Here is a 57,671-nt window from a genome sequence, read left to right on the forward strand (position 1 = left end):
TAAAAATGATTATATGTTTATCATATTCGGACTATTTATTGAAGCTGGATTAATGATATGGGCAAACTTTTATTATTTAATGCGCGCTGTGACACTATACGTATTAATGTTACTAGGCCCTGTAATGGTAGGAATGTGGATGTTCCCACAAAAGAAACAACAGACGTTATATTGGATTCGTGAACTTATGGGTGCAGTATTAATTCAAGCGATTCACGCAATTACCCTATGGTTAGTTATTACACTTATTGGGGGTGCGCAAAATCCTATTATAAAATTAATATTACTTGCAATGTTTATCCCAGTTGGTGAAATCGTGAAAAGCTTTATTGGCCTTAGCACCAATGCATCCGCTGGTATTCATAGAGCAGGTACGATGATGGGTATGGGTGCTTTAGCAAGTGTGGCTGGACTGGTTAAAGGTGTTCGTGATGACTACCGTAATTCAAAAGCAAAACCTGACGATAAAGGGGATAAAGAAAAGACAAAAGAAGATGCTGATAACCCGAAAGATGCATTAGGAGCGAATTTAGGGACAGATGTTGGTACAACATCTCGTGCAGCTCGTATGTTAAAAGCTGGTCAAATTGGAAGTTCAATTGGTAAAGCAGCGACAGGACTTGCAGGTATGGCAGCGGGAGCTGGTCTTGGACCGGGAGCGATGGTAGCAGGATCGCAAGTTGGAAGTGCATTAGGTAGTGCTCCTGGTGCAGTGGCTGGTAGAAGTGTTGCTGCAGTCGGCGAAGGAGCTGTTGCTTTAGGAAAACATATTGGTTCCAGTGTAAAGAAGGGTGCGGATACGTATTCAAATCTAAATGGAGAATCTTATCCGGAACTAACCGATGAAGATATCGCACAGGATTTAGCTACAAAAGACTTTGAAAATTGGAAAGCAGATAATCCGGATTCTGCAGTTGCAAGTCGCTTGAAACAAGCATTCCCTGGTGCGTCCGATGCGGAGATTGCTAAAAAAGTAGCGAAAACAAATAGTGATCAAATGTCTCGTTTCTCAAATCAGCGGAAACAAGATTTACAAAATATGAAGAAAACCGCTACACCATATGGAAATGCTAGAGATTTAGTAAACGCTGCAACAAATGCATTCCAAAAGGGGTATGAGGCAGACCATAAAGATACGTTTATGAGTCAGTTACCAGAAAATATGTCAGCAGAAGAGAAAGAGAAACATTGGAACGATCATCTGAACACAAAAGTACAAGGATTTAGAAATCACGCAGAACAGGCGGCAACAAAAGCGGGAGCTATGCCAGTTGACGCGAAGGATAAGCAAGGAAATAACCTGTTTGATAAATCCTATGTGAATAAAGATGCGTTTGCTTCTCGACTTGCATTAGGAAAGGTCGGAAAAGCAGTCGAGGATGTAAAAGGAGAAACGTTAGAAAGTGGCCATCAAAATATGGGACAAGTCGGTGCTCTTGTCGGTGCTTCTACTGCTGCATTTAAGAAAGCGTATAGTGCAGACCATAAGGCTGGATTCATGAAACAATTCCCTGCAGATATGCCACAACAAGAAAAAGAAGCAGCATGGAATAAGCATTTAGATCAAAAAGTACAAGGATTTCAAAATCATGCGCAAAAAGCGGCGGAATCAGCTGGTATTGTACAGCAAAAAGATGGTACAAACTATGCGAATAAAAAAGCTTTCGCTGCTCATTTATCACAACAGTTACAAAAAAATCCTGGCTTAAATGCTATGGGTGTATCTAATGCGGCAGGCATTCAGAAGGCAGTCAACGGCGTGAAAACGCACGGTTTGACAAGTGGAACAGGAAGCCAGAAAGCAAAACAAGTAAGTAATGTTGGCAACCTGGTACAAGCCTCTACAGAATCCTTTAAACAGGGCTATGCAGCAGAACAACAGGCAAGCTTTATGAAGAACTTGTCTCCAACAATGTCTCAACCACAAAAAGAGCAAGCTTGGCAGTCGCACTTGAATGAAAAAGGAAATGAATTTAAAGCAGTGGCACAACAAGCGGCAGTACAAGCGGGAGCGATGCCCGTACAGGCGAAAGATACGAGTGGTAAGAGTCTACATAATCAATCGTATATTAATAAACATGCCTTTGCTTCGCAATTAACGAAAGGATTACAAAGCCATGCAAGTCTTGGAACGGTGAGTCAACAAGTAGGTTCTGGAATTACTAGTGCGATTCAAGGTGTTCGTTCACATGGCGTTGCAACAGGTGGCGCAATCAATAAAGCTGTATATGCGGCGACACAAACGCAAGCGAGTATCGCACGTGCAGGAGATCTTTCTGTTGCGGAAATTGAACGCTCTTATGCAGATGCATCAACAAGTGTAGCAAATATTGCACAAAGCGCTGGTAAAATGTCTATCCCAACTTCAGCAGTGGGACGTATGACGCAGCAAAGTACAAAACTTGGCATGAGTGTAATGGAAGGTGCGAAACACCTTATGCTTGCGGATCGCATTGATACGGTATCAAATGCATACTTTAGTGCCGCGAGTGCTGTACAACAATCTGGAGGGAATACAGTACAAAGAGTGATAAGTGGAACTACTGCTGCTGTTAATACATCATTAGGTGGGAATGCAGCAGAGCGTCATTATAATGTGACAAAAGGCTTAAGTTACGCTGCAGGTGTGATTGGTGGTGCAGGTGCTTATCAAGCGACTGCACGTATGGTAAGTAAACATAATCCGTATAACAGTGCAGTTCGTACAGAAGCAAAAGAGATTCAGGAAATTCAACAGATGGTACCGACGACAACAGATCATACAGGCGCGCAATCGGTTGTAAAAGGTGCAGTACGACTTGTGACGACAAATAATAAATCATGGATTGAGGCAAAAGATTCTAGTGGTATGACGCAAGTTGTATCTCGTTATGGTAGTGGAGATAGCAGTATACGATCTGGACAAGTCGTATATCAGGACTTAAATATTTCAGACGGACAATTAACGCAGTATCGTAATGGTACGAAAGCATCTCCAGCCTATATACAAGATTCAAGTGGTGGCAAAATCAATATCAATCGCTCAATCAATGTAAATCCAAATCAATTAGTAGGAAACCAAAATCAAAGACCGTTACAACAGAAACCGGTATTTAATGAACCACCACTTACGGTCAATCATAAGGTAGACAATGGTCACTTCTATATGTCTGATTTAGACCAAGGTGGCTATAAGAATGTACAAATGGTCGTAGAAAGAGATCGTAGTTATATGGTTGCGACAACAACAGACGGTACAGTGTCACGTATTTCGCCGTTCGGAAAAGGAGATACGCGCTTACAAGCAAACCAAAGGATTGAAAGAGCTTGTGAAGTGAAAGACAGTAGTATTAAGCCAAGAGAAGAAATCTTAGTAACACATACACAGGATGAAGTTGTTCGTACAGAAACGCATCTGAATTTATCAGAACATGACCCACAAAATCTGATTCCATTTGCGCCAAATCCTCGCTTAGCACAGCGAAGAGGAAGAAATTCTCAAAATGGAAAATATGGTGTGATAAGTCTATGAGTCAAAACCCTAACGATCCAAATGAACAGAAAAAAAGTAATCCTTTAAAAGATGTAGCTTCCCACTTTATTAAGAAAAAAGGGATGCAAGCGCGTGGGAAGATGGCAAAATTGGCAGGAAAAGCAGGAAAGGCGGCAGCGAAAGCTGCTGCCAAAATGCTAAAAGCAGGTATATTAAAAATTGTGGGTGCTGTTGTGGCAGCGGTTGGAGTACCTGCCGCTTTGATTATGGGAGTAATTATTGCTGTGTGTGTGATTTTAGTCTCTTTTGTACCTTTTACCGATGATGAAGGTAAGACAGAGGAACAAGTAAAAAAATATATGGAAGTCTCAATGGCTCTGAATGTGGATTGGAAAGAGGTTGTCGCCTTTGACATGGCGCGATATGATAATGATTTAACTGGTAAAGATCCGCATGATGCTATATCATACTTCTTGGATATCCAATATGAAGAATATACGGAAAAAGAGGTATGTGAGGCGGGACCAAATGGTCCTTGTGAAAAAAAGAAAAAAGAGATGCAAAAAACAAAATCTGAAAGTTACTCCGGACCAGATGTAAAAAAGATATTAGGAGATACAGATTTTAAGAAAAAAATAGATGAGATTAATGCAAGTGGAAGTAAAAAAGTGACAACATCTTCTCACGGGCTAGAGAAAGCCATGGAACTCGCAAAGTTTAGTAAAAGTCAAAAAGAGCGTGCTCGTGAGATATTAGAAGCCGGGATGTTAGAAGGAATGTATGGACATCTTGCCCCTACTACTGGTGGATTTATTGGTGGTATGTGTGTAGGTAATGTGAGTCCTGGTGGAGAGCCTGTTAACCTTAATGCAAAAGTTACAGGATACCTTCCTAAAATTAAAGAAATGGCAGAAAAACATGGTGTTGCTCAATATGTTGGTATTTTGGCTGCCCAAATGATGCAGGAATCAGGTGGAGCAGGAAATGACCCGATGCAGGCTTCAGAGGGGCATTATGGAGACATGAGCCCATCTTGTGTAGGTGTCAAGGGGAACGCACGTGTAGGATGTATTAAAGATCCCAACATTTCTATTGAAGCAGGCGTACAAGAATTTAAAGATGTGTTAGCAAAGGCGAATGGAGATATAGCCCTAGCCTTACAATCTTATAATTTTGGATCAGGATTCATTAGCTATGCATTAGCAAAAGGTGGATATTCAGAAGAAACAGCCATTGCGTTTTCTAGGGAGCATGCTCGTGAAAATCCAGCAGGTTGTTCTGACCCTAATAACTTCCGAACCAAAGTTGGAGCGTGTTATGGGGATTACGTGCGCCCATAAGGGAGCAAAGAAACACAGTGATTGCAAGCTGTTAGGTCAACCCTAAAAGACCTAGTATCACTTGGCTAACCTTGGAGGGAAACTGAAGGGGGACAACAGCATGCCAAGAAAGCCGTAAGTTGACTAAGCATCGAGTCAAGACTGAATGGCAAGATATAAAGTATAGATAAGGATGAAGGCTAAACTGCTTGAACGATAGCACAAGGGAGGCCACCGTAACTGGACTCGGAAGATGCTTACAGACGAGACTCAACAGATATCATAAGGGTAGTAGTAGTCATCCTATATGAGTAGGGTTATCTGTTGCCCACTTCTATATGGAAGGAACGTGTGAACGTCGCATCCGAAACTATACGTGCAAGTTCTTTGTTTACTAAATGGGGATTGTCTAAGTTGGAACGCCCATTGGGCTATTGAGGATAACTTCAAGATACAGAAATCAAGAAGTATGGCTCATGAATATCTAATATGACAACGGAGCCTTCGTAGTAGTCAGAGCTAGGGAAAGCCTAGTACAAGGCGAAGGAAGGCAGTCTGTCAGCTTATTACCAAATTGGGGAGGTGCGAAAGGCACTATGCAATGTCCAAAAATAGTACTAAGCAATCTGCGAACGAAGAGTCTTAATAAGGAATATCAATATACAAGACTTTATCGTAATTTATATAACCCAGATTTCTTTTTATTAGCATACGATAATCTAAGTAAAAATGATGGCGCATTAACAATAGGAGTAGACCAAAGGTCTATTGATGGTTTTTCTATGAAGGAAGTGGAAGGCTTGATAAGTGTTTTAAAAAGTAAAAGCTATCAACCATATCCATCTAGAAGAACCTATATTGAAAAGAAAAATGGCAAGAAAAGACCATTAGGAATTCCTAGCTTTTATGATAAATTAGTCCAAGAAGTTATACGTATGATACTAGAAGCGATATACGATTCAAGCTTTTCTAGTTCATCACATGGATACCGAAAAGGAAAGGGATGCCATAGTGCGTTATTAGAGATAAAGCGCACATTTACAGGTAGTAAATGGTTTATCGAAGGAGATATTAAAGGGTTTTTCGACAATATTGAACATCATACTCTAGTTACAATTCTTAAAAGAAGAATAAAAGATGAGGCGTTTATAGAGTTGATTTGGAAATTCTTACGGGCTGGATATTTAGAAGAATGGAAATTTCATAATACCTATAGTGGAGCACCTCAAGGTGGAATCATTAGTCCAATACTTTCTAATATTTATCTAAACGAATTAGATGCTTATATGAAAAAGTATCAAGATAGATTTGAATCAGGGAAAAAGCGACAAATAAATAAAGAGTATAGTAATTTACAGTATAAAGTGCGGAAGATTCAAGAGAAAATCGATACTGCCTATCTAAATGGAGAAGTAACACGAATTAAGGAACTAAAAGAACAACAAAAGGTCCTGAAAAGGAAGTTGTTACAAACACCTTATAATAATCCAATGGATGAAAATTATAGAAGGCTCAAATATGTAAGATATGCGGATGACTTTCTTATCGGAGTAATAGGTTCTAAAGAGGATGCAATTCTTATTAAAAATGAGATAGCTTCATTTTTGAAAGAAGAGCTAAAACTAGAATTATCTATGGAAAAGACTCTGATAACAAATGCCTTCAAGAAACACGCTAAATTTCTAGGATTTGAAATTAAAGTGTTTAAAAGTGAAGCAACACGCATTAACAGTCTTGGGAGAGCTTCTAGGGTTCTTAACGGTAAAATTCAATTAAAAATGCCACATGAGGCATGGATAAAGAAACTTCAAAAGTATCAGGCCATTAAAATGTGTGCCGATGGCACTTGGAAACCTCAGCCAAGAGGATATTTCCAACACAATGAAGATCTAGAGATTATCACGCAATATAATAGCGAAATTCGAGGGTTATATAATTACTATCGACTAGCTGAAAATGTGAGCAATCACATGCACCGCTTTGCATATTTCATGTATTACTCAATGTTAAAAACTTTTGCGTCAAAATACAGAACACGTACGAAACAAATTCGAAAGAAATACGAAAAGTACGGACAATTTACTGTACAGTATGAGACAAAGAAGGGAATGAATAAAGTTCATTTCATTGAAAGAAAGTTTCCAATGACAAGAAATTTATCGCTAGAAGGAACAGACATTTTACCAAATACTCGGCATGTAATGAGTACGACTAAATTGTCAGATAGAATCAAGGCGGAAACATGTGAACTATGCGGAGCTAGCAATGTTGTGATACATATGCACCACATTAGGAGATTAAAGAATCTACGAGCAAAGTCAAATAAATCATATATTGAACAACAAATGATAGCGAGAAATCGAAAGACTATCGCACTTTGTAAAGAGTGTCATATGAAAAGACACAAGGGCGAGATATAAAATGCAGAAGACAGATGGAGAGCCGGATACATTGAGAGATGTAAGTCCGGTTCGGGGAGGAACATTTGGAAACCTATCACAGGAATGTAATAAGGCGCTGGATGTTTACTCTACACGTACGTTTCCAAAGTTTTGAAATATTACAAAGATTTAGGGTGTGTGGCGGATGTATCTGGAGAATGGATTTCTGATAAAGGTTGGAAATGGCCAACGAAATCAGGGCGTATTACAGATACGTTTGATGCAGTTCGTGGTGGAAAACAACATAATGCTGTAGATATTGGGGCCATGACCGCCGGAAAAGCTGGGGACCCCGTATGGTCGATGGAAGCGGGTATTGTAACAAACCAAACAGGAAATGTAAACGGTGGCGGTCTAGGTGTCTATGTAGACCATGGAAATGGTATTGTATCTCGTTACTTACATTTGAGTAAAATATCAGTTGCACCAGGAACTATGGTGACAAAAGGGCAAATTATTGGGGAAATGGGCGGTTCTAACTTTGATAGAGATACAGGTTTCCTTAATATGAATGGATACGCCGTCCATTTAGATTTCCAAATTCGTATTAATGACCAACCAACAGATCCAATGAAATTCTTTAAGAAAAATGATGATCCAGGGTTATCATCAGGTGGTGCTCCTACAATGACAAATGCCAAACGACAAAAGGTATTGGAAGAAGCAAAAAAATGGGTTGGACAAGGGAAAGTAAGCTATGTATCCGGTGCTAGAAATCCAGCTGCAGGTAGTGCAGATTGTTCTGGATTCACACAATATGTGTTTAAAACTAGTATAGGTGTCCAACTTGGAGATTGGACAGGTGCTCAAATTGGACAAGGAAAACAGGTGCCAGATATCGGTCGTGCACAACCAGGAGATTTAATTTTCTATGAAAACCCTAACCATGTATCTATTTATTTAGGGAATCAGAAAATGATTCATATTGGTGATAATAAGGGTGTACAAATTACAGGTCTAAACTATACGGCAAGAGGACAACATATGTCGCAAATCCGTAATGTTATAGACTGATTTGGGATGTGAAGAAATGAAGAAAGTCATGAATGTGTTAACGAATCTGCCTCGTAAGTACTTAGTTATATTGGGAATTATTGTGTTAGTAGTAGGCGTTGCTACCTATAATACGATTCATCGTTACATGATGAAATCTCAAGTACAAGAGGAAGAGCAAGTAAATCAAGATGAAATCGAGATGCTTGGAGATAAGCCAAAGGGATTTGATACAAAAGAAGAGGAATATATCGCAAAGACAAAAACTGTAGAGGACTTACTACGAAAAATTTCTAATAGTAGTTATGATGTCCCGTATTTGTTTACAAAGGCTGGATTTGGTATTGAACCAATGAAAATGACAAGTAATGAACGTATGCTTGCTACAGAAGCTGTACAACGATATTTCCTAAATGGGGATCAGTTTTACAATGCGAGAATTACAAAAATTGACCGTGGGAAAAAAGTTGATACGTTTCATATTGAAGTTTTAATTCAACAGGTAAACTTCTTAGAACCACGACAATTTAAAGTGCAGGTAAACAAATATGCACAAATTGTAACACCAATTACACAAATTCCACATGGACAAGAAGAAGTACCTGTGGATTAAGAAGGAAATGAGGGTTGTGGAAGAAAAAACACAACCCTTTTATAAAAAAATAAAGAGTACCTAAAATTATTTATTTAATATTCATAATTTTCTGATATAATAAAACCATGGTTAAATGAAATTTGCATATAACGCTAAAATGAGATAGATATGGAGGAATACAAATGAGAATGTTAATTGGTACAGCTGCGAATTTTGTTTCGGGGTATTATATAGGACGAAATTCCGGATTATTTGGAACGTTGTTTGGCTGGGCTTTTCTGTTGGGTGGTGGCTATCTGTTAATAGAAAATTGGGATAGTATCACAGTATGGATGCATAGTTTAAATATTGTACGAGGATTAGATGGTTACGAAGACATGAGCGATGGCTTCATTTTCATCTGTTTGGTAGTAAGTGGCTTTATTTTTATCTTGTTGTCCCCGATTTTCGTTATTTTATTAATAGTTTGTTTTGTGTTAATGAATATTGTTGCTTGTACACTTGTGTTATTAACATCACCAAGTACGTATATAAAGAAGAAAGATAAGGAGAATGAGTGGGAATGAGTACAATTCTAGTTTTAGGTGGATCAAATGGAAGAACGCTAGAGAAGTTGGTCAAAAAAAGAGACTGTCAGGTTATTTTCCATGATGGGAAAAATCACGGAGGCGTAAAGAAAACCTTTCGAAGTGTTATAAAAGAATGCGATGTTATTGTCATTCAAAAAGGTGCATGTGGCCATGTATCTATTGATGTAGCAAAAGAGTACGCAAAGAAGTATGATGTCCCACTAGTATTTAATTCGGGATTTGGTGGAACTGGTGCGCTTGAAATGGGATTAAAGCATTTGAAGGTTGCATGAGGTTTGCTACATATGAATGGAATAATAATTGTTAAATCAATATATAACATTAAAAGAAAAGGAGAAAGATAGTGTTTAAAGATATATATGTGTTATTTCCACCAGAAGGGAAAGAAAGCATCGAATTTCAATTCTTTTTAGATATAGAGGGAGAGAAGTTTTACGAATTTTATCAGGAAAAATATAAAGACCCTATGTCTGATGTATCTGTATATTTTCCAATGTTTCAAAATACGTATGAATCCTATTTAGAGGGATTTTTGTACCCGTATGTAAGTAGCTTTAAAGAGATTCGATTAGGACGGGATGCATGGGAAAATGAAGGTATTTGGTTTGGTATTCATCAAGACGGAAGGGAACTGGGGATTCTTTTGCCCAGAGTTGATTTTGCGTACTATAAAGGAGCTTTGTCCTATAAAGATTGGCGAACAAAATAACTAAACAAAAGCATTATTTTCCGGAAAGGTGAAAAGAGCACACAGAAAATGTGTACTCATACAATCTAAATTAATTTAAGGACCATGATATATCATCAAGGGCTTTATAAATATAACTGTACATGCGGTAAAAGATATATTTTGGATTGTATTTTTCTTTCCAGTTCATAATAATCACCTCTAATACAAATAGTTTATTTACATTATACAGTCATTAATTCGAATGTTAAGAAAATTAGATGTAAATTAAGGTAAATTTAAACAAAATAGTTATTTGTTTATTTAGTTTAATTAAATTTGAATTTTGTACAAAAATGGAGAATGAATATGTCAAAAACAAAGAGGGAGCAGGTATTAATTACAACGGTAAATGCTCAGGTCGCAAAAAATTATGCGGAGAGTCAGGCTTGGATAAACGAGACTTTAAGAATAATGGCAAAAGGAACTAAATATGAGTCAGATGTTAATGAAGCACTTGCAGTTTGTGAGAAATACAAAGAGCTAAAAACACTAAATTAAAAGAAGTTAATAGAAATAAGAAATCCGGAATTTTAATATAAGCGTTATTTGATAAAAAATAAGAAAGCCCTAGCTTTCTTATTATATGTAAAAAGTCATATGTTTTTTATCTTCTTTATAGTACTCTAACCGGTTTTGCAAAGTGCCAGTGTGGAACTCAAACTTATGGCCATCTGGATCTGTAAAGTAAAGAGATCTTTGGTCTCTCTCATCCCTTTCTCGACCAGGTAAAATATTAACATCATTTTGAATTAATGCTTCTTTTAAATGGTCTAATGCTTCATTTGTTACAGTGAAAGCCATATGTGTATAAGATTGCTTAATTTCGTTTCTTGGTATATCTTCTTCAACATTTAAAGCAATCCATAATCCATTTAAATCAAAATACGCTAATTTTCTACCTTTTACTAATAATTTTGCTTGAAGTATTTTTTGATAGAATTCAATAGATTTTTCCAAGTTTGATACAGAAAAACAAATATGGTTAATGCCCTGTAGCATACAAAACGCCCCCTATAATTAAATGATTTTTAATATTTTTATATAAAGATTATAAAAGTTTAGGCGCGATTTATAAAGAATTATTACCAAATAGTTATCTTGTAATCAAAAATAAAATAACCCGCTAGTTATAACGGGTTATTTCCACAAGGTGTGCAAGGAATGCAAGGTAACTGGACTAGGGAAACCTGTAGATTTCCTTGTAATTGTAATGTATGCAAAGGAATCAATAAGGTTAATGAAGTTTAAACAAAATCCTTATTTCAACAGAAAAAAGAACGCACGGGAAAGCGCTCTTTGACCAGGATTTATATGAAAAAGTATCGGCAATTAAATCTTATGTATGTTTTCAGTTTATGTGTAAGTTAGAATCAAATCTTTATTTAAGAGGGGAACGAAATCGTGAAATATGATAAACAAGAATGTCCGAAATGTAGCAATCCGGTTAAAACTTTATATAGACCATCAATGAGTTATAAAGGCCCAAATCTTTGCTATTGGTGTAATCGGAAACGTGTTAAAGAAGAAAAAGAAATGAACGTACAAAACTAACACAAAATCTTTATTAAAAATAACGAACAAAAAGCACTACTGGATCCTGTGAAAGTTCGTGATTTAATACAAAATCGTTAATTAAATCAAAAAGTGAAAGGAAAATACATTAATATGAATAATAGTAATATACATAAATCAGGTTATATCATACTGATTTATTTTATAATGACGCAGTTTGTGGGGATAATAGGTGTACAATTGCTAGCGAAGACAGGATGGTATGATATTCAGGGAAATCAACAGCAAGCAATCCAACAACTTCTTGTGCATTGGGAACTAATTGGATTTTCACTTACATTAATAATCATTTTTCTTATATATAGTAAAGAACTAATGAATGATCCCAAGTTATCGATTAAATTATCAAGAAATTCATTTGTATGGATTTTAGTTGGGATCATAGTAGTATTTCTTGCGCAGATGGTTGGTAGTGTTTTAGATAAGAGTGTATTTCAGTTAACTATGCAATCAGCAAATACGTCTAGTACAGTCGCTGCTGCAGCAATATCTCCTGTGGCACTTGTTTCAATTGTTCTTCTTGCGCCTTTAGTAGAAGAGTTTGTTTTTCGTTATGCGGCCATAAACATTTTAATGTCTAAGTTTAAGCAAACTTGGAGCATACTAATAAGCTCATTGTTCTTTTCTATCATGCATATTGATTTTCCATATATATTTGGATATTTTTTAATTGGAGTTATACTTGCTTTAGTATATGTGCGTACTAATAGGTTACTAGTATCATTTGTTGTTCATGCTAGTATGAACTTAATTGTTGTTATACTCCAGATTTCTTGATGAAAAAGCAGCGGATTTGTGCAACTTACTAGTGATCTAGTTTTGTATGTTTATGGATTTAAAATTATGATAAGATTAATAAGAATACATTTGAAAATGTGGGTTCAAGTTGCTGTATTGACTGAATTGCACCAAAAAAACCAATTCCATTACACGGGAATTGGTTTTTTTGGTGTGTGTTGTTAGCATAATTATTGACGGCCTAAAGGAGATTTGTTTCTTTGTAGTTTAGTATAACTTAGATAAAAAGAAAATTCAAAAACAAAATGATGAATCTTTACATATTTTTAAATTACAACACAAAAATGTAAAGATATGGTTTATAAAGAGTGGTGAAACACTCGCCTATGTTTCTAGTGATTGTATTTTTTATCTGTTTTTGGTGCGAAATCTGTTGATGGATTTTGCACTTTTTTATTTATTGTTTAATAGGTTTAATTTAATTATTTGAAAGGGGGAAATTAGTATGTTTGGGAATAAAGAAAATGAAATTAAAGAATACCTTATACAAGAAGGTTATGAGATTAAAGAATATTTAAGAAAAAATGGTGATTGGTACTATTTTAAAGTACATACTTTTTGGTCTGGAAAACATTTAGTAAAAGTAAAAGATGGAGTATTTGGTTTTAGAATAGAAAAAGCGTAAATAGAGGGATTTATTCTGTATAAGTGCACTTATACAGAATAAATCCCATAATAAAAATACTGTAATTAGCAAAATTAAAGTTTACTTTCATTTCTTTCATCTTTAACCCAATTAGTGCTATAAGGGGTCTTGCAAACAAAACGTGAATTTTGTACGGTAAGGAATTATTCGGTGTCTTTTTTTAATAAATCAATTAATAAAATTAGTTATATAAATAATTTGTTATACTTCCATGTACCCTACTGATATAATATATAAGGCAATTATTGGTTAATTAATAGCGTACATATATTGGGGAGGTACATAAGTCATGGAGTTAATAGTTTCTTCATTTGTATTAGTGGTAATATTCTTTATTCTTTCGATATCTTTAAGTGGTAAAGGTCAGCGAATAGCAAAAGAAGTTTTAAAAGAGCTTATTAATGGTCCTGAGGGGAAAATGTTGGTAGGTTTTTTTGGATCTGCAGCAGTTACAGGAGTAATTTTTGTCCTTTGGCTTTTATTGAACTAAGCATTCCAGTTACTCAGGCTGATACAAGGTGCAAGAAAATTACTGGATAATTAAAGGTACATATATATTAGGAGGTACATAAGTAATGATAGATATAATATTCTCATTCTTCTTAGTGGTTACTTATTTCATTATTTATCTCTTTTCAAGTGGAGAAAAGAAACAACAAGCAAAAGAAAATCTAAAAGAAGTTATTACAGGTGCGGGTGGTAAACTCCTATTAGTTACTGTTATGGGAATTCTAATCATGGTAATCTGGTTATATTTTTATGGTTTAGGTTTATGAATATAAACTAAAATCATATCCAAGTATACGAGATAATGGTTCACCTGGGAAGTATGCGTATTATGGTGGAGAATAGGACACGGTGGTCTTTTTGGAGAAGCTAAATGTGTTATGAAACTGATGAATCGGATAATAGGTAGTATATAAAGGTCTTATCTTTTTTATAGGAAGATAAGGCTTTTTTATGCATAAAGAAAAGACACCACAAGGTGCCTTTCTCTGACTTGAACCACTTTAATTTTAATAACACCATTTTACAACTACAAATATATCTTTAATCTTTCATATAATATTTTAACATTTTTTTCAGTTAATTGCATGTAACTGGTAAAAAATAGTCTATTTCTTGTAAACTCCTTTTCTCCATACCCACTCAATAGGACCATAACGGAAATATTTACTCCAAATCTTGCTGAATATGATTTGTACAAATATAATTACAAGCCCAAAGATACATAGTTGCCAGTAATATACGTGTGAGACATCTTTAAAGCACCACGAAAGAATGACAAGCGTAATTATGCTTTGAGTGATGTAATTTGTTAAAGCATACTGGCCAACGTTCATAAAGGGGTGCAGGCATTCTATATATTTTTTATTCTCACAAACTCTCAGTAGAGTACAAATATAGAATATAGCTAGCATTTTCCCTCCAAATAGAATCCATAGTTGTACATCCTGAGAGTAATAGACATCTGTTTTTATAAAGTAGTAGAGAATAGGACAAGAGAGAAGACATGAGATACATAACGAACTCCACTGTAAAAATCTAATTTTCTTTATTAATTCCGGTACCCTTTTAAAAATATTTTTCTTACCAGCCCATAACCCTATTAAAAATAAGCCTATATATTCAGGAATTCCTATTAGTAGTTGCTGGAATTCCTGAGTCATTAGAAAGAAAAGACGTGCTTTTACTTGATGAGAATAATGTATAAATAGATTCACAGTGTGATTGGTAGTGTTACCTGTGAACATATATTGATAGTAATTTGGTACCTCAGGAATAGAAGAACTTGCTCGTAAAAATACAATAACATGTAATACATAACTAACCGTTAGGAAACTACAACCAGCTATAAAAATAAGCTTAGTAGATCGCTTATAAAAGAACAATAGAATAAATCCAGCTATAGCATACGCATGTAGAATATCTCCATACCATAGAAAGGTGAAGTGGAGTAAACCGAAGACTAGTAAAATACATAGTCTCCGGGTAAATAGCTTATACATAGGATATCCTTTTGCTTCTGTATTTTTCATAAAGATATAAAATCCTACTCCAAATAAGAATGCGAAAATAGTGTAGAACTTTGCTTGTATAAACAAATCTACTAAAAAACGAATCGTTTTATCTGTACCGGTGTAACCTGCCTGATTAAAGGGATCTAGTCCCGTCATAGTGGGCAGATTCGCAAATAGGATACATAGTATGGCGATACCTCTTATTATGTCTAACGAATGAATACGGACGTTTTGTTGCATGTTAATTCTCCTTTCTTACAAAGAAAAACGAGCACTATACTAGCTAGCGCTCGAATTACGTCTTGCAAAGAATCCATCATATGTAGCAGCTGACACAGCTCCTTCTAAACGTTCAACTTCTTCACCTCTGTTATAAGCGACAACAACTGGAGTACCTGGAATGTCGAATTCTTCAAAGGCACTTTGATTTTCTGGTGTAGAGATATCAATACGATAAATGGTTCTATCATGCTTTTTTGACATACGATTGATATCCGGTGCAGCTTTTTTACAAAAATGACAGGTTGGTTGATAGTAATACGCAATGAACTCTTCATGGGATTGTATTTTTTGCTTTATTTCTTCTTTGGAAATATCTTTTATATTTTCAGGTGCTCCTTTTACATCTGCAGCAGATACAATTGTTTTTTCTGGTATTATAGTTTCTGTATTGACTGATTCATTCTTAGTTAAAGTAAAGATCGCAATACAAGCAACGCATAAAGTTGTGATAACTGCTCCAATTTTGTAGACTTTTTTCATAGTAAATTCCTCCTTAAAGTAAAAAAAAGGACAAACCTCGCCCGAGTTAACTGGGCGTAAGGTTTGTCCTTCACGCTACGTACAATAGAGTATAAACAATGGAAACAAATTTTCTATCTATATAATACCATAAGATTTATATAGAATGCTATAAGAATTTTAAAAGAAAAACTAGGGAATATATTAATAGTAAAATTTCATGTACCAGATTAAATATCAAAAACAATAAACACCACAACAAAGGGATTCTCTGTGGTGTATCCAACTGATAGGGATACTATCCTCCTCCAATAAGCATAAATTCATTCAACAAACACATCTCAAAAAGTGTGTGTACTTATGAAGTATGTCTTAAGTACATTTTGATACCTTTTGAAGTAGTTTAAGCTGCAAAGAATATATTATATCTAAAGGTGTACCTTTTGGAATTGTTTTTTTTAGATGTTCATATGTAAAAAGTAAAACTAAGTTTAGGTATTTATATATTTTGTAAAACACGCCGTTGAATATCCAAATAAAAGTCCAGTAATATCATGCATACGTACCGATATTACTGGGCTTTATGAGTTTAACATTTTGTATGTTTTGTAAAACTGATAATGTTCTGTCTCCTACAAAATAATTATTTAGCTCTGATGAACAAAAGTTTGAAAAAACATTTCTATATTTATCAACAAAAAATTGTTTAGGAAAATAATACTAAGTAAAAATAATACTATAAATACATTTTAAAGGAGAATTGCAATGAGTAATTATGAAATTGGAAAAGATATTGAAGCTTTAAATCAAAGAATTAGCAATTTAGAAGATCAATTACAATTTTCGAATAATGATGATTGTAATTGTGGAGAAAGTGAAGAAATATTGGAAATTCCGCCGGTTCCTGAAAAAGGTATAAGACTTCAATCATTAAAAATATCAGAAACAGGCACTACAATGAAAATTATTTCTATTGTAAATAAAGGAGAAATGGATTACATGTTAGCATTTGATTCTAATAGGACCTATATAGAAGTTAAAGATGATATTAAATATATTGTTTATATACATCCAAGTAGCGAGAAATTTAAGTTAGAAAGTATTCTTACAAAGAACTTAATGTCTAGTCTTGGATTCGGAAGATGTGGTTGCTATAAATGGGGGAATTGGAAATGTCACAGTACTAGATATGACAAAGACTGCATCGGTAAGGAAAAGTATTTTAAAGGTGCAGATAAACATTGTGATCTAACATGCAGTAGTTACGTTGCTATATGGTATATTGAATGTGGAAAATGTGGTCAACCAGATCCTTGTTAACTCTAAAGCAGTTATTTATTATATGTATAAATATTTTTAAAAGGAAGATTCATATGAATAAGGAAAGTTCTCCAAATTATCCATGTGCGATTAATGCTAAAGCAGAAGGTGAAATACATGTGATAACAGGGGCCATCGCATACGATGTTTTTCTTTTATTGTACATAAAAGAGTGGTAATCATGCAAATCAGTCCTAATCACAACAGACATAAGAACTTACACCAACATTTATAATATATCACTGGTTCTTGTGAGTTTAATATAAAGAAGCATTTCGTACATTATGTAAGCATGCGGACCTCGATCCCCATCACCGAGACGATTTGAACAATATACTTGACCGACTACCACTTTCACCAGAGCATCACAAAATCCTTGGTATAAGTGCTATCTGCACCGCTGACCTAGCTAGTCAAGCTATTTCAGAAATTCTAGAGCCATACTCAAACGGTGGAAAAGGTGAATTTTCTACAGGAAAGGTTAGCTAAATTACAATTTAACCGTTTTTAATAGGGATACCGCCCCACATCTATTAACTTAAATCATATTTTTTGTTTTATCTTTTTCCCTTTTCCAAATACGTTTACTCGAGTTACTATAGAATTATAAGAGCAGATTGAAGAATTTGTTTCTGGTGTTGAAGGTGATTTATATGCAGGTTACGTTTAACTAGAAAAACAAAAAGAACTTGTAGGAATCCCTACAAGTTCTTTTTTGAATCATGTAAAAAGGTTAAACAAACTATCTCATAATTTGAATCGGAGCAAACACTATAACCACGGGTTGATTTCATTATATACTAAATCTTAACGTATGCACTTATAATATTTGAAAATTATGTGAATTTAGAATAGGGAAATAAATAGCTGTCTTAACCCCTGAAAATCCTTATTTAATATTTTTAACAAAATATTTTAAATCAATATCTATATCGTAATAATTTATAAAAAATATAATTATAAGTAAATAAATAAGAATATAGTATTCTTATTCATTAACCAACATTAAAAACGTAATTTAACTTATTATTTTTCGATTAATTTATAGTTGTAACTAAATATAATTTTCAAATCAATCTTTAACTAGAAAAGTGTATCTTTTAGAACAAACATTTATAAAAGTGTTACGATGTAAACATTAGTTTTATAAAATGGTATTTCTCTACATATCTTCTTTTATTCTATATAATAAAAGAAGCACATCTCTGTATTATTATGGTTAAAAAGGGGGAACAGTCCAGGTGGAGATTGATGTAGTATTTTAACATTTAGGAGGATCTGATATGTACTCATTAAAAGAGGCGCAAGCTATGGATTACCTATTAAAGAAGTTACATTCTAATGGGTTCTTAGAACAAATAACAGGAAATACAAGTGAATTAAAATTAGTGATAGCATTTAATAATCAATATATATCGGGAGATTTTATTAAGTTTCAAAAGGGTTCTATTGAACAATATGAAATTGATGGTTCATATGATTATGAAAAAGTTAAATATAATAACACGGCATTTCCTGCCTATCATAAATTATGGTCATCGTTTTGTGATAAGTACATAGCAAATGGGTCGGGTTACAAGTTCAGACAAATATTAGATTTAACAGTTATTTTTGATCTTCTTAATGAAATGGTAGAAACCATACCTTTTGCAAATGAGTCAATTCCGTTAAGACCAGTTTTTATGAATATTGATTACTTTAATGAAGAAAAAGGACCAAAATTTCTTTATTTAGGAAATCAGAAAATCGAAATTATTTCAATTATGAAAAGGGAGAAGAGTATAAATGGGTAATAGTCCTGAAAAAGTTTTTATTAGTTATAGTTGGGATTCGGAAGAACACCAACTATGGGTATTAGAGTTGGTGAGAAAACTTCGGTCGGAAGGATATGATGCAAATTATGATCGAGGCATTACATCTACTTCAACAGTCAATTTGAATCAAATGATGGTAGAACATATGCGAGATGATGATTACATTATAATGATATTAACTGAAAAATATGCAGTTAAGGCAGATGATTTTGCAGGGGGAGTGGGCTTTGAAACAATTCTTTCATTACCTATTATTCAGCAAAATCTTAATAAATTAATTATTTTAACTCGACAACCTGCTGTTCTTCAAAAAGTTATTCCATTTCATTTGCAAGGAATAAATTATATTGATTTTTCAAATCCAGCTGAATTTGGTAATAAGTTTGAAGAATTGGTCTATCGACTACAAGAAACTCCTATGTTCGATATAGGTCCTATTGGCGAAAAAAAGCTAAGAAAACCTAAATCGCATGGTAATTTCGCAGTAAATGTTTTTAATGATGTTAATATTCCGAGATTAAACCCGCCTACAGATTTAGAAAGAAATTCTTTTATCGAAGAAAATTTTAATCTTATTACTAACGGCTTAGATGATATATTAAATACTTTACACAGTCAAAATCCAAACTTTATTTATCAAAAAGAAAATATAACTAATGATAAGATTATATATTCATTTTATTTGAACGGTCAAAGTTCAGGTAATTTTAAAATATGGTTAGGAAGATTTTATAATTCATTCAAACAAATCCAATTTTCAGTTGGTCGGCATATTGATGTAAATAATGATAATAGTATGAATGGCAGTATAAATGTAGAAGTAGATCAAGAGTACAATCTTTCTTTATCAATGCCTATGAGTATGTTTTCGCCTAACGCTAAGAACATGAAGTATATTGAAATTGTAAAGGCATTATACGAGCAGCATATACTGCCATATTTAAGATAAAATTGATTTTGAAAGTGAAATACATCTTCAAAACACCCCATATAATTGCAGAATGTTTATTTTGGAAGCATAAAATGCAGTTTTATGCTTCCTCTAACATGTTGTAACAAATATTATTAACACATTATGCTAAAATGCAATTTACCACTTTACTCATATTGATGGAAGGGTTGCTGAAAAATCAGCCTTTTTTATTTAAATTCAACATAAAAATTTGTGTCTATAATTCCAAAAGCAACTTTACATGGAAACGGGTTTTTTCCTGCTGAAGCAGAACTCATACATGATAGTACCCAATATTCAAGTTCTAACGGTAAGCGATATATTTGAAGACTACCATCATTGTTTTTTGCTGTTACGATCGGTACATTTACCCTGGTTGTGGCAAAACCATCCGTAGTTATCATTGCTACTGCATCATTAGCTTGAAAACCAACGTTTAACACTTCATAAATGATCCCATCTTTCTTATTAATAATCATAGGTATATTTAGAATGGGATAGCTATTAATATTATTATGAATAAATGCTCCTGCAGCGTTCTTTCTTAACTGATTTCCTTGCATTTTTACACTCCTTTTTAATAATCTAAACGTGATTACATTAATTCATTCTATTTAACATCTATTATATTGGAAAATTGTAGTTTCATCTTATTATAAAAAGCATCTGTACATACAACAGCGCTAGTTGACGGGTCAATATCTACAACGGTCATATAACTAGTGAGTAAATAACCATCCTCATAATATGTAATCATTATTTCTTCTTCAGATACTAAGGAACATAATAGCATGTTTTCAATTCGTTCTTTTTCCTCAGTTGTTAAGATCGGACGGGTTACTTTGTTTTGTTCCTTAATCATTTCACGTATCCCATCAAATTGAGATGTTAATGCAGCGAACGGAGTCCACTTCACCATTTTTCTTCCTTTTGGCATATTAGCGTTATTCATGATTTGTGTCCCCCTATTAGTGTATTTCTGTATCTAGCTGTGGCGCTATGCGTGAAGGAAATTCCCCGCAATATACTGTTCTTCCCAAACCTTGTGCGTATTTCATCCATTACTTTTGTTAATTTTACTTCTTGTTCTCGTTTCGTGACGTTATCAAAAAGAGAAATTTGTTCTTCCCCTTCTTGAATTAGGTTTGTTAAGGATATGTTTATGCTGCGAATGGGTTCACCAGTATATTGTTGATGCAAAAAGTATGTACATACATGATAAATATCCATCGTTAGATTTGTTGGCCGGTTTAAAGTATGTGTTTTCCTAATACCACCTGTATAACTCTTGCTATAACCGACTGAAAAATGAACGGTTTGGGCAAGTTTGTTTTGTCTTCTAAGTCGATAACAAACCTCTTCAATATGTTCCAGTAGAATAATCGGAAATTCTTCTATTGTGTAATCGCGCATGAGTATTTGGCTTTTCCCAACAGAAGTTGTGGCAGGAACATATTTTTCTGAAATGCGACTAAAGTCAATTCCGTAGCTATGTAAGTGCAATTCTTCCCCAATCTTACCGAAGCTCTGTTTTAAGTATTTAAGAGGGTAATTGGTTAAATCTCCTATAGAATGTATCCCTTTTCGATTCAACTTTTCTTCCGTTTTGTACGAAATGCCCCAAAATTTATTAAGCGGTCGTATGCTCCATAATTTTGTTGGGACATCTTCATATTTCCAATAAGCAATTCCGTTGTGATTCTTCTTTGCTTCAATATCTAAAGCTACTTTGCTCATTAAAGGGTTAGGGCCAATTCCTATTGTGCATTCGATCCGTGTTTTCGCATATATTTCACGCTTAAATTTCAACGCAAACTCATAGGGATCGTTAGCAAATAAATGAATACTATCCGTAATATCCATGAAGAACTCATCGATGGAATATTGGTGAAAATCCTCAATAGGAACGTACTGTAAAGCTAACTTTGTTATGTAATTAGAACATTTAATGTATGTTCCCATAATCGGATTTACAACAAGAATATCTTTTCTGCGAGGAATCTCGTATAATCTGGCCATCTTCTTTACACCCAATGCTTTTAATGGTGGAGTGGCAGCTAGAACGATTGAACCGTTTCTATTTACATCACCGACTACTGCCAATTTTGTATACATAGGATCTAACCCCATTTTGATGCAACTTACTGAAGCGTAAAAGCTACGTAAATCAACACATAAGATGATTCTATTCGGTAAGATAGAATAGTCATACACTGTTATTCCTCCCTAAAATAATAAGAACAATTGTTCTTATTATACACGAACTTACGTTCTTTTATAAAGGGATTTTTGAAATATAATTATTTGATTATCATGCCTCCCCTTTAGTATGAAATTTTTTATTGAAGGTGGCATAGCGATATGTCAAAAGCCAGAAGCAGGATATTATATAGCTGCAATAAATTCTATAGTTTTGTAGGAGTAGGTGATGGTTCTCTTGGAGAATATTGTTTGCTTTTAAAATAAATCATTAATTCTGTTTATTGATATAAATTTATATGCAAACTAAATATTCTGTAAATATTTGATAAAATAACATAAATGTTTGAATATTTTATATATTCGAGTTGTAAGAAATAATAATAATGGGGATTCAATTATGAATAAGAAAAAGGTATTATCATCAGTACTTTCATTAGGATTAGCATTTGGTGTGGGTGTTGCTACATTAACACTTCCTGTTACACCAGCAAGTGCTGATATCGGTAATCATGATGGCCCACTCTATATAACGGATAAAGACATCAGGGGCTTTGGAAAGTACGAGTTTAATGTGCCAGCAGGTTATGGACATGTTAAATGTGTCTTTTTAAATGAAGGTCAAGGTGATGTAGATATCATTTTGAAACATGTTGATACTGGAAAGATATATATAGATGAGAAAGTTAAAAAAGGGAAACCATTTGAATGGAAGAGCAACGATAAATTTAAGCAAGGAGTTAGAGGGGGATTATATAAAGTAGAGGTCTACAGTGGAGAAAACCCAGCTAAAGTGAAGTTTTCTTTTAAAGCATCAGATACTATATGGAAGTAAGGTTTTCTTTTTATATAGATAGGCAAAGCTACAGGAGCCTATCTACATTAGGGAACTACTATTGATTAAAGGAACAAAGCATATAAAAAAGACATCTATATAGATGTCTTTTTCTTTGACTTAAACCAACATGATTCTAAAAACACTACTTTTACAATGACAAATTTCTTGGCTAAACTTAGTATAACGTTAATATGAAATTTCAATATACAGAAATTAAATTATATAAATATGATTTTCTCAAATATTATTAGGAAAATTTTATTTTTCTATATTTAGACCTAATTTAGTAGATTGGTAAACAAAAAGACTATTATGTAGAATGATAGCTTTTTTTATAGTTATATATTGAAATTCAAATGATCGTAATAGGTGAATTGTTTGTAAAATATATACATTTATAGTTAGTTATATTACTATTGTTATAAATATTGGAAAAAGAGGGTGTTAAATGTAAATAATTTAGATGAAAATCAAAACTTCAAATAGTAAGTTTTTAGTTTTGGGAGAAGAAGAGAAAAAGAAAAAATTAAATTTTGGGGGTTAATTCACTATGTTAAAGAAAATGATGTTTATGTTAATGGCTCTTACTCTAGTTTTTGTCCCAACTCTCGCTTCAGCTGCAACTATAGAGGATGGAAAGAAATACAACGCAACACAGGAGGAATTAGAAGCTCAAGTTAAAGAATTAGAATATATTTTTTCGGTACTTATGGTAAAGGATGATAAAACAGGTAAATATGTTCTTAATAAAGAAGAATTAGCGAAATCTTCATATAACAATGAAGAAAAAGCAGCTATTATAGCTGGTGTTTATGTAATGAATGATGAAGAACTTCCATCTAATATGTACTCTAGTAACGTTTGGGAAAGATGTTGGCAGGATGCATTAGGTATTAGTAAATCATATTTTAATCAAATAAAATCGTATCTTAAGAAAGAGGATTACTGGGGAGCATTGGGAATGCTTTCGTTGCTTGGGCTACCATATAAGCCTGCGTTGTTATTTGCTTTTGCAGTAACTTGCGGGCCAGCTCCAGCTTATATTGCACCGAACCCTCATGAATAATAAGCCTGATATCTAATAAGTAAATGAACTAAAATTAGAATCTCTTTTGTGAATCTATTGATGCAAAAGAGATTCTTTTATCTTTTTAAACAAATATTTCTGTTAAATATGAAAATATTAAGTATATTCTGTTGAAAAAAAGTAGATTTGAAGTAAGTTAAACTTTCATATGATATGCTTATTGTATACTAACTAATTTTCAGGTGAGGAGTTGATCGGTTATTACTAGTATAGAGAATATATATAATGTTTCTGTATTCTTAATGCTTTTATCTACTTTTTGTTTTTATCTGTATTTACGAAAAATAAAAAGAGAAAGAAAGCTCACTGGTTTCGAATTTACAATGTATATCATAACACAAGTTAGTTACATTCTTTGGGGATTCTATATTATTTATATAAACTTTGGATGATATTTTTCGTTTTATGAAAAAAAGGCTATTAAAAAAGGGTTTGAGATAAATATCAAACCCTTTTGACTATATATAATTATTTCACTGCTTCTTTTAATTCTTTTCCAGCTTTAAAAGCAGGTGCCTTTGAAGCGGCGATTTGCATTTCTTCACCTGTTTGTGGGTTACGTCCTGTACGTGCAGATCTTTCACGTACTTCAAATGTACCAAAGCCAAGAATCTGTACTTTTCCTCCATTTGCTAGCGCATTTGTTATTGTATCTAAAACAGCTTGTGTTGCTGCAGCTGCATCCTTTTGTGTAAGTTCTGCTTTTTCTGCTATTACTTTTGTTAATTCTGTCTTATTCATTTTTTGCACCTCTTCATATGTAATTAGGTGACTATTATAACGTGTGTATACTTATGATGCAATTAATATTGTGCATAGAAAAAGCCCTAGCAAGAGCTAGGGGACAATTTCTGTGTGGTAGTAAGAAAGAAAAATATGTTCATCGTACAATTTATATTTTATTATACAATACAAAGTGCTTAATCTTGATTTATTGATTGTATGGTTACCGCCACATCAAAGAGAAATTGATGTGCAGACCAATTTTATGAGAAAACTAAAAAAGTCCCTTTAAATAGTATAAAGGGACTTTTTTAGTTTTCTACATAATTGGAATCTAACCTATAAATGCATGATGACCACTAATAGATGAAAATTTATAAGGCATTTCATTACGGCTAAAAGGACGATGTCCTAAAAGCATCGTCCTTTTCCCTAGATTTGCTGACCTGTCTTAGGGTCATAACGTACTGCCACGGCAGCCACCTGATCAGTTGGTAAAATCTCGATCCATTGATCGAAGACCTGGTAGGGTTCAGCAGGACGAAATCCACCGTCCAAGGGGTCAAATCCGGTTTCGAAGACCTTTTCTGAGGCCAAAGTCTTGGAGTACTGGGTGTTGGACCCTTTGAGTTGCTCTGCGACGATTTTCAATACTTGGCCGACCTTCTTATCCCGGAAATCCTGAGGATCTCCTTCTTGGTAACAGTAATCAAGGCTAAAAGTGGTTTCGCCTTCGACCATCTTGATCCAGGCGAGAGCTTCAACCTCTTGTCCAGGCCGTATGGGTAGGACTGCTTTCACCCAAGCAGAGTTAAGAAATTCATTCCGGCGCTCATCCCCATCCATCTGGATTAGCCATCCTAATGAACTGCCCATCGGAGCCGGTTGAGTCTGCTCGGTGATGAGATAGTTAACACGCCACTCGGAACCGGGAGGCTCCTGCCCAATACTAGCACCTTGAATCGTAGTAGTCATAGTACCAGCAGCACCAGTTGAGCCAGCAGAGTAAGTTGCGTCAGTCATTGGTCCAGTAATATTAGCATGAAATGTAACGTTTGCACCAGTACCGTTAGTTTTCCATCCAGGGAAAGAAGTGCTTCTAATCAAGGTTGCAACATCAACTTCAGTCTTTTGAAATGCTGGGTCTACAGCCACGTTATAAGCCAAACCGTTAAGAGTAATTGTTATGTTATTTGCAGAAGTAGGAGCTGAAGTAATGGTTAAGCATGCTTCCTCAGCTACAGCAGAGTTGATGTTCTTATACTCATCTGCCCGGGAGTACCACCCGGCTACGGTCTGTCCAGAAAGTGGCAGTTGCTTGGTCCCACAGAGTGGTTCCTCCTCCTTGGGTGGAATTGGATATCTACCTACGCTATTTTTAGTAGCTGCAGGAGATACCGGAACGGGCCGCCAAAAATCAGGGGCAACGAAATATAGCATTTCGTCCACATCAAAAAACTGTTGAATTCGCTCCGATTCCAGATACGGAAGACTCTCAGGATCTTTCGGGTAATGATTTTCCTTTTGAAGCCTTTGGATAAGATTCCGAAACACCGATCGGCGCTCTTCACTACGCAGATCATCTGCAGGTCTAGCACGCATGGAACTGACTAGCCGTAGTCTCTCACGAACAGCCTTTCCGTACGCCTCGTGTTGCAGTTGTGACACCTCTTTCTGATAGGCATCCTCTGCTTCATTGTTGAGGTTATCAACTTCCCTCTTGGCGTCTTCCGACGGGACATAGAGTAGGAGAAAGTCAAATGGTAGGGACTTCCTGCCCTGGAAATTGGCGTAGGTCAACTGCAACTTGATTTTATTCAACTCCGTCAGTAATTCAGGCGTCTTGTAATTAACTTGAGCGCCGTGGTGGTCTACAGAAACGATCTTGCTGAGAACATAGTTCGTTGGAACGGGCGGTAGTTGCATCTCAAAGCAGAACTGAATGGTGTTGTCTACACCGGCATCAGGCTTACTTAGCCCTCGACACTCGTTATCGGGATGTGGTGTATACGTATTTACAGCGTCATGGTCTGCTCCCGCGTCATGGAGGAATGGCAGATCGAAGTGGAAGGGAATCTCCTTGTTCGCCGGATTTGGCAACTTTTCAGGTTTCTTAATTGCAGTTAAATCTGGGGACTCGACCACATGGACCATGTCCCCGAGTCCAAGATCCCTGCCGGGGTCGCCAATGTACACCTGCCAACACAATCGTGTACCAACATGCTGCAGTTGGACACCGACCTTACGCATTTTGCGACGCATTTCGTAATTAACTAGATCATTACCAGTATTTTGCAGGACATAACGGCGGCTGGAGGTGTCCGTGTTCTCGGTCACAGTCTTGAAGCTGGTCCTAAAGTTCCGCTTAATTTCGCTGGTGAACTTAGCGGTCTGTGTACGGGTACGTTTGTGTGCTGCCTCCGAGGCCTTTTTCACTGTGTTTTGAGTGCTAAAACTCGCGCTCACATCCGCATGGTAAATCGGGGCACTTACGCCACCGGTTGCACTGACACCGAGTTTTGTGTCATTGGAGTTGTCCTCCTTGATTGCGTCAGCGACATCATCCTGCTCCGTGATGCTCTGCTCCGTCTTTTGGGAAAATTCCTCTGACTGCTCGGCCACCTTCTCAATCAGTGTACGTCGGGTACTGGTCTCTATCACCTCCACGGTGCCACCGGGGCTGACCCAAATGTGACCTGCAGGCTTACCAAGGAAAGTATCAAATTCGAAGAAATACTCCCGGAAAAGATTTACCTTACCAATTGGGGACAACACGTTACTGGCGGCGGGTGACAGACAGGAGGACCAGCCAGCTAGTGGTTGATAAACACCGAAGAGTTCACTAGCATATGGAATGGTGCCAGCAAAGTCATGCACAGGCCGACCAGTGTACACCGGTGCACCCGGAGCAGGAAGTGGCATGAATTGTTCATGGCTGGGCGTGCCGTTCGGCACAGCAGAAAAGGGTATAGATACCCAATTTTCGCCGGGAGTGGACTTGTAAAGGAGCAACTTCCCAGAGGATGTGCGGGCCGGAGCAACGAAAGCAATAGTTAGACTGCCATTAGAACTCGCTGTACGCCCCACGTACTGAATGCCTAACTCTGGATTAGGTGTAACAAATGTTCCAGCCAGATCAGGTACGTCAGGGAAGAGGCTTGGATCTTGTATATTCAGGTTATCCGGCAGTGCGAGAGCCAACCGAAGTCCCGTCGATATTTCTGATGCAGTTCCCTCTATTTTGTATGACCAAATCTTGTATGATGCACTAGACCCTGGAGTTGGGATTGGCGAAGTACCAATGAATGTAACTGAAAGTGCCATGAAAATTCCTCCTTATATATAATGGAAATTAAGAAAGAAAATAGAATTCTCTTTACCGTTAATATTTTGCACAACAAACTTAAAAAGATTCCAAAAAAATCATCATATTTCGAAAAACGAATACATTAGCTGTTTTGTTAAAACAGAAGCTATGATAGTAACAGGAAATAGGTTCAATAAAAATAAACTTATCTTTCTTCGATTTTGTACTAGAAACTCACAAGACATATAGAGAGGAGGGAGAACATTTAGCAAATGAATTTGACGAGGGATTAGTTACTTCACAAATATTCTCCCAGTCTTTACTGTGTCGCTGACAGACTAAATTGTAGCTGCTGAATATAAACCTACTTATTTGTATACAATGAATAGTATTACTCATACTTTGGAGATGATTACTGATGCCTTATCCTAATTCTATTAGAATTGAAGTCTTTGATGCGGTAAATAAACCTATTCTTAATGCGACAGCTAAGGTTAAAATTCTCTACAGAGATCGTCCTGATGATTCTATAGGTGAACTAACTATGCCAATGACGTATCCACTTAGACCAAGTCTAAGTAAAATTGAAATAGAAATAAAAGCACCTAATTTCGTCTCTGAACAAGGAACATTAACTTTTCAGGTCAGTTCTACAGAATCAAAATGGGTTTGTACAAAACCTGATTGGGAATTAAAAGAATCAGAAGATAATGTTATTCTTAAAATTCCTTTAGGACGAATTAAATTTGCCGTAACTGCTGCATTACCTGATAATTCGAAAATTAATAAATTTCCATTTAACCCGGGAGGGGTATTAGTAAAAAACAATGAATATCGTAAAGCTGGACTTGATTTTAATATGAAATTAAGAGTTCTTAAAAAACCAGCTATTGGAGACCCAAATAGTATGGGTTGGGATCGTTTTAAATGGGAACAAAAGGAGGTAAACCTCAAAGATAAAGGAAATTGGCTTATGCTTGAATATGGTGACACATCCGCAAGCCCTTCTAATCTTCGACATTTAATCGGAGTTTGGGCTCCACATAATATTAGAGGAGAGAAGCCCCATGTAATAGTACAAATCCCACCTCGAACAGATAAAAAAACTTATCCCTCCGATAAATTTCCCTTTACAGGTGTTTATCCTTATGGGTGCTATCCTGAACCAGACGAAAATTTGGACCTTACATCAAAAAATATAGAACTAGGAAAATGTAGACAATCTTATGTTGAATTAACTTCTAGGCGTTCCTTACATAGTCAAAAAGTTGTGTATCAATTATATGCAGCATGTCCTGATATTTTTAATGATCGATGTGGACCTATTGTTATTACATTATCTCCAGCTTTTATCTTTCAACCAGAAAAATCACCAAAAACACTGGTTTTATATGAACCTTTTGATAATCGTGAAGGAATGGGAAGACTAATTGCAGAAGTATTGCGTTTTTTATGGAGCAACCAATTTACTTTAAGTGAGAAATATTTGGGTACTAAAAGTCTTCACTTTAACCCACCATCTACAATTTCAATGGGAATACGTTCATTATTCATAATTCCTAAAGGATTTCCAAAAGAAACATCAACAACTATATTATGTCATAGCATTAGTGCAGAGCAGGTACAAACTTTAGCAAACTACGCAAACAATAAATGGTCATCTTCAAAATTTCCTGTTAATTTATATGGCGGGACAAATGACTACTGCGAAAAATATTGGGATAGAATATGGATAATGGATGGATTAAATAGTTTTAAACAAGAAAGTAATCCTATACAAATTTGGAAAAATTGGGTCAGTAAAGGTAAAAACCGACGAATTGTTGGCGTGTATACACCCTCTGGCTTAGATGGAAATGAAAAACCTGGACTAATAAATCTGTCCAAAAATGCACGTGTATCAGGTAAAACAGGATGGATAGAAGAAGACAATAATGATATCCTTTATTGGTTACGATTTTCTTATTCATATTTACAGGCATTTCTTCTAGAAGAAGAATTACACATAGGTGCATCAACTATTTTTCCAATATTTGATAATAAAGACCTTATTCGAAAACCAGAAATTATGGCTGATGATATACATGGTAAACTTTATGAATTTGGGATTGCTTATGCAGCTCGGTGTACTTTATAAGACAATTTTAAAGAAGCTATCTTTTATTAAGATAGCTTCTTTAATTGGAGTACAGTGAACAACCTCGTGCAACAGAGAACAAAAACCTGGTAAATAACCAAAACAGGCATTTTAGTTATCAATTTTTCTTTTTCATAGTAGGCCTCCCTCTATTACCTTGAAATTTTTGAATTTGGGTTATGCCCCCCTATAAATATCACTATCTATATGATAAGGTTGTGATATTACTATATAGGAGGTCTATTGCTTGTGGGCTTATTTGGAACAAAAAATCCTAAAACAGTTACAGATACGGATTTTTCTTGGAAAGATAATAAAATTAAAATTACAGAAAGATATGTAGAAACCTCAGGTTTAATTAATTTTATCCATGTTCCATAAAAACACATCGAAACATTTACATATGAAATTAAGACAGTAAAGGTAGCAATGTCTGTAGATATAAACCTTATTGGAAAAGGTATAATCCTTGGAACAATTGCTGTAGGTATAGACCTAAAAGATGAAGTGCAAGACTGGTTATTAGAAAAACTGAATTTGTGTTAGATTACTAGAAAAACAACATTTAATCCGCTTGTTCATAGGGGAGTAGTAATTAAAAATAAAAGGATGGTATTAACATGAAATCAACAGGTGTTACACGAAAAATAGATGAATTAGGGCGAATTGTTCTTCCAAAAGAGTTAAGAACAACATTAGGAATTGCAGAAAAAGATCCTGTAGAAATATTTGTAGAAGATGAAAAGATCATTTTACAAAAATATAAATCTTTCGATGCTTGTGTAGTAACTGGTGATATTTCAGAAAGAAATATATCATTAGCAAATGGGCAAATTGTTCTTAGTCCTGAAGGCGCTGAACATTTAATTAAGCAGATTCAACAACAATTAGTTAAGTAGATTCATTATTCTTAGTAAATTACATTAAAGAAAAAGACATCTTAATAGATGTCTTTTTCTTTAACTTGAACCAACATAATTCCATCAATACTACTTTTACAATAGCGAATATATCAGCAATCTTTCATATCATATTTATTTTAATATATAATAATCTATTGTTCTATATATTTAAATGTAAATTCAAGAAAAATACTTAATTTTCAACTGGAAAACGAATGCAATTTTGTAAAATGACTTGGATATTTAGTATGAAACATACCCTTCTAACCTATTTCATTTTAGAAGGGTATTTCCAATCCTTCTCTTTTTGAGCAGCTTTAGATAATTTTTTTGGAAGTGTTTGCTTTTCTATTTTCTCTAATCTCTCATCTAATTTCTCAAGAGCTTCTTTTGTTTCTTTCAGCTCTAATTTTATTTCTGTCAGCAAGCGAAGTATTGCATCTCCTTTTGTCATTTTCAATAGTAATCGCTCCTTTACTTATCAAAGAGTATTATAAAAAGTAAATTACAATTAAAACGGATATAAATTTACAATTTAAGCTATCCTCTGTAATTTTGCTTCTTTCTTATGGTTACTTTTAATATAAACTGTCAAACCTCTAATAGTAACCCCTTTTTTGATATATATTTCTATTATTAAATATAGCTGGTACCAAGTAAACATGTTTTATGTACTTGTTCATTTGAGAATAAAGGCTAGAAATATGAAAATTTATAAAAAATAAAAGGATGGGACCATTCGTCTCAATATATAAGTTAACGTTATTATTATTTAGAATAGAAATATCTCCCCTTTTTAGTGAATATTTTATATGGAATATTCACTAAAAGGAGGAAGATTTATGCACACCACTTCAATTCAAGCGCAACCTATAAAATCATTCGAACTACTTTCTGCTATCACTATGGGTAAAGCGACTAAACATGATTTGGCTGCAGAACTTAATCGTCTAGATTTAAATATTTCATATTCAAAATTACTGGAAGAAAAACAAACAAATATTAATTCAAGTTTTGTACAAAGAGTTCCACAGGTCCCTTTTTACTTAAATGGAACTTTTTACGAACCGAAGGATATCAAACATTTCAATGGGCAAGAGCTACATTTTGTTCCATCACTATCCGAAGATCTTATGCTCGTGGTTGATAATATTGAACTAATAAATTATTGGATGATTCTTGTTAATCATGAACTATTTGGATATCAAAAAAAGAGGCAACTTCCTGAAATCCCCACACCAGGTTCTGTTGGTAATCCAGGAGGGGTAGGTGAAGGTGATTTAGCACCTGCACCTGGATTTGGCCTTTCTTTGCCGCCTTACAATGTACCATATAGAACTATTTTTTTTACTGGAACAAATTATTACGGTTACAAACTTGAACTATCTGACTCTTTTTCATATGTACCAGATTTAAGAAGATTATTTTTGTCCCCATCGGGATTTATTTTCCATGGTGTCCATGAAAACTGGGATAAACAAATTTCATCATTTTATCATACAGGAGGGGTCAATTGCCAATTATATGAAGATTATCAATTTAAAGGTTCAACAATTAGTTTTTTATCGAAATTTTCTCGAATACCAGACTTACTTCGATTTGGGTGGGATAATCGTGCTTCTTCAATCCGTCAATGGCGTAATGACTTTAAGCCTGGTTGGATGGGTTATGACTCGGGTATGATCGTGGGATAGTTATCTTACAAAAGAAAATCCCTTAAAAGAGGGGTCATAGATTCTTGATTAAATCATGGTATAAAAAGCATTAAACTTTTTATAAAAAGATTATTCACTAATAACATATAATCCAAGCATTTTGATCTAATTCTTTTCGAAATGTTTGGATTTCTACTGTTGAAAAATAAATTTTAGTGATTGACACAATAATCTCTAGAATGCTACGGTTTTAATGGTAAAGTAATAAGAGGTTTAATGTATAGAGATATTACGTATATGATGCTAAAAGATGCCTGAATATTATTAGAGACAGTGAATCTATATTCACATATCCTTTAAAATTGGATATACAGATAATTCGATTAATTAAACCGTACATATAGAGAGGGAGAACATAAAATGTTTAAAAGAGTTACATCGGTAGTAACTGCAATTATAGGAACGAGTCTACTACTTACAGCTTGTAGTAGTGAAGAAAAAGAGACAAAAAATAATGCAAAAGCAACTGACAAGAATGAAACAAAACAGGCCATTAGTTTACCGTATATAGCGGAGATCCCAACAATGGATGTAACGAAGGCAACAGATAGTGAATCGATGAATGTAATGCGGAATGTGTTTGAAGGTCTGTACATACTAGGGGAAAATAACAAAGTAATTCCTGGTGTGGCAAAATCGTATGAAGTGAGTGAAGATAAAAAAACATACACATTCCATCTAAGAGATTCCAAATGGTCAAATGGGACACCTGTGACAGCTGCAGACTTCGTATTCTCTTGGAAGCGTGCTGTGAATCCTGATACAGCAGCAGAATATGCGTTTTTATTCTTTGATATAAAGAACGCAAAGAGTATTAATAGTAAAGAGCTACCTATAGATAAGCTAGGGGTAAAAGCAATAGATGATCAAACATTAGAGGTACAATTAGAGCAGCCTATCCCTTATTTTATCGATTTGACAACGTTCGCAACGTTTTTACCCATTAACGAGAAGTATTTTGAATCACAAGGAAAGCAGTATGGCTTAGAAGCAAATCAATTGGTTTATAACGGAGCGTTTACATTGGATAATTGGAAGCATGAACAAGGTTTTCAGTTGAAAAAAAATTCGAATTATTGGGATGCTAAAACAGTTAAATTAGACAAAATTAATTTTGATATCGTCAAAGATAAATCAACAGAAATAAATCTATATGAATCAGGTCAAATTGACCGTGTAGGACTAACAGGTGAGTTTGTAGACAAATATAGAAATAGTCCTGATTTCAAAGAGCGCCCTGAAGTAACTATGCAATTTTTACGTATGAATCAAAAAAATGAAGTGTTAAAAAATAAACATGTCCGTTTGGCAATTAGCCAGGCAATGAATAAGAAAGCCTTTGTAGATACAGTGTTGAACAATGGCTCTCTTCCTGCGAATGGTTTTATACCATCTGATTTTGCTAAAGGTTCGGACGGAAAAGACTTCCGAAAAGAGAATGGAGCATTGGTCAAAGATGATGTGAATGCAGCTAGGGAAAACTGGAAGAAGGCAAGACAAGAACTTGGGAAAGAACAAGTAACACTAGAATTGCTAACAAGTGATAATGCAATAGCCAAGAAAAATGCGGAGTATTTAAAAGGTGAACTAGAAAAAAATTTAGATGGGCTAATAGTGCATGTTAAACTGCAGCCACGTAAACAGCAAATTCAGTTGCTGCTAAATAGTGATTATGATTTAGGAGTTGATGTATGGGCTCCTGATATTCCTGATCCGATTACATTTTTAGATTTGTTTACGACAGATAGTACATATAACTTTGATAAGTATTCAAATAAGGCATATGATGAACTAATTCATCAAGTGAAAACAGACTTAGCTGGTAATGAAAAAGCTCGTTGGGAGACAATGAAACGAGCAGAGAAAATGTTATTAGAGGATGGAGCAGTCGCACCATTTTATCAATCAGGCAGATCATACTTACAGCGTTCTTCTATTAACGGAATTGTAACGAATGATTTTGGTGGGGAATTTAACTATAAATGGGCTGAAGTTAAGAAATAGGTAAAAAAGGATTCGAATTATTCGAGTCCTTTTCGTTTGCACAGCCTTGCAGTTATGCATAATTGCATAATTAATTATCTTTATATATCGACAAAAAACGACATTTTTTTCAATGTACTTATATTAGAATCGGATATAATAATATTGAGGTTTATAAATACACTGAGGGATATTGGGTGATTCTTGTTTTTTAGAAGGGAAAATATTATGAATGAAACACTTAAGAGAGAAGATACAAATTCAGAACAAACATTAAAAAAATTCTTGAGTAAAATTATTGATGAGATTGATTTCCAAAGGAAAAATCAAGAGGATATCGCTAAAATAATTGGAATTTCTTCAGGGACACTTTCAAAGAATTTAACAGGGAAAAGCCAATTTGGATTTTGGAATGTAATTAGATTATTGAAGCTATTGTATTCGGGTGATATTAATAAACAAAGAAAGATGTTACACACCTTCTGTTCTGTCACAACAAGCAAGAAAAACTTGAGGATTGCTATGGAATACGCCAATGCAAAAGGTGATTTATCACTTCTTAAGCTATTAGTAGAACAGGAAAGAAAGTCTTCACTTGCAATGAATAGGGAATGGGCTTATGTATATGAATTGGTATTACTTAGAAGTAATGGGACAATTAAAAAGCAGGAATTATTATCTAAGCTTGAAGATCATAAAGGTAGTAAGATAATTAAGACAAACGAGATGAAGGTCTTATGTGGTATATTAACTTACTACACTATGTATGATTTAGAAAACTATAATTCTCTGTTCAAATATGCTGAAATGTTACTTCCAGATGTAGATGCAATTACTGATAGTTTTATTAGGTCATCTTATCTAGGCAGGATTAAAGAAGGGTTAGCATATGCCTATTTAGTACAAGATAATCTTGAAATGTGTAGGAGTTTGTGTCAGGAGATTTTAGCAATAGATGACTCTAAAGATTGTTTCCATCTTTTAAGGGCATCCGCACTTGCATATATAGCAGAGTCATATACTTTCGATTGCTATGATAGTGCATCTTGGTATATGAAAAAGGCACTGAAGCAGTTGGGAGTATGTAATTTTGAAAGGGAAAAGCATAGAAAGCTATCAATTCTTAACACATATGCTTTCATTAAGTTAGTAAATAAGCAAGAATTAGAGAATATAGTTATATATCATTCTGCAGAAAAGTCCTTTTTAGAAATCATTAAGGGGAATTACAAAAATGCAGTTGAGATCCTGAGTGATTTAGAAAAGAAAAATGGGATGCTAACTCCGATGCAATATTGTTATTTAGGAATAGCAAAGAATGATATTTCATTAATTGAAAAGTCGATTGTGTTACTAGAGTGTGCTGGTAATAGGTTCTATTGTAGATTCCCTAAAAAAATAGTGGTAGAATTTAATAAAAATGGTATAATGTACAAGGGTGGTGCTATATGAAGAAATTATTATTTGTAGTAACAAGTATTGTTTTAGCAGCAGGAATTGTTTACACTGTTATTGGTAGTAAAGAGCAACCAAACAATTTAGTAAAAAAAGATTCAGAACAATTATTAGCTAGAATGGGTGACCCTGGAAGTGGAATGGGTTAACCTTTAAATAATTAGAATGCGATTGTCTCATAGGAGGCAATCGCATTTGTTGTTTTTAGGGATATTTCCTAAATATCAAATTCGAAATACAAGAAAAGTTTGTGAAACATTCACAAACTGATAGCTAATACTAAATCAAAATTTTAAACTATATTGTTAGTAAAGTTGCAAAAACCCCTGTGTTATCAAATATACTGATAACACAAGGGTTTCCAAAGATTATTCCGCGAGGGCGGGGCATTGAAAATGTGTAGCCCCTTTTTACAGGCTAATACTACACAAGTGCATTTAACTCACGTATCATATAAAATATGCTGAAAAATAATTTTACATTCATTTGGCAAAATGCTTTTTTATGAAGTAGGTGTAGTCAATAAGAACCTCTAACACTTCTTGCTGTTTTTGTGGAGGCAAATCGGATATTGCTACTTTAATTAATTCTAATTTACTTTCGAGGGGTGCATTTCGCCCGAATAGTTCATCTATGGAGACATTATGTATTTCAGCAAGCTTCATGATGGAATCTGCATCAGGATCAGCTTTCCCATATTCCCAATTTGCATAAGTAGTGCGGGCAATGTTTAGGCGATGTGATATATCGGATTGGGTATATCCTTGTTTTTTTCTCAATTCAGCAAGTCGTTTGCTTAGATGGGACATATCATAACCTTTTCCTTTCTGATTTATAAAGTTAGTGTAAAACAGAAAAGGTAAATTGTGTCCTAATGACTAATAATAAGTCATAATTTAATTTTCTTTGTAATAATTAGTTTAAATGTTATGATGATAGAGAAATATTTAGAGTTCTATGAGCTAAGAAACAGGAAGAAATCGAAACATTAAATCGAGTTTCTTCCTATTATATATACTTACTAGAATAATGAATTTCCTATATCTATTGTGGCCAAGTTTTGACGTCTTGTACGCTCTCTTAAATAACGTTCTGTAGTCATGATAGATTCATGCCCTAAATAGTCCCTTATTTTTTTGAGTTCAACACCCTTTTCCATTAAGTAATTAGCCATGAAATGCCTACAAGTGTGAGGAGTGATTCTATCCTGTCGGTAACGCAGAAAATCTAAATTTATTTCTTCTATTTTTTTGGCCACAAGAGAAGAGAGATAGTCCGCTCGATAATTTGATCCATCAGCTTTAGGAAGAAAAGCGGAGGTACTCGATGCATCTAGTTCTATTGTTTGTTTACGTAAACTTCGAACATGGCATAAAGCATCCAATGTATCTTCAAAGATGCGAACTTCCCTACTTTTATTCCCTTTACCAACTACACGAAGTAGATATGCATTTAAAGATGAATGAAAGACCAAATCTGCCCATTTAGCAGTTGCGATTTCTTCGATTCGTAGTCCTGTTGTAGTTAACAGGAAAAATGCAGTGTAAATAAAATAGTTGGATTTTTTCAGCTCATCTAATATCTGGTTAACTTCTTCTGGGTAAAGGTCACGATTGACTAGCTCTTCTTTTTTTACGGATACTTTTTTAAGGCGACTACTAAAGTTGTCTGAGAGTCCGTTGTTATCATACACATATTTTAAAAACTGCTGAACTACTGTTTTCTTTTTACGTAATGTAGTCGCAGCATATGTCTTACTTAATTCATAGAAGTAGATTTCCATCTCGTTATGGGATAATTTCTGGATGGTTCCAATTGATTCTTTTATGTAACGAAGAAAATGAGAAAGATCGTGCAGATACTGTTGTTTGGTTCGCTCACTTCTTTTTTTCGTTAAAGATGGCTCATCGTGTAAAAATAGATAAACCAATGATTCTTCGCTTAATTGCGAATAGTCAATATTACGGATACCTAAACCCATAATGTTTTCAAAATGACTGCTATCAAAAAAATCTGATTTAGATTTTACAATTTGGTTATTATGTTCGTAATTTATGATATTCAAATTTAAACACAACCTTTTATAGAATGAAATATCAAACAAATATTTTTATATAAATTTTTATGATTCTAATTATACCACAATAAATCCGTTATTTACCGTGGTATAAACTTAAATGATTAAAATATTATTTTCACCTTAAAATTTAATGTTTCTGTTTAGGTGATGTATAATGGAAATATTAAATTGATTTTTTTGTACATTTCAATCCAAATGCGGTAGGAGGAGATTTTTTTGACTCATCTTCGTCTGAAAATTTTACATGAAATCCATAAATTAGAAAGTACCCATTGTTCAATTTGCCCTCTGAACAACCTATCAGTGAATTGTACAGATGAGCAAGAACAGGCAAAGCAAAGAAACTATAAACATTGTAAAGGATGTCCCATTTTCGATTCCATCCGAGAAAAAGGAGATCAATTGAATTCTTTATCGAAAAAGAGTACATTTAATAAGGTGCGAGAACGTTATATGGAAAATCCATTTAAGTATTTGCAGTATAAGGAGTACTCTATCACAGATGTAGTAAAAGAAACCGGTTTAACAAAGTATCAACTAAGAAAATTTAAAGAACAGCTAGAGTGAAAGTTTCGAATGAGGTGAGATATGAGCTATTTATCTTTAGAAGAGGTATGCGATCGGGTAGGTCTAACAAAAAATCAATTAGGCTATTTAATTAAGTATAAACACATCGAACCTATTAATCTGGCTACCTGGAAAGCAGATGGTGGATATTGCTTTGAAAAAGAGGATGTAAAAAAGCTAGAGGAATTATACAAAGATTGTTTAACATTAAAAGAAGCTGCTGAATTTCTAAACAAATCTAAGACATACGTTCATAATGCAGCTAAAGACGGGATATTGCCCTTTAAAGAGATTGCGAAAGGAAAATCTACTGAACGATTGTACTTAAAATCCGATTTGGAAATTTTCAAAGAAAGAATTGAAAATAGATCAAAAGAGGATTCGAAAGAAAAAAAGCAGCATTTAAGTCTATACCTTGATGAAAAGGTATTAGAAGCAATCAAGAAAAAGGCCGAAAAGAAAGGGTATAATGGCTACAAGAAGTTTGCTGAAGACATTTTAACCGCAGAAGTAAAAGAAGACATAGAAGAATAGAAATTCCAGAGAGAATAGACCCCCTAAAAAACAAAAAACGTTATAAGGGGTCTATTTTTGTTTTTAAGAAATTTATAAACTATCAGGTCTAATTGCATTACCTAATATGAAAATGTCGTTTATAAGCGAATTTGAGAGGTCGTTTTTTTGTTTGTTCAGTCAAAATTGCTGTTATTACAAAAAAAGGAACTGATTATAAGAGAAAAAGTTTCACAATCTATAATATTGATATTTTTGGAAAATAAGGTGTTGTTTACTTAATAGTATGAGAGGCGTTCAATAGAAGAAAGTAATTTGATATAAAACATAGAAAATACATTACGAAAAAGAAAACTTCAAGTATACATATTTATATTATAGTAAACTAACTAATATTAGATATTAGTCTACATACTAAGAAACTTCTTTTTCAAATTTAAAGCTACTATCAAAATTAAAAGGGGTAATTTAATAATATCCTAATACAGTAGGGGTTATGTTATAATGTAGATAGTAACTGAAGATGTGCGGTGGGAGGTTGCACCCTTTCTTTCTCTTAATTAAAGAGGGAAAGGAGGTGTAACCGATATGGATTTTTTACTTCAATTATTACAAGATGCTACGAAGCTATTCATTACAGTATTCGTAACAACTTATGCAACTGCTTATGCAAATAAGTTAGTTAAAAGTAATAATAAACGTAAAAGAACCACCGCGTCCGGCAAGACAAAAGGTGGTTCAAAAAGAAAATAACTAAAAACTTGCAACCAACCACCTTACAGCGGCAGTTACATATTGGACGGGATGTTTCCAGCATCCTGTCTTTTTAGTTTATGCAATTTAGTTAAGTGCTATACTTTTTATACATTAAATATGCATTCAATATATATCTAATCTACAGTAAACATACCATATATTTATTTTTTGGTCAATAAACAAGCAATCATGATTTCATTCAAATTATATGTGGAGTAAATTACAAAAGCCTAATTCTATTCACAGTATACTAAAATAACGAGATAAGTCTCCCTTATTTTAGTATACTGTGAATAGAAAGAAAATTCAGAACCGATATAGCGATGTTTATAGTATAGAATTCATTAGAAATTTATACATCATGTAAAAAGTACACATTTACGAATCATGTCTGTCCCCCCCTATGAATTTTCTATACTTGTACTAGAAGTTTTATACATATAGGTGAAGGGAGGAAATTAATTGGGACAAGTACGTGTTGACCCAGATAAATTAGAAGCAGCTGCAAATTCCATGTCACGAAATAGAGAGTCTATGGAAAGTGTAATTCGAGAGCTTTTACAAGTCACGTTCGAATTACAGATGTCTTGGGAAGGGATGGCATATCAAGGGTTTTTTGATGAATTTTTCTCAAAAAAGAGGAGTATGGATGATTTAGTTAAGCATTTACATCATACTGAACTCGAACTAAAGAAAGCTGCGAAAACATTCCGTGAAGCGGATGAGAAAGCGTTTGGGGATTTTAATCAGATGGGTAAGCTATGGGACGCCTTTCAGCGAGGAAGCGGGAAGGCTGCAGGAGACACTATTTTTGATCCATTAAAAAAAGGGTGGAACAAAACATCCGACTTTTTCGGAAACTTGGTGGATGATCCAATGGACACATTGGAAGATGCAAAATATGGACTTACGGACTTTGTGGAGAGTTCTATTGATGATACGAAAGAGGAATTTAGAGATAAATACGAATTTATGAAAGATATGTGGAATAATCCTATTGGAACATTAAAACATGAGTTGGACGAGGAAGTCCAAGAGATGTATGCTATACGAAATGTTTTATCAGATTGGTATGTGGAGAACATAAAATATGGAGATGCAGAAAGTATCACGGAATCAGTAGCGTACGGAGCGACTAATTTAGCTTTCTTTGGACTTGTCACAAGAGGTGCCAGTGCCGTAGGTAATGGTGCAAGATGGGGAAAAAATTTATCATCTATGTCCAAGCTTCAGTTAGAAAATCGTTTAGAACCAGCTTTCGCTTATGGTAAGATAGATTATAAAGTTGATACTATTAAACCATCAGATACATATATGTTTGCAAAAACTTCAAGTGCGGTAAAAAGAAAGACCCCAGGTACAGTGACCTCAAGTTTTAACCTCGAACGAAGTTTAGGTACCCAAAAGAAGTTAATGTATAATGATGGTGCTATTGGTATTATTCCGCAAGAAGTTCGAGAAAAATTAGTAGGAAGAGAATTCAAATCTTTTGACGATTTTAGAGAAGAATTTTGGAAAACACTTTCTGATTCGAGCTATGCTAAAGAATTTAGTCCTATGAATATAAAACTTATGAAACAAGGTAAGGCACCTTACTCACCACGAGCAGAACATTACGGGAACCATAATAAATATATACTACATCATAAACAGCCTATTGATAAAGGTGGAGATGTCTATAATCTTGATAATCTAATAATTGTATCTCCTAAAATGCATCAAAACGTTTTAGATCCCGCATACCATTTCGGAAACAAAGGGCTATAAATTGAACGGAAGGATGAAAAACATGACATGTAAAATGACGAAAACAGAACTGCTTGAGCTTGTAAAAAAAATTTATAATCTTGATTTACCTGAAGATGAACACAGTAACTATGTTCATCAATTTAATAACTCTGGTGTACCTCACCCTGCTCCAAGTGATTTAATTTTTTGGAATGATGAAGAATTGACTCCTGAAGAAGTAGTAGAAATAGCATGGAATTACAAAGAAGAAAAAAAATAGGATAAGATGTAAAAGATCAGATGGCTCCTTTATGGAGCCTGTTTTATTTTATAACCAGAAAATCTATTTAAGATAACTTTACTCATCCCCGAGGAGATTTGAGCAAAAAACACCCGAGATGTGCTTGTAAACTATAAGGAAATTATTCCTTTTGCATGGAATACTCTATCCAATACATTCATGAATGACTTATGGAATGGGGATTTAAAAAGCAGAAACCATTATGCAGCTTATGCGATCACCTCGCTACTCACAAGTTTTATTGGTAGCAAAGGGCTAGATAAAGTTGAACAAGTAAGTAAAGTAATAGCTGTTATAGGTCTTACAAAAGGAAAATCGTTTCTAACAAATTCCTCTGCATACAAGAATGCATTACATATTTTAAATAACTATGAGTTAAAATGTTCAAAAATAAAAAACGGCCTAGAATTCTAGACCGTTTTTTATGATTTACTAATTTTCCAACCTTCGTCAATTTTCTCTAATTCAATTACGATTACTTTTTTATAATCGTTTTTAGAATCTATTTTAGAATCTTTTTTATACACAGCATCAACAGTTACTGTAGCGATTTCGTTTTTCTCTTCAACTTTTCTAATCTTATAGCTTTTAAGATCTTCATTAATTGATTTCATTAATTCTGCATTTCCGCCAATAAAACCAACTATTTTTTTTGCTTCTGGTGTAAATAACTCTCCAAAATCTTTTGCGTTTCCGTCTTTTGCATCTTCAAAATATGCTGTAGCAACTTCTTCGGGATTACGATTATTTCCACATGCTGCAAGTGCTGTAACTGATAAAGTCATTACCACCATTAACATGATTATACGCATAAATTTGTTCTTCATTCAAACCGCTCCTTAAATAACTTAATTTCAACTCGTAAAAAGAGCTAAATTACTTATATAAGTATATAATAATTAAAACTATAAAACTATATATTTTTAGATAATACTTTTATAATATAAGAATCATAAAATCGAAGAAGGATAGGGGAAATCTACCTATTATTATAGTATTGATTTCCGTTATATACATTAGTATAATAATAACGTCAGAGCATGCTCTGAACAGTCAGCGTTATAGGGGTATAACAGACGACATTCATTTTTTAAATCATAAAATCGGATTCACTTATATGAAAGATAAAAGCCCTTCTTTAATTAGGAGGGCTTTTGTCTTTGCTTGAAGAGTACACATATACATGAGCGGAAAAGTAGTAATAGTTATGTATTATGTACCTGCAGGTGTGGTTCCAGAAGGCACGATATGTATTTATCTTTATTGCTAATTCATAATATAATGGTATTATTACCTTTAAAAATTGACTACCTAAGGAGAAAATCACAATGAAACTCAACAAGAAAACTATCGCTTTTACCCTATCCTTATCAATAGGAGTAGGAGCTTGCGGAATTCCGAAAGAAAAGGAAGTTGATCCGAAAGTATCACTGAATTCTAAAATGGATTACTCAAAAGTACCTTACAAGGAGAGAAGCATTTATGTAGATTATCAGCATGGAGCTATCACGAAAGAGGAAATGACCGAAAAGCAAGCTGATAGCTATGAGAAGGCTAAAAAAATTCTTGAGAAGGACTTAAACTCTGAAGAGTTGAAGGAACTCAACAAACAACGGGAAGAACGCCGGGAGAAGTTCCTAAAGAAGCAAGAACAGAAGAAAGTAGATGACAAGAAGAAAACTGAAGAAGATGCTCTAAAGTATAAGAACCGCCAGGAACGTCTCGACAATCATAAGCAAGAAAAGGAACGGAAGGAACTTCAGAAGCGCAATGAAGAGAACGCTGATGAGATGAAACGACAACTGGAGGGATTATCACAATGAAGACACTAAGCACAGCTAGTAAGACATTAGAAGAATGAAATGAAATTAAACATAATAAAGTCAGAGCATGCTCTGAACAGTCAGCGTTATAGGGGTATAACAGACGACATTCATTCTTTAAATCATAAAATCGGATTCACTTATATGAAAGATAAAAGCTCTCCTAATTAAAGGAGGGCTTTTATCTTTGCTTAAAAACTACAACATATAAATGGGCAGAAAAATAGTAATGTCAAAAAACCTTTTTTTCACATTAGTTATTCTAATAATGACGCAGATGCTTTAACTATAGAAACAAATTTTCCAGGATTAATTGTAGAAACAGAAGATAGCTTAAAAGGGATTATTACAGCCAAAACATAGTGTTGTCATGTTAGCCGGACATTTATGCCAATGGCGGGCCACAAGCGTTTAAATAATCAAATGAAACCTTTGAAGAGGCTAGAGGTATTCCATGCAAATCTTCAAAGTCAAATTGGGAAGAAGGCGACAGTGGATAGTTGAAAACCGAAGAGGAATTCAAACCCGTAGTTGTTGGAAAAACAACCACACAAAAAACAGTAGTACATATTATTGGAGCTAATAAATTTGTAGAACTAACGCCAATATAATTAATGCTTGTCATAACAATAATAGCGAATAAATAAGAAATAAAGGTGTTTACTTGACACCCTTATTTCGTATTACTTTTATATAAATATAATAAATTTTAATGTGAGTTAGGAGGGATGAGATATAGTGAATAAGAGGAAAAATATGAAATTACTTATAAATAAAAGAAGAAAAGGTTTCTGAATAAAACCAAATTACATATTTGTCGGATGATGATGTTAAAAGAATAAATAAGAAAGTCATAAAAAATACAGGAAAAATGTTAATTATTCAAAGTGATACAGATATAGAATTTATGAAAGAAGGATAAAATAGTAAGTATTCTCCGCCTATCAAATTTTAATACTCAGCTAAAAAAATTTAATCATATCTTTTTCTTATTAATAAACGTAAGAGATTAATAGTTAATTTCAAAATTTATCCATTACAAAACTTGACAGTCCGAGGATTCCTAAAGCATCATAATATTCCACTTATATACAAAATATTCCAAATATTTTAAGAAAATTGTATTATGTAATAGAACCTATTATTTCTTTAAACGGAGATGAAGAAATTATGAAAAATACATTAAAAAAAGAGGTGATGATAAATTATAGGTTCAGTCGCAAATACAAAAAATACGAAAAAGGGAGAGATTTATGTGAGTTTAATGAAGAAATTTGCTGCAGTCGCAATGGCTTCAACACTATTTTTCGGATGGTCTGGTAGTTCAACTTTTGCATCACCAAATACTGAGTCGGTTAGTCAAAATGTAAGTGTAAATCAAAATAAAGATATGAAATCAACCTTTAAGAAAATGAATGATATTGCAAACACTACAAAAGAAATACAGGATTCTCAAAGAATTCAAGATATTAAAATCGCTGCGGAGAATTCTATTTCAAGTGGAAAAATAGTTCTGAAACATTCAGACGCTCAGTTAGATTTTAATAACGCAAAGTTTTTAGATATTTCGCAGGATAATAAGAGTTATAAATCTATTACTATTCCTATTGTAGGAGAGCAGTATAGTTTCATAAGTAATTTAACTGTAATATTTGATTTACAAGGTGAAATTTCTAATTATTCAGAGACTTTAGTTACGAAAAGTGAGAACAATAAATTTGAAATCACTTCTTACTTAGATGGAGAATTAGGACAAAGTCAAGTAACTAACGTGGATTACAAAAATAACAGTGAAGTAAAAAAATCATTAGAACGTATAAATGCACAAGGAATTAAGGCAGATGAGCCACAATATAGTATGGGTGCAGTAGCAGCTTGTATTGCTGCAGTCGCTGGGGTAGATATAGCAGTTGCATATGTAATTGGTGGTACTTGTGCAGCTTCTTGTCCTGCTGTGCCACCGGTATGTGCAGCTTGTATTGGTGCCGTTGCTACTTTGGGAGCAGGTTCTATTGCTGGTGTTGTAGCTTGTTTTAGTAAACTATAAGTTTAGAGTAAGTACAGTAATTACATATTTAATTGCTGATACTTTCAGCCCACTTATCCAGGATATTCTGCAGTAATTAATAGTATCGGTACAGTTAGATGTTCTTTAATGTACAGATTCTATCGAATGGGAGGGTAAGGCTATTTATACTAAGAAAAATATATCAATTGCTTTATCAATGATCATACTTTGTTTCGTAATAATCATGTTAATTTTTTATATGGGATCAACAAAGTCTTCAGCAAAGTCTTCAAACTCTTTTAATCCTATAAATACTCAAAAGTTTGAGGAGCTTATAAAAGAAAAAGAAAACGTTTGGGTATATATTGGCCGACCAACTTGTGATGATTGTGATAGATTTTCTCCTGTTTTGAAAGAGGTTATTAAAGAAAATAATAAAAAAGTCTATTACTATAATACTGATGAAGCAAGAAAAGAAAACGAAGAAAAATTAATTAACCACCTTAATAAATTAGGAGTTAAATCAGTTCCAACTCTTATCTATTTTAAAAAGGGAGAAGTTGTAAAAACTGTTGTCGGTTATCAAGATAAGGCGAGCGTAGAAAAGTTGCTAAAAGATTATGAATCCCGATAAAATTTCATCAAGTTAATTTGTTAGAGTTCCATTAAAAATTGTATAACTTTTAAAAAGCCCCTCTAGATTTAAATCTAGAGGGGCTTTTTTAGAATAATTAGGATGTTTAATTGGCAGGTCTAATTAAATAAACTGATGAGTGGAAAATATTTTATTAAAATTAATTTTAAAATATAAAGAGGTCATAAATGTCAGAATGCTGTTAGTGATAGGTAATCTAATTTTCTGCAAGTTGAAATTAGATTTTTTGTAAAACAGGGGAATCAGAGAAAATTAATAAAAAGATATGGGATTAATAATACAAGAATCAAACCTATAGCAGTTACAGATATAATTTTTATTAAATCTCTTTTTACTTTTTTATCCAAGAAAAGCACCTCCTGAATCATTTGTATTACTTTAAGATTATGAAAGATCTATCGTAATAAATGCTAACATAATTACCTAAATATTACTATTGATAATGTTCATTGTAGAAAATATAGTTTAAAAAATAGTATCCATATTCTTTTCAAAAAAATACCCAGTTTCATGTCTTTCTACATGTACAAAGACATGAAAGTAGGAACTTATTTTATAGTTAAAAATGCTGAATTATCTACTGATACATTTCATTTAGTACCCACTTTCCTGTCCGTATATCGAGACAAGAAAATGGGTACTTTTTTAAACAAAGACACCAAAGTGGAAACTTTGTAAAAATAGCAAATACTAAATAGATGTGAAGTTAAAATCCAGTTCAATGTTATTAACAAAAATATTCATGAAGGATTTACTTTCTTATCTCATTAGCAGGACATGAGAGTCTAAACTTCTTTTAATTTTTCCCATTCTTATGTTGATGGGTATAGGAAAGGATTCCACAAACACCAAACAAGCTTGACAACAAGAGATTACAAGTGTAATATTCAGTTGTAGATTACAAATGTAATACAGAGAGGTGTAATTTTAAACAATGAAAGAATTACCTAAAATTTCGGAAGCTGAATTAGAAGTTATGAAAGTACTATGGTCGAACTCTCCACAAACGGCAAATGAGGTAATTGAAGCGTTAGAGGTGAAAATGGATTGGAAACCCAAAACGATTCGAACGCTAATTAACCGATTAGTCCATAAAGAAGCAGTTGCTTATCATCAAGATAAAGGGCGTATGTATGCTTATTATCCTTTGGTATCGCAAGATAGTTATTTACAAGTGGAAACGAAATCTTTACTTAAACGTTTCTATGGTGCAGCATTTAAACCTTTACTTGTAAATTTTTTAAAAGAAGAAAAGCTGTCTTCAGAAGATATTAACGAACTTAAACGTATTCTGGATGAGAAAACTGAGGAAAATCAGAGGAAGGATAGATTATAGTGATAGAAAAATTTATAAATATCTATCTACCTACTTTTTTTGATTGGATGATTGAGACCACTATTATGGCTAGTATATTAGTGGGCCTAATCTTATGTATTAAGGTCTTGTTTAGAAATAAGTTAACTCCACGTTGGCAATATATGCTGTGGATCATATTAATTATAAGACTTGTATTACCTTGGTCGCCAGATAGTTCCTATAGTATCTATTCTGTTCTTACTTACAAGAATGATGATGCATTCATTTCTAGGGGAAATCCTGTAGCTAAGTTTCTTACAAAAGAGAGTACGCAAGAATTAAAAGGTATAGACGATACAAAGGTTCACACAAAAGAAAATACTTATACCTCAAGTTCAACAAAAACTGTTCAGGCAAACAAGACACAAGCAGGTATTAATGAAAAGCAGGAAGATGAGACAATTTCATTCTATACAATTTGTATGTATATTTGGCTTACTGGCGTTATCCTTCTAAGTGTTGCTACTTTTATAATGAACAGGCGTTTATTACTTTACATAAAAAAACAACCTGTTATTACAGACGAGAAGATTGTCCAGATTTTTGAAAAGTGTAAGCAATCTATGTCTATTCAACGAAATATCCCTCTATTTGTATCTGGAAAGGTTTCCAGTCCAACAGTGTTTGGATTTATTCGTCCCAAATTGCTATTGTCAACTGTACATATGAAAATATTAGATGAGCAACAGTTACGATATATTTTTCATCATGAATTAGCTCATATCAAGCGAAGAGATGTTGGTGTGAATTGGCTTATGCATGGCTTACTCATTTTAAATTGGTTTAATCCCATTCTATGGTATGCCTACTCATGTATGCGGGAAGATCAAGAACTAGCATGCGATGCATTAGCTCTTACATGTATAGATGCAGAGGAACAAATTGCATATGGACATACTATTATTAGTCTATTGGAACACTACTCAAGTTATTATCAAGTACCAAGTATAGCAAATTTTAGTAAAAACAAGAGAGCGTTAAAAAGGAGAATTCTAATGATTAAAAAATTCCAAAAAAAGTCATATCGTTGGTCTGCGATAGGGGCTGTGGCAATTATTGCCGTTTCATCTGTATCCTTATTAAACGCCCGTGCTGATAAGCCGATTAACCCTGAGAAACAACAAATAGAAGTGAAAAATAATATGAAAGAATTAAAAATACAAACCGATTTTCCTATACAGCAAATTGTAGAAAAAATGATTGGTACAAAAGAACGGGCAGATGCAGAATTTTTTGTTTCAGAGGGAGAGTATAATACTTTACTTAAAGAAGTTGGTTTGGCACGAAATCTGTTTACAAAAGAAGAATTTGAACGATTTATTGATTTAGAAACAGAAGCATATACTTTGGGTAAAAAAGTAAAGTTAGTAGGAAGTCCTGAAAAGTTAGATTCAGAAGAACAAAAAAAATATCAGAAAAACAGTGAAGAAATTGGACCATTTAGACAGAAAATCACTTCGGAATTTACATTAACTAAAAAGGAAGCACAGAGATATGTTGATTTTCCAATTAAGACCCCAAGTTATGTGGTAAAAGGGTTTAAATTAACTGGAGAAGGTGTTACAACACCGAAGACTACTGGAAAAATGAATCCCGATTTTATTTATGAATATCAAAATGAAAGTAAAGATAATGTATATATTGTGCACCAATCTGCAGTTACTGATGATGCAAAAAATTTCTCGAATAAAAGAGCGGAGTATAATGAAAAGGTAACAAATTATGAATTAGAAGGTACAAAAATAACCTTAGTTGAAAGTCTTGATCCAGAGGAACCCTCTAAAGCAATGCAAATGATTGTTCCTGCAAAAGGAAAGAATGGCGCTTATCAAGTCTTTATTATTACAGGTGATTTAAGTAAAGAAGAAACAGAGAAAATTATGCTGTCTTTTCTAAAATAAAAATAGAGTCTCAGAATTCAGTTTAAATGGACTAAACTAAGAAGAGGGTATTATGTTCAATATACGAGCATATATCCTCTTTTCTTATACATATTAGATTAGTAATACAGATATTGAAAATCATGATAATGATAAACGTAGTTATATATAACTGAAGAAACTCCTTTATAAAAAAGTACCCACCTTCTTGTCCTAAAACAATGATAGGAATAGAAGTATCTACTTTCTTGTCTAAAAAGTATCCATTTTCATGTCTTTGTACAATGAGGGAAGGGGAATACTCCCATCATCATCAAACTGTTCGTTAAATTCTCATTTAACGAACACTTGGGTGATGGTAAATATATGATATAATCTACTTACTAATATTTGGATAGGAGTGACACTATTTGACAAAAAGCATTAATCCTCAAGAATACTCATACGCTTTTAGATTAGGAAAATATGATTGCTTTAAAGTACGAACAGGTATTTGTTCTTTACATTTAACCGATGAACAGTATCAAGAAATAAAAAAACGCGAAAAAAATCTACGTTTCAGTGATTGTTCAGTTGACTATTGTAGACTCTTAGCTGCCCATATGATTAAAGAAGATTGGTTTAATAAAAATACAAGAATAAATGCTTATCTTTATAATTGCGGACATGTAGCATTTGGAGATGGCCAGCATCGTACTTGTATTGCAAAGAAGTTAGGAAAAGAAAAACTCGTATTAAATGTATTTGAAACTAATGATATGATTTGTAGAGTTTGTCATTTTAAAAAAGTTGATAATAACAAATCATTTATGGAAAAACTAATGGATATTATTAAAAATAGAAAACGTAAGGATCCTGCTACTTATGAATTTATAGACGATGAATTAACTTCATTTAACGCGAAATGTTTTTTTAAACGCTGATATTTTACATGCTTAGATTTTTAATTTCATAAACCTTTATATTATAATTATATAGTTATATAATTATAATATAAAGGAGGAAAAAAATGAAATTCAAAGAAGCACACCCCGATTATAAAGACTATCAAAGTGACACTTACTACTATGATCACTTACCTAACGATTTTTTTGATGCATTTCATGGATTAATTGAAGGAAAAGCAATTTCAGATGAATATCCAGCAGGCATTCTTAAAGCAGCCTGTGATATTATTGCAAAAAATATCCCTACAAAATCTACTACTAACTCGGGATATGGCTGGCTTCAAGAAGATTTAGATTCGTTTATTAGAAAATTAAAATCTAAAAACTTAGATAGAATACTGGACACTGTAGCTGAAATTGTGAACGCAATTGACATTGAACTTGATGACATTAATGATGTTCTTGAGGAAAATTCATTTGGTTTTTCATTAGAATCCCATATGTTTAGCGGATGTATATGGGTGGTAGCAGAAGGAACTGAAAGTCGAGCGGATACTATTGAAGAAGCCTTAACAGAAGTTTCTACTGACCAAATAAACGTTATTGAACATCTAACACAGGCTAAGAAACAGCTACAAGAAATTTCGGAAACACGTTCGAGGAAAGATGCTTTAAGAGATAGTATATCAGCCTTAGAAGCACAACTTAAGTATTATTCTAATACTAAAAAGTTCGAAGATGCCATAAAATACATTCAAACCGAATATAACATCCCAAGAAAAATTATTAGTGATGCAAAAATGATTTGGGACCTAATCCATGACAAAACTCCAGATGTTCGTCATGGTTGTACAATTAACTCTGATTTAAGCGAAGCTGAAGCGTTATATTGGATAGATCGTATAATGGCCCTAACAAAATATCTTGCTAGAGAAATAGAGTAATAACCCCCTTCTCTTCACGCACACTCGGGTGGGAAAATAGCCAAAGTGTGCGTAATTTAGTGTGTTTCTAGTCGTTGCACAAATCTTTTATCTATTCCACAATCAAACTGTTCGTTAAAAGTGTATTTAACGAATAGTTTGATAGGTTTCATAGAATTGAGTATAGTAGAGGTATCTATCGTATATTGATACCTCTCTTCTTTTTCAAAAACTAGTAAGGTATCTATATATGTAAACAAGTTATTTATTAACATAGCATTCTAGCTCAAAAATTCGAATAGTTAGTTTAAATATCGGTTTAAGTATTAGTTTAAAAATTAATTTACATAATTTGATTTGAGGTGTACAACATGAGCAACCAAGAAAAAGAAAAGTTTAAAATACTAATAGATAAACATAAAAGTAAAATGCCCTGGTATATCATAGAGTATGCAGAAATGAAAACAGCCCTCTCCCCCGCTACATTGTATGCTTACATTACTGAATTTGAAAAGTTTCTAAAATGGCTTATAAGTAATCGATTAGCCGTTGAAAACGGTAAGGTGGTCACTAATATATGTGATGTACCAATTACAACATTAGAAAATCTACCATTAAATGAAGCTAGAACTTTTCAAAGATATCTCCAGGGAGAAGGTATTGAGACAAGAGCTATTAACAGGACTTTCTCTGCTTTAAAATCCCTATTCAAGTACTTAGCTCAAAATACAGAGAATGAACATGGGGAAAATTACATCTCACGTAATGTGATGGAGAAAATTGAACTGCATAAGGAGAAAGTAGATGCAGCAGCAAGAGCAGATGACGTTGCAAACATGATATTTAATGAAAAGGATGATGTAGCTTTTCTTCAATTTCTAGCAAATGATTATGGTGAAATGTTGAAGGATATATCACCAAAAAAATATAGTTTTTTTCAGCGTGATAAAGAAAGAGACATAGCCATCATAAGCCTTATTTTAGGCACTGGCCTTCGGGTTTCTGAGGTAGCTAGTCTTACTATCTCTAGTATTAACTTCCGTCAGGGTACCGTAAAAGTGACTCGTAAAGGTAATAAAAGATCTTCTATATTAGCCACTCGCTCTTGCTTAGATGATGTTCAAGAATATATAAAGGTCCGTCCTAGTAAATATAACTGTCCTCAGGATGAAGACTTACTTTTCGTAACAAACTATAAAGGGAAATATACGCAGCTAACTGTTAGAGCTATACAGAAGTTATGTGACAAATATTCAAGTGCATTTGATGAGAAGCGTAGCCCTCATAAACTACGACACACATATGCTACAAATCATTATAAGGAAAACAAAGATCTTGTATTACTTCGAGATCAACTTGGTCATACATCCGTAGAAGTTACTAGTATCTATACAAATATTAATAATGAGAAAAAACGTGAGGCTGTTGATCGCTTGGAAAGAAGACAATTTGAATAATATATATTACAACCCTACAATTGAAGATGAAGAGTTGTATAAAGTGAAAATAATGTTATTAGTTTTGTTATGAAATATATATAAGCTTTGCAAATTTTATTATATCAAGGGTCACCATAATAAAAGAAGAAATTCGGACGTTTAGACAAAACTTGGATACAAACTAAACAATTCCCTGTATGATTAAGGAATGGGCTACTAATGTTATCACTTTTTTATAGAATCTTTCTTATTCTCCATAATGGTCTTAAATAATTGAAATTTGGCTTTGGGTTCAAACGATTTTTTCCACCAATTGTATTCAATATCATATAATCTGTAGAATTTCTTATAAATTTATTTATGCGTCTACTACTTATCTAAGTTAATGGAATCAAGCTTGCCAAAAAAGTGTTCTCCCCTACATTGAAGAAAAATACTATATAGCATTTTTCTTCAATATTTTCTTCAATATTTAAATTATAAATTACAATATAGATCGGCTCTATTGCCCTCTACTTGCAGATTAAATTCACCTGAGGTTGTGAGGGTAAAAAAAATCCAAGTTTCGCATTTTCAGTGAAAATAGGTATACATGTAAAGCCATTCCATAATGAACGGATCCAGAATTCTTCAGTTTCTTGTTGTTTTTGAGGTCATACCGCTTGTTGACATTCATCTACAGCAAATACTATTTTTAACTGGCGTAAATTATCGGATTTCTTTATTTCTAAATATCTCTATCATCCGTAACAACTTATCTACTATAATTTCTTTTCTACAATTAATTAAATATTCAAATGCACTCCAATTCTATATGCGACCTTTTCTTTCAAAAAGCCAAAGATATTAATAACCTATATCCCTTTGCTACACAAGGGAATCAATAACTTCTTTTTAATTTAGAGTACCGCTTGAACATCATCATACCATGTCCCTTCCCTAGTAAAAAATGAATTCATATTAGGGAAGATTTTGTATGTATGAAAATGGATACCTGTGTTTTTTGATATTCAGTCCATCAAAATTTTAAAATATAGGTCGACTAATCGCAAAAAATGACATAATAGTGGATTCCTAGACATTTCTTTATCCCACCTAGTACCTAATAAGGTGGGTTTACTCCTATTTTTTAAGACATTTTAAGTTACCTAATTTTATAAAGTATTTTCATCCCCCCCTGATAAAGTAATTATTAGAATTTCTTAATTAAGTTAACAGAAAATAAGCAACGCCTATGCATTATTACATACTATCTATTTCAAATATTACGCACTAATTAAGTTTTTTTTGATAAAATTATTAGTAAAATATAACGATTTTTACTTAAATTTAGTAATTATGTGATATTAAGTTAGTAGCGGTAGTTTAGAAGTAGATGATAGTTCACATACAAGTTATGTAAGGTACTAATAATATAAGAGAGGCAAGTTACTATGAAAAAAGTTAATCACTTAATAAATAAAGAATATATTTGTCAGTTAATATCTCAAACATTTGAGGTTTCTGTTCGTTTTTTAGACAAAAATAAAAATATCCTTCATGAATACAGTTTTAATAATTTCCCTAATCCTTTTTATTCTTCTACAAGCGAACAATTAAATGAACTTTATGCAGAGAATGATTATGTTAATTTCCCTATTATCCGAGCAAATAAGTATTTAGAAAATTTTATTTTAATTCATTTTATAAAAGAAGGAGATACGGATGGAACGTTTATTATCGGACCATCTATATACTCAGAACTATTAGAAAACAAGATAGAACGAATGCTGAATGATTTTCATGTTACTTTAAATAAGAATACAGTTTTGAATTACTACAAATTAATTTCGGTTATAAAAAAAACAAAATTATTATGTATTTGCACCTTAATGTATTACTTAATTTATCAAAAAAATCTAAGTGTCAGTACAGTAGTCAAAAGAAACCGTTTATTAAATAAACCTATATGTAATGAAGAAGAAGTTGATTTACAAGTTTCAATCTGTCATCAAGATAATGTTTTACGTAATGAGATACCACTTTCAATACAAATGTTTGAAGCAATAAAAAACGGAGATAAGGAGGGATTATTAGAACGTTGGAATTCATTTCCTATCGAAAAAATCGGAGTATTATGCTCTAATAGCGAGTTGAGAAATCGAAAAAATCAAGCCATTGCTGGTATTGCGGTAGCTACTAGATATTCAATTGAAGGTGGGGTCCCTTCTGATAAGGCCTTTATAATTAGTGATTTTTACATAGAAAGTCTTGAAAAACTAAAAGATATAAAATCTATAGAACGATTAATTGAAGAAGCTTTTTGTATCTTTACGGATTGTGTAAAAAGATGTCAGAATCAAAATTACTCAAAAACAATCATGAATTGCAAAAATTATATTAATAAGAATATTTACCAAACAATATCTCTTAAACAACTTGCACGTTTTACTGGAAAGAACCCAATGTATTTATCTACATTATTTAAAAAAGAAGTAGGTGTCCCCTTTAGCGTATATATTCAACAAGAAAAAGTAGAAGAAGCAAAAAAACTATTAACTTTAACTAATCATTCTATATTGGAAATTAGTACTTTACTTAATTTTAACAGTCAAAGTTATTTTACTAGCATTTTCAAAAAATACACAAAAATTACACCTAAACAATATCGTAATCAGTATTGCCTATTTTAACATCCACAATTTAAGATAAATTATTTGATAAATCTATTATAACGAGCACTTAAATTTTTTTGAATACACACTTTCATTGTGTGTTTGAGGATATTAGGAGTTTTAGTCATAAGTTGGTATATAAGGATATATATAAATGAACCAATAATAAAAAGTTGATATCCGGATCTTATTTTTTAACTAAGTAGTTTAAAATTACTTGTCTCACATTCAAAAAGTTCGGATTCTAATGTCTTCTTACTGAAACAAGAAAGCCCCTTCATAAAAATAATAATGGTTGGTTATTAATGTTTGTTTATTAATTTTCAGTTTAGGCTTTCATGTTTTTCTACATCTAAATTAATATGAATAAAACCCTAAACAATGAACCCTTTACATTTACTTTTATTTACAAATGATTGATTATCATTCATCTTGTTTAACTAATGGATTAAGTACTTAGAGTTTTTGGTTTTACGTTCATAATTATTAGACCTCCATGTCTTTTATGTATAAAGACATGGAGGTCTTTTGGTACTGTTATGGATATATAAATTAATTATTTAACTGTAAAGTATTTTCAGATCCTTGTTCTGATGGGTGTTGTTGAATCTACTTGAACTAATTTAAACTTTTGTGCATTTGTCTTATTTTTTTCATGTACCTGAATATTAGTGTTGTTGTTTGTATTTGCATCTGCAACATCTAATACAAAATTGGGATTTTTGTAATTTTTTATAATATAATAACCATCCCCTACATCCTCTAATCTCCAATAATGTTCATCTCTACCGTGATTTTTTGTAACAAATACATTTTTTGATCCCTTATAATCATTCCATGCCATTACTTCGTTTTTGAACCATAAATTTACGATTTGATAGGCATCTTTATTTTTATTATATTGAAACTTCCAGTGAGACCTTGTAATGGTATTGTCTTGATACAATTGTACATTCTTATTTCCAAGGTTAGAAACATCAACACCGCTTGTACCGTTTAAAGCTGTTTTTATTTTATATACACCTTGTATGATTACTGGCTTTAGTTTAAATTTTTGAGCATTCGTTTCATTTCTTTCATGCACTTGAATAGGAGTATAGTTATCTGTTTTTGCACCTTTAACATCCAATACAAGATTAGAATCTTTATAATTTTCTATAATATAATAACTATTCCCTACATCTTCTAATCTCCAATAACTTTCATCTTTATCCTGATTTTTTGTAACAAATACATTTTTTGATCCGTTATTATCATTCCAAGCTAATACTTTAGTAGGGTCCTCTACACAATGTATTTGATATGCTTTACGAATTTCATTATAATGTATATCCCATTGATGTCTTTTAGTTGAATTGTCATTATACAAATGCACATTCCTATTTCCATCTGGATCTTGATTGACTGGAATATCAACACCACTTGTACCATTTAAAGCTGTTTTTATTTTATACCTATTTTGATGGTGAAAATTAGTGTCTATAACGTCCCAATATAGTTTCGGATTCCACTCATCTCCAACATAATCCATAATAACCCAACCTGCTTTTCTTCCGGATTCCTTCACAAATCCAGCAGTCCACTTATTTAAACAAGAGGCAAAATAATATGGACTACTAAAGTCTGTACCACCAGAAGATACACTAATGAAATTTATGTGAATGTGATTAGGATCAAAGTCATTGACTGCTGTATCAATTAGCATATCTTTAATCGCAACTTTCTTTTTACTTTGTTTAACATTATATTG

Annotated in this window: 52 protein-coding genes and 4 pseudogenes (2 of these 56 cut by a window edge); 42 read left to right on the plus strand and 14 right to left on the minus strand. The window is 33.3% G+C overall.

Annotated features, from left to right (window positions below):
* From MKY21_RS30515 to MKY21_RS30555, 9 genes and pseudogenes are all read left to right on the plus strand, one after another.
* A protein-coding gene (locus tag MKY21_RS30515) for a hypothetical protein (protein WP_341078579.1) crosses the window boundary here: on the plus strand, nt 1–3,511 show its 3' portion. The gene continues 491 nt to the left of window position 1, outside the view; 3,511 of the gene's 4,002 nt are visible here — the last part of the coding sequence; its start codon lies beyond the left edge, outside the window; the stop codon is at nt 3,509–3,511.
* Nucleotides 3,508–4,800, plus strand: a pseudogene (locus tag MKY21_RS30520) (lysozyme family protein); the annotation flags it as partial. The gene MKY21_RS30515 and the pseudogene MKY21_RS30520, both read left to right, overlap by 4 nt.
* A gap of 587 nt (nt 4,801–5,387) precedes the next feature.
* Nucleotides 5,388–7,211 carry a reverse transcriptase/maturase family protein gene (locus MKY21_RS30525; protein ID WP_021728157.1) on the plus strand — a complete coding sequence of 608 codons (1,824 nt, stop codon included), beginning with the start codon at nt 5,388–5,390 and terminating at the stop codon, nt 7,209–7,211.
* Between the two features lie 111 nt (nt 7,212–7,322).
* Nucleotides 7,323–8,246 (plus strand): annotated as a pseudogene (locus MKY21_RS30530) (NlpC/P60 family protein); the annotation flags it as partial.
* Between the two features lie 16 nt (nt 8,247–8,262).
* Nucleotides 8,263–8,838: a hypothetical protein gene (locus MKY21_RS30535; protein ID WP_341078582.1), complete on the plus strand. Its 576-nt coding sequence runs from the start codon at nt 8,263–8,265 to the stop codon at nt 8,836–8,838.
* 164 nt (nt 8,839–9,002) lie between these two features.
* Nucleotides 9,003–9,386, plus strand: a complete 384-nt coding sequence (locus MKY21_RS30540) for a hypothetical protein (RefSeq protein ID WP_341078586.1) — start codon at nt 9,003–9,005, stop codon at nt 9,384–9,386.
* Entirely contained in the window at nt 9,383–9,682 is a 300-nt protein-coding gene (locus tag MKY21_RS30545; RefSeq protein WP_341078588.1) for a DUF2325 domain-containing protein, read from the plus strand. Before MKY21_RS30540 ends, MKY21_RS30545 begins: the two co-directional genes overlap by 4 nt.
* 71 nt (nt 9,683–9,753) lie before the next feature.
* Nucleotides 9,754–10,119 carry a hypothetical protein gene (locus MKY21_RS30550; protein ID WP_228528823.1) on the plus strand — a complete coding sequence of 122 codons (366 nt, stop codon included), beginning with the start codon at nt 9,754–9,756 and terminating at the stop codon, nt 10,117–10,119.
* 327 nt (nt 10,120–10,446) lie between these two features.
* On the plus strand, nt 10,447–10,638 hold the full coding sequence (locus MKY21_RS30555; RefSeq protein ID WP_153600792.1) for a hypothetical protein: 192 nt from the start codon (nt 10,447–10,449) through the stop codon (nt 10,636–10,638).
* A gap of 81 nt (nt 10,639–10,719) precedes the next feature.
* Here MKY21_RS30555 and fosB read toward each other — a convergent pair whose 3' ends face one another.
* Nucleotides 10,720–11,139: a FosB/FosD family fosfomycin resistance bacillithiol transferase gene (gene fosB / locus MKY21_RS30560; RefSeq protein ID WP_098205159.1), complete on the minus strand. Its 420-nt coding sequence runs from the start codon at nt 11,137–11,139 to the stop codon at nt 10,720–10,722.
* A 402-nt stretch (nt 11,140–11,541) separates the two neighbouring features.
* Here fosB and MKY21_RS30565 point away from each other — a divergent pair, with 402 nt between their 5' ends.
* The 5 genes from MKY21_RS30565 to MKY21_RS30585 all read left to right on the plus strand — a co-directional run bounded on the left by MKY21_RS30565 (nt 11,542) and on the right by MKY21_RS30585 (nt 13,932).
* The gene (locus tag MKY21_RS30565) at nt 11,542–11,691 is read left to right on the plus strand and encodes a hypothetical protein (RefSeq protein ID WP_000872738.1); all 150 of its coding nucleotides are present in this window, start codon (nt 11,542–11,544) and stop codon (nt 11,689–11,691) included.
* 114 nt (nt 11,692–11,805) lie between these two features.
* Entirely contained in the window at nt 11,806–12,489 is a 684-nt protein-coding gene (locus tag MKY21_RS30570) for a CPBP family intramembrane glutamic endopeptidase (protein WP_341078597.1), read from the plus strand.
* A gap of 466 nt (nt 12,490–12,955) precedes the next feature.
* Complete coding sequence (locus MKY21_RS30575) at nt 12,956–13,135, plus strand: hypothetical protein (RefSeq protein WP_000467736.1); 180 nt, start codon at nt 12,956–12,958, stop codon at nt 13,133–13,135.
* Nucleotides 13,136–13,445: 310 nt separating this feature from the next.
* Nucleotides 13,446–13,646: a hypothetical protein gene (locus tag MKY21_RS30580; RefSeq protein WP_098620274.1), complete on the plus strand. Its 201-nt coding sequence runs from the start codon at nt 13,446–13,448 to the stop codon at nt 13,644–13,646.
* 85 nt (nt 13,647–13,731) lie between these two features.
* Nucleotides 13,732–13,932 carry a hypothetical protein gene (locus MKY21_RS30585; protein WP_341078601.1) on the plus strand — a complete coding sequence of 67 codons (201 nt, stop codon included), beginning with the start codon at nt 13,732–13,734 and terminating at the stop codon, nt 13,930–13,932.
* 339 nt (nt 13,933–14,271) lie between these two features.
* Here the strand turns inward: MKY21_RS30585 and MKY21_RS30590 are convergent, their stop codons facing one another.
* Nucleotides 14,272–15,417, minus strand: coding sequence for a DUF418 domain-containing protein (locus MKY21_RS30590; RefSeq protein ID WP_341078603.1), 1,146 nt, complete (start codon nt 15,415–15,417; stop codon nt 14,272–14,274).
* Between the two features lie 39 nt (nt 15,418–15,456).
* Nucleotides 15,457–15,939, minus strand: a complete 483-nt coding sequence (locus tag MKY21_RS30595) for a thioredoxin family protein (RefSeq protein ID WP_341078605.1) — start codon at nt 15,937–15,939, stop codon at nt 15,457–15,459.
* A 744-nt stretch (nt 15,940–16,683) separates the two neighbouring features.
* On the opposite strand from MKY21_RS30595, the gene MKY21_RS30600 reads away from it, so the two are divergent.
* From MKY21_RS30600 to MKY21_RS30615, 4 genes are all read left to right on the plus strand, one after another.
* Complete coding sequence (locus MKY21_RS30600; RefSeq protein WP_098402859.1) at nt 16,684–17,238, plus strand: hypothetical protein; 555 nt, start codon at nt 16,684–16,686, stop codon at nt 17,236–17,238.
* A 53-nt stretch (nt 17,239–17,291) separates the two neighbouring features.
* Nucleotides 17,292–17,417 carry a hypothetical protein gene (locus MKY21_RS30605; RefSeq protein WP_257147962.1) on the plus strand — a complete coding sequence of 42 codons (126 nt, stop codon included), beginning with the start codon at nt 17,292–17,294 and terminating at the stop codon, nt 17,415–17,417.
* Nucleotides 17,418–18,521: 1,104 nt separating this feature from the next.
* Complete coding sequence (locus MKY21_RS30610) at nt 18,522–19,031, plus strand: hypothetical protein (protein ID WP_098402858.1); 510 nt, start codon at nt 18,522–18,524, stop codon at nt 19,029–19,031.
* Nucleotides 19,024–20,001: a toll/interleukin-1 receptor domain-containing protein gene (locus MKY21_RS30615; protein WP_098402857.1), complete on the plus strand. Its 978-nt coding sequence runs from the start codon at nt 19,024–19,026 to the stop codon at nt 19,999–20,001. Before MKY21_RS30610 ends, MKY21_RS30615 begins: the two co-directional genes overlap by 8 nt.
* A 191-nt stretch (nt 20,002–20,192) precedes the next feature.
* On the opposite strand, the gene MKY21_RS30620 is transcribed toward MKY21_RS30615, so the two are convergent.
* The 3 genes from MKY21_RS30620 to MKY21_RS30630 are packed head-to-tail and all read right to left on the minus strand — an operon-like array spanning nt 20,193 to nt 22,218.
* Complete coding sequence (locus MKY21_RS30620; protein WP_098402856.1) at nt 20,193–20,567, minus strand: hypothetical protein; 375 nt, start codon at nt 20,565–20,567, stop codon at nt 20,193–20,195.
* 47 nt (nt 20,568–20,614) lie between these two features.
* Entirely contained in the window at nt 20,615–20,956 is a 342-nt protein-coding gene (locus MKY21_RS30625) for a YolD-like family protein (RefSeq protein ID WP_098402855.1), read from the minus strand.
* Nucleotides 20,953–22,218 carry a Y-family DNA polymerase gene (locus tag MKY21_RS30630; RefSeq protein ID WP_341078615.1) on the minus strand — a complete coding sequence of 422 codons (1,266 nt, stop codon included), beginning with the start codon at nt 22,216–22,218 and terminating at the stop codon, nt 20,953–20,955. Before MKY21_RS30630 ends, MKY21_RS30625 begins: the two co-directional genes overlap by 4 nt.
* A 385-nt stretch (nt 22,219–22,603) precedes the next feature.
* On the opposite strand from MKY21_RS30630, the gene MKY21_RS30635 reads away from it, so the two are divergent.
* The gene (locus tag MKY21_RS30635; RefSeq protein WP_098402865.1) at nt 22,604–23,038 is read left to right on the plus strand and encodes a hypothetical protein; all 435 of its coding nucleotides are present in this window, start codon (nt 22,604–22,606) and stop codon (nt 23,036–23,038) included.
* A 553-nt stretch (nt 23,039–23,591) separates the two neighbouring features.
* On the plus strand, nt 23,592–24,107 hold the full coding sequence (locus tag MKY21_RS30640; RefSeq protein ID WP_098402864.1) for a hypothetical protein: 516 nt from the start codon (nt 23,592–23,594) through the stop codon (nt 24,105–24,107).
* Between the two features lie 489 nt (nt 24,108–24,596).
* Here MKY21_RS30640 and MKY21_RS30645 read toward each other — a convergent pair whose 3' ends face one another.
* Together MKY21_RS30645 and MKY21_RS30650 are read right to left on the minus strand one after the other, a co-directional pair.
* Nucleotides 24,597–24,869, minus strand: a complete 273-nt coding sequence (locus MKY21_RS30645; RefSeq protein ID WP_098402863.1) for an HU family DNA-binding protein — start codon at nt 24,867–24,869, stop codon at nt 24,597–24,599.
* A 414-nt stretch (nt 24,870–25,283) separates the two neighbouring features.
* The gene (locus MKY21_RS30650) at nt 25,284–28,175 is read right to left on the minus strand and encodes a hypothetical protein (protein WP_098402862.1); all 2,892 of its coding nucleotides are present in this window, start codon (nt 28,173–28,175) and stop codon (nt 25,284–25,286) included.
* 401 nt (nt 28,176–28,576) lie between these two features.
* Between MKY21_RS30650 and MKY21_RS30655 the strand changes: the two genes are divergently transcribed.
* The 3 genes from MKY21_RS30655 (at nt 28,577) to MKY21_RS30665 (ending at nt 31,194) form a co-directional block, all read left to right on the plus strand.
* A complete protein-coding gene (locus tag MKY21_RS30655) occupies nt 28,577–30,295 on the plus strand; it encodes a hypothetical protein (RefSeq protein ID WP_098402861.1) in 1,719 nt (572 codons plus the stop codon).
* Between the two features lie 249 nt (nt 30,296–30,544).
* Nucleotides 30,545–30,676, plus strand: a complete 132-nt coding sequence (locus tag MKY21_RS30660; protein ID WP_257147558.1) for a hypothetical protein — start codon at nt 30,545–30,547, stop codon at nt 30,674–30,676.
* 239 nt (nt 30,677–30,915) lie between these two features.
* Complete coding sequence (locus tag MKY21_RS30665) at nt 30,916–31,194, plus strand: AbrB/MazE/SpoVT family DNA-binding domain-containing protein (protein ID WP_065705648.1); 279 nt, start codon at nt 30,916–30,918, stop codon at nt 31,192–31,194.
* A 271-nt stretch (nt 31,195–31,465) separates the two neighbouring features.
* Here MKY21_RS30665 and MKY21_RS30670 read toward each other — a convergent pair whose 3' ends face one another.
* Complete coding sequence (locus MKY21_RS30670) at nt 31,466–31,651, minus strand: hypothetical protein (RefSeq protein ID WP_098341287.1); 186 nt, start codon at nt 31,649–31,651, stop codon at nt 31,466–31,468.
* Between the two features lie 388 nt (nt 31,652–32,039).
* Between MKY21_RS30670 and MKY21_RS30675 the strand changes: the two genes are divergently transcribed.
* The 4 genes from MKY21_RS30675 to MKY21_RS30690 all read left to right on the plus strand — a co-directional run bounded on the left by MKY21_RS30675 (nt 32,040) and on the right by MKY21_RS30690 (nt 36,499).
* On the plus strand, nt 32,040–32,891 hold the full coding sequence (locus MKY21_RS30675; RefSeq protein ID WP_098402826.1) for a hypothetical protein: 852 nt from the start codon (nt 32,040–32,042) through the stop codon (nt 32,889–32,891).
* A gap of 381 nt (nt 32,892–33,272) precedes the next feature.
* Nucleotides 33,273–34,916, plus strand: coding sequence for a peptide ABC transporter substrate-binding protein (locus tag MKY21_RS30680; RefSeq protein ID WP_098402827.1), 1,644 nt, complete (start codon nt 33,273–33,275; stop codon nt 34,914–34,916).
* Between the two features lie 207 nt (nt 34,917–35,123).
* On the plus strand, nt 35,124–36,347 hold the full coding sequence (locus tag MKY21_RS30685; RefSeq protein WP_341078626.1) for an AimR family lysis-lysogeny pheromone receptor: 1,224 nt from the start codon (nt 35,124–35,126) through the stop codon (nt 36,345–36,347).
* Nucleotides 36,344–36,499, plus strand: a complete 156-nt coding sequence (locus MKY21_RS30690) for a hypothetical protein (protein WP_179883865.1) — start codon at nt 36,344–36,346, stop codon at nt 36,497–36,499. Before MKY21_RS30685 ends, MKY21_RS30690 begins: the two co-directional genes overlap by 4 nt.
* A 333-nt stretch (nt 36,500–36,832) precedes the next feature.
* Here the strand turns inward: MKY21_RS30690 and MKY21_RS30695 are convergent, their stop codons facing one another.
* Both MKY21_RS30695 and MKY21_RS30700 read right to left on the minus strand, forming a co-directional pair.
* Nucleotides 36,833–37,159 carry a helix-turn-helix domain-containing protein gene (locus MKY21_RS30695; protein ID WP_076775908.1) on the minus strand — a complete coding sequence of 109 codons (327 nt, stop codon included), beginning with the start codon at nt 37,157–37,159 and terminating at the stop codon, nt 36,833–36,835.
* A gap of 212 nt (nt 37,160–37,371) precedes the next feature.
* On the minus strand, nt 37,372–38,415 hold the full coding sequence (locus MKY21_RS30700; RefSeq protein WP_341078629.1) for a tyrosine-type recombinase/integrase: 1,044 nt from the start codon (nt 38,413–38,415) through the stop codon (nt 37,372–37,374).
* Between the two features lie 231 nt (nt 38,416–38,646).
* Between MKY21_RS30700 and MKY21_RS30705 the strand changes: the two genes are divergently transcribed.
* From MKY21_RS30705 to MKY21_RS30730, 6 genes and pseudogenes are all read left to right on the plus strand, one after another.
* The gene (locus MKY21_RS30705; protein ID WP_098402852.1) at nt 38,647–38,997 is read left to right on the plus strand and encodes a transposase; all 351 of its coding nucleotides are present in this window, start codon (nt 38,647–38,649) and stop codon (nt 38,995–38,997) included.
* 21 nt (nt 38,998–39,018) lie between these two features.
* Nucleotides 39,019–39,531, plus strand: a complete 513-nt coding sequence (locus MKY21_RS30710) for a helix-turn-helix domain-containing protein (protein ID WP_098901948.1) — start codon at nt 39,019–39,021, stop codon at nt 39,529–39,531.
* Nucleotides 39,532–40,098: 567 nt separating this feature from the next.
* Nucleotides 40,099–40,263, plus strand: coding sequence for a hypothetical protein (locus tag MKY21_RS30715; protein ID WP_000346798.1), 165 nt, complete (start codon nt 40,099–40,101; stop codon nt 40,261–40,263).
* Nucleotides 40,264–40,728: 465 nt separating this feature from the next.
* The gene (locus tag MKY21_RS30720) at nt 40,729–42,033 is read left to right on the plus strand and encodes a WXG100 family type VII secretion target (protein WP_341078633.1); all 1,305 of its coding nucleotides are present in this window, start codon (nt 40,729–40,731) and stop codon (nt 42,031–42,033) included.
* Between the two features lie 22 nt (nt 42,034–42,055).
* A complete protein-coding gene (locus tag MKY21_RS30725; RefSeq protein WP_341078635.1) occupies nt 42,056–42,274 on the plus strand; it encodes a bacteriocin immunity protein in 219 nt (72 codons plus the stop codon).
* 108 nt (nt 42,275–42,382) lie between these two features.
* Nucleotides 42,383–42,676: pseudogene (locus MKY21_RS30730) on the plus strand (type VII secretion protein); the annotation flags it as partial.
* A 41-nt stretch (nt 42,677–42,717) separates the two neighbouring features.
* On the opposite strand, the gene MKY21_RS30735 reads toward MKY21_RS30730, so the two are convergent.
* Nucleotides 42,718–43,122 carry a lumazine-binding protein gene (locus MKY21_RS30735; RefSeq protein WP_341078637.1) on the minus strand — a complete coding sequence of 135 codons (405 nt, stop codon included), beginning with the start codon at nt 43,120–43,122 and terminating at the stop codon, nt 42,718–42,720.
* 501 nt (nt 43,123–43,623) lie between these two features.
* Here MKY21_RS30735 and MKY21_RS30740 point away from each other — a divergent pair.
* From MKY21_RS30740 to MKY21_RS30780, 9 genes are all read left to right on the plus strand, one after another.
* A complete protein-coding gene (locus MKY21_RS30740) occupies nt 43,624–44,118 on the plus strand; it encodes a DNA ligase (protein WP_341078639.1) in 495 nt (164 codons plus the stop codon).
* 1,264 nt (nt 44,119–45,382) lie between these two features.
* Nucleotides 45,383–46,165 (plus strand): hypothetical protein, encoded by a 783-nt coding sequence (locus tag MKY21_RS30745; RefSeq protein WP_341078751.1) that lies wholly within the window; start codon nt 45,383–45,385, stop codon nt 46,163–46,165.
* A gap of 178 nt (nt 46,166–46,343) precedes the next feature.
* The gene (locus MKY21_RS30750; protein ID WP_098538292.1) at nt 46,344–46,760 is read left to right on the plus strand and encodes a thioredoxin family protein; all 417 of its coding nucleotides are present in this window, start codon (nt 46,344–46,346) and stop codon (nt 46,758–46,760) included.
* A gap of 955 nt (nt 46,761–47,715) precedes the next feature.
* Complete coding sequence (locus tag MKY21_RS30755) at nt 47,716–48,117, plus strand: BlaI/MecI/CopY family transcriptional regulator (RefSeq protein WP_149692821.1); 402 nt, start codon at nt 47,716–47,718, stop codon at nt 48,115–48,117.
* On the plus strand, nt 48,117–50,039 hold the full coding sequence (locus MKY21_RS30760; RefSeq protein WP_341078643.1) for a M56 family metallopeptidase: 1,923 nt from the start codon (nt 48,117–48,119) through the stop codon (nt 50,037–50,039). Before MKY21_RS30755 ends, MKY21_RS30760 begins: the two co-directional genes overlap by 1 nt.
* A 389-nt stretch (nt 50,040–50,428) precedes the next feature.
* Nucleotides 50,429–50,941, plus strand: a complete 513-nt coding sequence (locus tag MKY21_RS30765; RefSeq protein WP_341078646.1) for a hypothetical protein — start codon at nt 50,429–50,431, stop codon at nt 50,939–50,941.
* 86 nt (nt 50,942–51,027) lie between these two features.
* On the plus strand, nt 51,028–51,849 hold the full coding sequence (locus tag MKY21_RS30770; protein ID WP_341078649.1) for a hypothetical protein: 822 nt from the start codon (nt 51,028–51,030) through the stop codon (nt 51,847–51,849).
* Nucleotides 51,850–52,199: 350 nt separating this feature from the next.
* Nucleotides 52,200–53,285 (plus strand): tyrosine recombinase XerS, encoded by a 1,086-nt coding sequence (gene xerS, locus MKY21_RS30775; RefSeq protein WP_341078651.1) that lies wholly within the window; start codon nt 52,200–52,202, stop codon nt 53,283–53,285.
* A 1,415-nt stretch (nt 53,286–54,700) separates the two neighbouring features.
* Nucleotides 54,701–55,939, plus strand: coding sequence for a helix-turn-helix domain-containing protein (locus tag MKY21_RS30780; RefSeq protein WP_098287097.1), 1,239 nt, complete (start codon nt 54,701–54,703; stop codon nt 55,937–55,939).
* Nucleotides 55,940–56,498: 559 nt separating this feature from the next.
* On the opposite strand, the gene MKY21_RS30785 is transcribed toward MKY21_RS30780, so the two are convergent.
* Together MKY21_RS30785 and MKY21_RS30790 are read right to left on the minus strand one after the other, a co-directional pair.
* Complete coding sequence (locus MKY21_RS30785; RefSeq protein ID WP_255258887.1) at nt 56,499–57,296, minus strand: RICIN domain-containing protein; 798 nt, start codon at nt 57,294–57,296, stop codon at nt 56,499–56,501.
* Between the two features lie 96 nt (nt 57,297–57,392).
* A pseudogene (locus MKY21_RS30790) lies at nt 57,393–57,671 on the minus strand (phosphatidylinositol-specific phospholipase C); its annotated part runs 564 nt beyond the window's last position; the annotation flags it as partial.

The organism is Bacillus sp. FSL R9-9497, from assembly GCF_038005805.1.
Taxonomy (GTDB): domain Bacteria; phylum Bacillota; class Bacilli; order Bacillales; family Bacillaceae_G; genus Bacillus_A; species Bacillus_A cereus.

What these genes read in the sequence shown, in the direction of transcription:
- MKY21_RS30675 (WP_098402826.1), top strand. Translation starts at nt 32,040, where the DNA reads ATGCACACCACTTCAATTCAAGCGCAACCTATAAAATCATTCGAACTA.
- MKY21_RS30665 (WP_065705648.1), top strand. Translation starts at nt 30,916, where the DNA reads ATGAAATCAACAGGTGTTACACGAAAAATAGATGAATTAGGGCGAATT.
- MKY21_RS30625 (WP_098402855.1), bottom strand. Translation starts at nt 20,956, where the DNA reads ATGAATAACGCTAATATGCCAAAAGGAAGAAAAATGGTGAAGTGGACT.
- MKY21_RS30580 (WP_098620274.1), top strand. Translation starts at nt 13,446, where the DNA reads ATGGAGTTAATAGTTTCTTCATTTGTATTAGTGGTAATATTCTTTATT.
- MKY21_RS30645 (WP_098402863.1), bottom strand. Translation starts at nt 24,869, where the DNA reads ATGAATAAGACAGAATTAACAAAAGTAATAGCAGAAAAAGCAGAACTT.
- MKY21_RS30610 (WP_098402858.1), top strand. Translation starts at nt 18,522, where the DNA reads ATGTACTCATTAAAAGAGGCGCAAGCTATGGATTACCTATTAAAGAAG.
- MKY21_RS30655 (WP_098402861.1), top strand. Translation starts at nt 28,577, where the DNA reads ATGCCTTATCCTAATTCTATTAGAATTGAAGTCTTTGATGCGGTAAAT.
- MKY21_RS30535 (WP_341078582.1), top strand. Translation starts at nt 8,263, where the DNA reads ATGAAGAAAGTCATGAATGTGTTAACGAATCTGCCTCGTAAGTACTTA.
- MKY21_RS30695 (WP_076775908.1), bottom strand. Translation starts at nt 37,159, where the DNA reads ATGTCCCATCTAAGCAAACGACTTGCTGAATTGAGAAAAAAACAAGGA.
- MKY21_RS30615 (WP_098402857.1), top strand. Translation starts at nt 19,024, where the DNA reads ATGGGTAATAGTCCTGAAAAAGTTTTTATTAGTTATAGTTGGGATTCG.
- MKY21_RS30725 (WP_341078635.1), top strand. Translation starts at nt 42,056, where the DNA reads ATGACATGTAAAATGACGAAAACAGAACTGCTTGAGCTTGTAAAAAAA.
- MKY21_RS30540 (WP_341078586.1), top strand. Translation starts at nt 9,003, where the DNA reads ATGAGAATGTTAATTGGTACAGCTGCGAATTTTGTTTCGGGGTATTAT.
- MKY21_RS30710 (WP_098901948.1), top strand. Translation starts at nt 39,019, where the DNA reads ATGAGCTATTTATCTTTAGAAGAGGTATGCGATCGGGTAGGTCTAACA.
- MKY21_RS30745 (WP_341078751.1), top strand. Translation starts at nt 45,383, where the DNA reads ATGAAGAAATTTGCTGCAGTCGCAATGGCTTCAACACTATTTTTCGGA.
- MKY21_RS30740 (WP_341078639.1), top strand. Translation starts at nt 43,624, where the DNA reads ATGAAACTCAACAAGAAAACTATCGCTTTTACCCTATCCTTATCAATA.
- MKY21_RS30770 (WP_341078649.1), top strand. Translation starts at nt 51,028, where the DNA reads ATGAAATTCAAAGAAGCACACCCCGATTATAAAGACTATCAAAGTGAC.
- MKY21_RS30650 (WP_098402862.1), bottom strand. Translation starts at nt 28,175, where the DNA reads ATGGCACTTTCAGTTACATTCATTGGTACTTCGCCAATCCCAACTCCA.
- MKY21_RS30750 (WP_098538292.1), top strand. Translation starts at nt 46,344, where the DNA reads ATGATCATACTTTGTTTCGTAATAATCATGTTAATTTTTTATATGGGA.
- MKY21_RS30545 (WP_341078588.1), top strand. Translation starts at nt 9,383, where the DNA reads ATGAGTACAATTCTAGTTTTAGGTGGATCAAATGGAAGAACGCTAGAG.
- MKY21_RS30575 (WP_000467736.1), top strand. Translation starts at nt 12,956, where the DNA reads ATGTTTGGGAATAAAGAAAATGAAATTAAAGAATACCTTATACAAGAA.
- MKY21_RS30640 (WP_098402864.1), top strand. Translation starts at nt 23,592, where the DNA reads ATGTTAAAGAAAATGATGTTTATGTTAATGGCTCTTACTCTAGTTTTT.
- MKY21_RS30595 (WP_341078605.1), bottom strand. Translation starts at nt 15,939, where the DNA reads ATGAAAAAAGTCTACAAAATTGGAGCAGTTATCACAACTTTATGCGTT.
- xerS (WP_341078651.1), top strand. Translation starts at nt 52,200, where the DNA reads ATGAGCAACCAAGAAAAAGAAAAGTTTAAAATACTAATAGATAAACAT.
- MKY21_RS30715 (WP_000346798.1), top strand. Translation starts at nt 40,099, where the DNA reads ATGGATTTTTTACTTCAATTATTACAAGATGCTACGAAGCTATTCATT.
- fosB (WP_098205159.1), bottom strand. Translation starts at nt 11,139, where the DNA reads ATGCTACAGGGCATTAACCATATTTGTTTTTCTGTATCAAACTTGGAA.
- MKY21_RS30680 (WP_098402827.1), top strand. Translation starts at nt 33,273, where the DNA reads ATGTTTAAAAGAGTTACATCGGTAGTAACTGCAATTATAGGAACGAGT.
- MKY21_RS30555 (WP_153600792.1), top strand. Translation starts at nt 10,447, where the DNA reads ATGTCAAAAACAAAGAGGGAGCAGGTATTAATTACAACGGTAAATGCT.
- MKY21_RS30635 (WP_098402865.1), top strand. Translation starts at nt 22,604, where the DNA reads ATGAATAAGAAAAAGGTATTATCATCAGTACTTTCATTAGGATTAGCA.
- MKY21_RS30600 (WP_098402859.1), top strand. Translation starts at nt 16,684, where the DNA reads ATGAGTAATTATGAAATTGGAAAAGATATTGAAGCTTTAAATCAAAGA.
- MKY21_RS30570 (WP_341078597.1), top strand. Translation starts at nt 11,806, where the DNA reads ATGAATAATAGTAATATACATAAATCAGGTTATATCATACTGATTTAT.
- MKY21_RS30525 (WP_021728157.1), top strand. Translation starts at nt 5,388, where the DNA reads ATGCAATGTCCAAAAATAGTACTAAGCAATCTGCGAACGAAGAGTCTT.
- MKY21_RS30670 (WP_098341287.1), bottom strand. Translation starts at nt 31,651, where the DNA reads ATGACAAAAGGAGATGCAATACTTCGCTTGCTGACAGAAATAAAATTA.
- MKY21_RS30735 (WP_341078637.1), bottom strand. Translation starts at nt 43,122, where the DNA reads ATGAAGAACAAATTTATGCGTATAATCATGTTAATGGTGGTAATGACT.
- MKY21_RS30605 (WP_257147962.1), top strand. Translation starts at nt 17,292, where the DNA reads ATGAATAAGGAAAGTTCTCCAAATTATCCATGTGCGATTAATGCTAAA.
- MKY21_RS30685 (WP_341078626.1), top strand. Translation starts at nt 35,124, where the DNA reads ATGAATGAAACACTTAAGAGAGAAGATACAAATTCAGAACAAACATTA.
- MKY21_RS30585 (WP_341078601.1), top strand. Translation starts at nt 13,732, where the DNA reads ATGATAGATATAATATTCTCATTCTTCTTAGTGGTTACTTATTTCATT.
- MKY21_RS30755 (WP_149692821.1), top strand. Translation starts at nt 47,716, where the DNA reads ATGAAAGAATTACCTAAAATTTCGGAAGCTGAATTAGAAGTTATGAAA.
- MKY21_RS30780 (WP_098287097.1), top strand. Translation starts at nt 54,701, where the DNA reads ATGAAAAAAGTTAATCACTTAATAAATAAAGAATATATTTGTCAGTTA.
- MKY21_RS30590 (WP_341078603.1), bottom strand. Translation starts at nt 15,417, where the DNA reads ATGCAACAAAACGTCCGTATTCATTCGTTAGACATAATAAGAGGTATC.
- MKY21_RS30690 (WP_179883865.1), top strand. Translation starts at nt 36,344, where the DNA reads ATGAAGAAATTATTATTTGTAGTAACAAGTATTGTTTTAGCAGCAGGA.
- MKY21_RS30620 (WP_098402856.1), bottom strand. Translation starts at nt 20,567, where the DNA reads ATGCAAGGAAATCAGTTAAGAAAGAACGCTGCAGGAGCATTTATTCAT.